This is a genomic window from Leptospira soteropolitanensis (genome assembly GCF_026151655.1).
GTDB lineage: Bacteria > Spirochaetota > Leptospiria > Leptospirales > Leptospiraceae > Leptospira_A > Leptospira_A soteropolitanensis.
Genome location: NZ_JAMQPN010000001.1, coordinates 633,440 through 691,110, shown reverse-complemented (window position 1 = coordinate 691,110; position 57,671 = coordinate 633,440). Strand labels below are relative to the sequence as shown.

General features: G+C 36.9%; 58 protein-coding genes (1 of these 58 cut by a window edge). 33 read left to right on the top strand and 25 right to left on the bottom strand.

The features are described 5' to 3' along the window. The 7 genes in view from ND811_RS03355 to ND811_RS03325 are tightly spaced (at most 57 nt apart) and all read left to right on the top strand, a layout consistent with a single transcriptional unit that may run on beyond the window. A protein-coding gene (locus ND811_RS03355; RefSeq protein WP_265350368.1) for a HAMP domain-containing sensor histidine kinase crosses the window boundary here: on the top strand, nt 1–353 show its 3' portion. The gene continues 1,012 nt to the left of window position 1, outside the view; only the last 353 of its 1,365 coding nucleotides appear in the window; its start codon lies off the left edge, out of view; its stop codon occupies nt 351–353. A 51-nt stretch (nt 354–404) separates the two neighbouring features. Then, nucleotides 405–1,559: a bifunctional glutamate N-acetyltransferase/amino-acid acetyltransferase ArgJ gene (gene argJ / locus ND811_RS03350; RefSeq protein ID WP_265350369.1), complete on the top strand. Its 1,155-nt coding sequence runs from the start codon at nt 405–407 to the stop codon at nt 1,557–1,559. Next, the gene (locus ND811_RS03345; protein WP_265350370.1) at nt 1,556–2,824 is read left to right on the top strand and encodes a hypothetical protein; all 1,269 of its coding nucleotides are present in this window, start codon (nt 1,556–1,558) and stop codon (nt 2,822–2,824) included. Before argJ ends, ND811_RS03345 begins: the two co-directional genes overlap by 4 nt. Further along, the gene (locus ND811_RS03340) at nt 2,821–5,190 is read left to right on the top strand and encodes a PP2C family protein-serine/threonine phosphatase (RefSeq protein ID WP_265350371.1); all 2,370 of its coding nucleotides are present in this window, start codon (nt 2,821–2,823) and stop codon (nt 5,188–5,190) included. The genes ND811_RS03345 and ND811_RS03340 overlap by 4 nt, the downstream gene beginning before the upstream one ends. 18 nt (nt 5,191–5,208) lie before the next feature. Then, nucleotides 5,209–6,087: a M50 family metallopeptidase gene (locus tag ND811_RS03335; RefSeq protein ID WP_265368872.1), complete on the top strand. Its 879-nt coding sequence runs from the start codon at nt 5,209–5,211 to the stop codon at nt 6,085–6,087. Between the two features lie 57 nt (nt 6,088–6,144). Continuing rightward, nucleotides 6,145–7,077 (top strand): UDP-glucuronic acid decarboxylase family protein, encoded by a 933-nt coding sequence (locus tag ND811_RS03330; protein WP_265350373.1) that lies wholly within the window; start codon nt 6,145–6,147, stop codon nt 7,075–7,077. A gap of 1 nt (nt 7,078) precedes the next feature. Next, nucleotides 7,079–8,206, top strand: a complete 1,128-nt coding sequence (locus ND811_RS03325; RefSeq protein ID WP_265350374.1) for a Re/Si-specific NAD(P)(+) transhydrogenase subunit alpha — start codon at nt 7,079–7,081, stop codon at nt 8,204–8,206. A 67-nt stretch (nt 8,207–8,273) separates the two neighbouring features. Here ND811_RS03325 and ND811_RS03320 read toward each other — a convergent pair whose 3' ends face one another. The 5 genes from ND811_RS03320 to ND811_RS03300 are packed head-to-tail and all read right to left on the bottom strand — an operon-like array spanning nt 8,274 to nt 14,191. Further along, the gene (locus ND811_RS03320; protein WP_265350375.1) at nt 8,274–9,179 is read right to left on the bottom strand and encodes a lysophospholipid acyltransferase family protein; all 906 of its coding nucleotides are present in this window, start codon (nt 9,177–9,179) and stop codon (nt 8,274–8,276) included. Continuing rightward, a complete protein-coding gene (locus ND811_RS03315) occupies nt 9,176–9,709 on the bottom strand; it encodes a phosphatase PAP2 family protein (protein ID WP_265350376.1) in 534 nt (177 codons plus the stop codon). Before ND811_RS03315 ends, ND811_RS03320 begins: the two co-directional genes overlap by 4 nt. Then, complete coding sequence (gene hisS, locus ND811_RS03310) at nt 9,706–11,019, bottom strand: histidine--tRNA ligase (protein WP_265350377.1); 1,314 nt, start codon at nt 11,017–11,019, stop codon at nt 9,706–9,708. Before hisS ends, ND811_RS03315 begins: the two co-directional genes overlap by 4 nt. Before the next feature lie 33 nt (nt 11,020–11,052). Beyond that, on the bottom strand, nt 11,053–12,177 hold the full coding sequence (locus ND811_RS03305) for a DUF1577 domain-containing protein (RefSeq protein ID WP_265350378.1): 1,125 nt from the start codon (nt 12,175–12,177) through the stop codon (nt 11,053–11,055). A 1-nt stretch (nt 12,178) separates the two neighbouring features. Continuing rightward, nucleotides 12,179–14,191 (bottom strand): OmpA family protein, encoded by a 2,013-nt coding sequence (locus ND811_RS03300; RefSeq protein WP_265350379.1) that lies wholly within the window; start codon nt 14,189–14,191, stop codon nt 12,179–12,181. Nucleotides 14,192–14,285: 94 nt separating this feature from the next. Here ND811_RS03300 and folP point away from each other — a divergent pair, with 94 nt between their 5' ends. Then, on the top strand, nt 14,286–15,101 hold the full coding sequence (gene folP / locus ND811_RS03295; RefSeq protein ID WP_135745400.1) for a dihydropteroate synthase: 816 nt from the start codon (nt 14,286–14,288) through the stop codon (nt 15,099–15,101). Nucleotides 15,102–15,134: 33 nt separating this feature from the next. On the opposite strand, the gene ND811_RS03290 is transcribed toward folP, so the two are convergent. Continuing rightward, entirely contained in the window at nt 15,135–16,058 is a 924-nt protein-coding gene (locus ND811_RS03290; protein ID WP_265350380.1) for a tetratricopeptide repeat protein, read from the bottom strand. A 1-nt stretch (nt 16,059) separates the two neighbouring features. Further along, nucleotides 16,060–16,965 carry a tetratricopeptide repeat protein gene (locus tag ND811_RS03285; RefSeq protein ID WP_135745398.1) on the bottom strand — a complete coding sequence of 302 codons (906 nt, stop codon included), beginning with the start codon at nt 16,963–16,965 and terminating at the stop codon, nt 16,060–16,062. Between the two features lie 108 nt (nt 16,966–17,073). Here ND811_RS03285 and mpl36 point away from each other — a divergent pair, with 108 nt between their 5' ends. Continuing rightward, complete coding sequence (gene mpl36, locus ND811_RS03280; protein WP_265350381.1) at nt 17,074–17,964, top strand: RlpA family plasminogen-binding lipoprotein MPL36; 891 nt, start codon at nt 17,074–17,076, stop codon at nt 17,962–17,964. A gap of 123 nt (nt 17,965–18,087) precedes the next feature. Then, nucleotides 18,088–21,315, top strand: coding sequence for a SpoIIE family protein phosphatase (locus ND811_RS03275; protein WP_265350382.1), 3,228 nt, complete (start codon nt 18,088–18,090; stop codon nt 21,313–21,315). On the opposite strand, the gene ND811_RS03270 is transcribed toward ND811_RS03275, so the two are convergent. Next, a complete protein-coding gene (locus ND811_RS03270) occupies nt 21,308–22,744 on the bottom strand; it encodes a methyl-accepting chemotaxis protein (protein ID WP_265350383.1) in 1,437 nt (478 codons plus the stop codon). The genes ND811_RS03275 and ND811_RS03270 overlap by 8 nt on opposite strands. Before the next feature lie 139 nt (nt 22,745–22,883). On the opposite strand from ND811_RS03270, the gene ND811_RS03265 reads away from it, so the two are divergent. Continuing rightward, nucleotides 22,884–23,408, top strand: coding sequence for a DUF2147 domain-containing protein (locus ND811_RS03265; protein ID WP_265350384.1), 525 nt, complete (start codon nt 22,884–22,886; stop codon nt 23,406–23,408). A gap of 74 nt (nt 23,409–23,482) precedes the next feature. On the opposite strand, the gene dcd is transcribed toward ND811_RS03265, so the two are convergent. Both dcd and ND811_RS03255 read right to left on the bottom strand, forming a co-directional pair. Beyond that, nucleotides 23,483–24,007, bottom strand: coding sequence for a dCTP deaminase (dcd, locus tag ND811_RS03260; protein WP_265350385.1), 525 nt, complete (start codon nt 24,005–24,007; stop codon nt 23,483–23,485). A 3-nt stretch (nt 24,008–24,010) separates the two neighbouring features. Then, entirely contained in the window at nt 24,011–24,784 is a 774-nt protein-coding gene (locus ND811_RS03255; RefSeq protein ID WP_265350386.1) for an enoyl-CoA hydratase-related protein, read from the bottom strand. Between the two features lie 69 nt (nt 24,785–24,853). Between ND811_RS03255 and ND811_RS03250 the strand changes: the two genes are divergently transcribed. After that, nucleotides 24,854–25,546 carry an LIC10067 family putative lipoprotein gene (locus ND811_RS03250; protein WP_265350387.1) on the top strand — a complete coding sequence of 231 codons (693 nt, stop codon included), beginning with the start codon at nt 24,854–24,856 and terminating at the stop codon, nt 25,544–25,546. A gap of 139 nt (nt 25,547–25,685) precedes the next feature. On the opposite strand, the gene ND811_RS03245 is transcribed toward ND811_RS03250, so the two are convergent. Continuing rightward, nucleotides 25,686–26,036, bottom strand: a complete 351-nt coding sequence (locus ND811_RS03245) for a VOC family protein (protein ID WP_265350388.1) — start codon at nt 26,034–26,036, stop codon at nt 25,686–25,688. 99 nt (nt 26,037–26,135) lie between these two features. Between ND811_RS03245 and ND811_RS03240 the strand changes: the two genes are divergently transcribed. Then, nucleotides 26,136–26,639, top strand: a complete 504-nt coding sequence (locus ND811_RS03240) for a hypothetical protein (protein WP_265350389.1) — start codon at nt 26,136–26,138, stop codon at nt 26,637–26,639. 3 nt (nt 26,640–26,642) lie between these two features. Then, entirely contained in the window at nt 26,643–27,563 is a 921-nt protein-coding gene (locus ND811_RS03235) for a hypothetical protein (RefSeq protein ID WP_265350390.1), read from the top strand. A 47-nt stretch (nt 27,564–27,610) separates the two neighbouring features. Here the strand turns inward: ND811_RS03235 and ND811_RS03230 are convergent, their stop codons facing one another. Then, nucleotides 27,611–28,834 (bottom strand): MFS transporter, encoded by a 1,224-nt coding sequence (locus ND811_RS03230; protein ID WP_265350391.1) that lies wholly within the window; start codon nt 28,832–28,834, stop codon nt 27,611–27,613. An 88-nt stretch (nt 28,835–28,922) separates the two neighbouring features. Between ND811_RS03230 and ND811_RS03225 the strand changes: the two genes are divergently transcribed. Then, nucleotides 28,923–29,702 (top strand): SDR family NAD(P)-dependent oxidoreductase, encoded by a 780-nt coding sequence (locus ND811_RS03225; protein ID WP_265350392.1) that lies wholly within the window; start codon nt 28,923–28,925, stop codon nt 29,700–29,702. Nucleotide 29,703: 1 nt separating this feature from the next. Beyond that, nucleotides 29,704–30,897, top strand: a complete 1,194-nt coding sequence (locus ND811_RS03220; protein WP_265350393.1) for a pyridoxal phosphate-dependent aminotransferase — start codon at nt 29,704–29,706, stop codon at nt 30,895–30,897. Here ND811_RS03220 and ND811_RS03215 read toward each other — a convergent pair. Both ND811_RS03215 and ND811_RS03210 read right to left on the bottom strand, forming a co-directional pair. Further along, complete coding sequence (locus ND811_RS03215) at nt 30,885–31,847, bottom strand: patatin-like phospholipase family protein (protein ID WP_265350394.1); 963 nt, start codon at nt 31,845–31,847, stop codon at nt 30,885–30,887. The genes ND811_RS03220 and ND811_RS03215 overlap by 13 nt on opposite strands. Beyond that, the gene (locus ND811_RS03210) at nt 31,823–32,110 is read right to left on the bottom strand and encodes an LIC_11321 family protein (protein ID WP_265361097.1); all 288 of its coding nucleotides are present in this window, start codon (nt 32,108–32,110) and stop codon (nt 31,823–31,825) included. The genes ND811_RS03215 and ND811_RS03210 overlap by 25 nt, the downstream gene beginning before the upstream one ends. 169 nt (nt 32,111–32,279) lie before the next feature. On the opposite strand from ND811_RS03210, the gene ND811_RS03205 reads away from it, so the two are divergent. Together ND811_RS03205 and ND811_RS03200 are read left to right on the top strand one after the other, a co-directional pair. Beyond that, nucleotides 32,280–33,236: a YjgN family protein gene (locus tag ND811_RS03205; protein ID WP_265350396.1), complete on the top strand. Its 957-nt coding sequence runs from the start codon at nt 32,280–32,282 to the stop codon at nt 33,234–33,236. A gap of 3 nt (nt 33,237–33,239) precedes the next feature. Then, nucleotides 33,240–34,436 (top strand): M48 family metallopeptidase, encoded by a 1,197-nt coding sequence (locus tag ND811_RS03200; protein WP_265350397.1) that lies wholly within the window; start codon nt 33,240–33,242, stop codon nt 34,434–34,436. Here the strand turns inward: ND811_RS03200 and ND811_RS03195 are convergent. Continuing rightward, complete coding sequence (locus ND811_RS03195) at nt 34,394–35,314, bottom strand: GDP-mannose 4,6-dehydratase (RefSeq protein ID WP_265350398.1); 921 nt, start codon at nt 35,312–35,314, stop codon at nt 34,394–34,396. The two genes, ND811_RS03200 and ND811_RS03195, sit on opposite strands and share 43 nt — an antisense overlap. 86 nt (nt 35,315–35,400) lie before the next feature. On the opposite strand from ND811_RS03195, the gene ND811_RS03190 reads away from it, so the two are divergent. Genes ND811_RS03190 through ND811_RS03175 form a run of 4 tightly spaced genes read left to right on the top strand, consistent with a single transcriptional unit; the run spans nt 35,401 to nt 39,702 of the window. Further along, nucleotides 35,401–36,420: an LIC_10202 family protein gene (locus tag ND811_RS03190; RefSeq protein WP_265350399.1), complete on the top strand. Its 1,020-nt coding sequence runs from the start codon at nt 35,401–35,403 to the stop codon at nt 36,418–36,420. Next, the gene (locus tag ND811_RS03185) at nt 36,417–37,484 is read left to right on the top strand and encodes a glycosyltransferase family 4 protein (RefSeq protein WP_265350400.1); all 1,068 of its coding nucleotides are present in this window, start codon (nt 36,417–36,419) and stop codon (nt 37,482–37,484) included. Before ND811_RS03190 ends, ND811_RS03185 begins: the two co-directional genes overlap by 4 nt. After that, nucleotides 37,481–38,530 carry a glycosyltransferase family 4 protein gene (locus tag ND811_RS03180; protein WP_265350401.1) on the top strand — a complete coding sequence of 350 codons (1,050 nt, stop codon included), beginning with the start codon at nt 37,481–37,483 and terminating at the stop codon, nt 38,528–38,530. Before ND811_RS03185 ends, ND811_RS03180 begins: the two co-directional genes overlap by 4 nt. Before the next feature lie 2 nt (nt 38,531–38,532). Continuing rightward, entirely contained in the window at nt 38,533–39,702 is a 1,170-nt protein-coding gene (locus ND811_RS03175) for a glycosyltransferase family 4 protein (protein ID WP_265350402.1), read from the top strand. On the opposite strand, the gene ND811_RS03170 is transcribed toward ND811_RS03175, so the two are convergent. From ND811_RS03170 to ND811_RS03160, 3 genes are read right to left on the bottom strand one after another with little or no spacing between them, the layout of a single operon-like run. Continuing rightward, nucleotides 39,683–40,495: an inositol monophosphatase family protein gene (locus tag ND811_RS03170; protein WP_265350403.1), complete on the bottom strand. Its 813-nt coding sequence runs from the start codon at nt 40,493–40,495 to the stop codon at nt 39,683–39,685. The genes ND811_RS03175 and ND811_RS03170 overlap by 20 nt on opposite strands. Further along, a complete protein-coding gene (locus tag ND811_RS03165; protein WP_265350404.1) occupies nt 40,495–41,364 on the bottom strand; it encodes a magnetosome magnetite crystal formation protein family in 870 nt (289 codons plus the stop codon). Before ND811_RS03165 ends, ND811_RS03170 begins: the two co-directional genes overlap by 1 nt. Nucleotide 41,365: 1 nt before the next feature. Continuing rightward, nucleotides 41,366–42,436: a toxic anion resistance protein gene (locus ND811_RS03160; protein WP_265350405.1), complete on the bottom strand. Its 1,071-nt coding sequence runs from the start codon at nt 42,434–42,436 to the stop codon at nt 41,366–41,368. Nucleotides 42,437–42,628: 192 nt separating this feature from the next. Here ND811_RS03160 and ND811_RS03155 point away from each other — a divergent pair, with 192 nt between their 5' ends. From ND811_RS03155 to ND811_RS03140, 4 genes are all read left to right on the top strand, one after another. Continuing rightward, the gene (locus tag ND811_RS03155; protein WP_265350406.1) at nt 42,629–43,246 is read left to right on the top strand and encodes a tyrosine-type recombinase/integrase; all 618 of its coding nucleotides are present in this window, start codon (nt 42,629–42,631) and stop codon (nt 43,244–43,246) included. 55 nt (nt 43,247–43,301) lie between these two features. Further along, entirely contained in the window at nt 43,302–43,640 is a 339-nt protein-coding gene (locus ND811_RS03150; RefSeq protein WP_002975971.1) for an STAS domain-containing protein, read from the top strand. A gap of 7 nt (nt 43,641–43,647) precedes the next feature. Beyond that, nucleotides 43,648–45,084 (top strand): ArnT family glycosyltransferase, encoded by a 1,437-nt coding sequence (locus tag ND811_RS03145; protein WP_265350969.1) that lies wholly within the window; start codon nt 43,648–43,650, stop codon nt 45,082–45,084. A 119-nt stretch (nt 45,085–45,203) separates the two neighbouring features. Further along, entirely contained in the window at nt 45,204–45,731 is a 528-nt protein-coding gene (locus ND811_RS03140) for an SGNH/GDSL hydrolase family protein (protein WP_265350407.1), read from the top strand. On the opposite strand, the gene ND811_RS03135 is transcribed toward ND811_RS03140, so the two are convergent. Then, nucleotides 45,720–46,511 carry a type III pantothenate kinase gene (locus tag ND811_RS03135; protein ID WP_265350408.1) on the bottom strand — a complete coding sequence of 264 codons (792 nt, stop codon included), beginning with the start codon at nt 46,509–46,511 and terminating at the stop codon, nt 45,720–45,722. The two genes, ND811_RS03140 and ND811_RS03135, sit on opposite strands and share 12 nt — an antisense overlap. Further along, nucleotides 46,512–47,267 (bottom strand): biotin--[acetyl-CoA-carboxylase] ligase, encoded by a 756-nt coding sequence (locus ND811_RS03130; RefSeq protein WP_265350409.1) that lies wholly within the window; start codon nt 47,265–47,267, stop codon nt 46,512–46,514. It lies immediately after the preceding gene. Nucleotides 47,268–47,326: 59 nt separating this feature from the next. On the opposite strand from ND811_RS03130, the gene ND811_RS03125 reads away from it, so the two are divergent. After that, the gene (locus ND811_RS03125; protein WP_265350410.1) at nt 47,327–48,142 is read left to right on the top strand and encodes an SDR family NAD(P)-dependent oxidoreductase; all 816 of its coding nucleotides are present in this window, start codon (nt 47,327–47,329) and stop codon (nt 48,140–48,142) included. A gap of 12 nt (nt 48,143–48,154) precedes the next feature. After that, entirely contained in the window at nt 48,155–49,042 is an 888-nt protein-coding gene (gene metF / locus ND811_RS03120; RefSeq protein WP_265350411.1) for a methylenetetrahydrofolate reductase [NAD(P)H], read from the top strand. Here the strand turns inward: metF and ND811_RS03115 are convergent. Further along, entirely contained in the window at nt 49,007–49,504 is a 498-nt protein-coding gene (locus ND811_RS03115; RefSeq protein ID WP_265350412.1) for an MORN repeat-containing protein, read from the bottom strand. The genes metF and ND811_RS03115 overlap by 36 nt on opposite strands. A gap of 83 nt (nt 49,505–49,587) precedes the next feature. Between ND811_RS03115 and ND811_RS03110 the strand changes: the two genes are divergently transcribed. Genes ND811_RS03110 through ND811_RS03100 form a run of 3 tightly spaced genes read left to right on the top strand, consistent with a single transcriptional unit; the run spans nt 49,588 to nt 52,162 of the window. Beyond that, nucleotides 49,588–49,947 (top strand): response regulator, encoded by a 360-nt coding sequence (locus ND811_RS03110; RefSeq protein WP_265350413.1) that lies wholly within the window; start codon nt 49,588–49,590, stop codon nt 49,945–49,947. A 2-nt stretch (nt 49,948–49,949) separates the two neighbouring features. Beyond that, a complete protein-coding gene (locus ND811_RS03105) occupies nt 49,950–50,552 on the top strand; it encodes a chemotaxis protein CheX (protein ID WP_265350414.1) in 603 nt (200 codons plus the stop codon). Next, nucleotides 50,552–52,162, top strand: a complete 1,611-nt coding sequence (locus ND811_RS03100; protein WP_265350415.1) for an ATP-binding protein — start codon at nt 50,552–50,554, stop codon at nt 52,160–52,162. The genes ND811_RS03105 and ND811_RS03100 overlap by 1 nt, the downstream gene beginning before the upstream one ends. A 23-nt stretch (nt 52,163–52,185) precedes the next feature. Here the strand turns inward: ND811_RS03100 and ND811_RS03095 are convergent, their stop codons facing one another. The 3 genes from ND811_RS03095 to prfA all read right to left on the bottom strand — a co-directional run bounded on the left by ND811_RS03095 (nt 52,186) and on the right by prfA (nt 55,608). Then, nucleotides 52,186–52,806: a hypothetical protein gene (locus ND811_RS03095; protein ID WP_265350416.1), complete on the bottom strand. Its 621-nt coding sequence runs from the start codon at nt 52,804–52,806 to the stop codon at nt 52,186–52,188. Next, a complete protein-coding gene (locus ND811_RS03090; RefSeq protein WP_265350417.1) occupies nt 52,775–54,466 on the bottom strand; it encodes a S8 family serine peptidase in 1,692 nt (563 codons plus the stop codon). Before ND811_RS03090 ends, ND811_RS03095 begins: the two co-directional genes overlap by 32 nt. 80 nt (nt 54,467–54,546) lie before the next feature. Then, nucleotides 54,547–55,608: a peptide chain release factor 1 gene (gene prfA, locus ND811_RS03085; protein ID WP_265350418.1), complete on the bottom strand. Its 1,062-nt coding sequence runs from the start codon at nt 55,606–55,608 to the stop codon at nt 54,547–54,549. A gap of 67 nt (nt 55,609–55,675) precedes the next feature. Here prfA and ND811_RS03080 point away from each other — a divergent pair, with 67 nt between their 5' ends. Then, on the top strand, nt 55,676–56,296 hold the full coding sequence (locus ND811_RS03080) for a hypothetical protein (protein WP_265350419.1): 621 nt from the start codon (nt 55,676–55,678) through the stop codon (nt 56,294–56,296). Then, complete coding sequence (locus ND811_RS03075; RefSeq protein WP_265350420.1) at nt 56,293–57,423, top strand: hypothetical protein; 1,131 nt, start codon at nt 56,293–56,295, stop codon at nt 57,421–57,423. The genes ND811_RS03080 and ND811_RS03075 overlap by 4 nt, the downstream gene beginning before the upstream one ends. Here ND811_RS03075 and ND811_RS03070 read toward each other — a convergent pair. Beyond that, nucleotides 57,420–57,617, bottom strand: coding sequence for a hypothetical protein (locus ND811_RS03070; protein WP_265350421.1), 198 nt, complete (start codon nt 57,615–57,617; stop codon nt 57,420–57,422). The genes ND811_RS03075 and ND811_RS03070 overlap by 4 nt on opposite strands. Nucleotides 57,618–57,671 lie beyond the last annotated feature (54 nt).

The following is a 57,671-nucleotide window of genomic DNA, read 5'->3' as shown; positions in this document are numbered from 1 at the left end:
ATTTTCGCGTGAAAGCAGACCGTCTGCTCCTTGAAGATCTATTAGTAAATCTAATCTCAAATGCCTCTGCCTATAGCCCAGAGGGTTCGAGTGTCATTGTTAAGGCAACGTCTATAGAGGATAAAAATCAGATCCAAGTCATCGATCACGGAATCGGAATTTCTGCAGAGGACGCCGAACGAATATTTGAACGTTTTTTCCGCGTGGATACCAACCGTTCCAGAAAAGAGGGAGGCACAGGCCTTGGCCTTTCCATAGTCAAACACATTGCAAGGCTCCATTCGGGTGAAGTTTCGGTTTCTCCCAACCTCCAAGGTGGCTCCATTTTTAGCTTTGAATTCCCTAAAAAATAGATTCTAGTAAGAGAAATCGCCGGATAGAATATTGGTATCCGGCAGGTATTTATGAAGTTTCCATTGGGATTTTATTCCTTCGGCAAAAACATCGGAATCAAAGACAATAGCTTAGATTTTGCAGTCATTTATTCAGAAAATCGATGTAAGGCGGCAGCCGTTTTCACACGGAATAATTTTCCTGGTGCACCTATTTACGTGGGTCGCGACCATATCAAAGATGGGTATTTACAAGCCATCGTCATCAACTCAAAAAATTCTAATGTAGCAACTGGTGAACAAGGAATCAAAAACTCCTATCAAATTTGTATAGAACTTGGTAAATCTTTAGGTATCCCTGCAGAAGACATACTTCCTTCTTCCACAGGAGTGATCGGGGTCCCTCTACCGATCGAAAAAATACTTAATGCCTGTTCTACGGCAAAATCAGATTTAAAACCAGGGAATTTAGAGGAAGTGGCAGAAGCAATCATGACAACTGACACTCGTAAAAAAATCTCTTACCGCACGATTACAAACAAATCAGGCGAAGGTGTTATGTTTGGAATTGCCAAAGGTGCAGGAATGATTGAACCAAATATGGCTACCATGTTATCCTATATTCTTTCTGACTACCTTCCCGAATCAGGGGATTTACAAACAATCTTAAAAAGAGTAGTCGATGTGACATACAATTGTGTGACCATTGACTCTGATACATCTACAAGTGACACAGTGGTGCTTATGTGTTCTGGAGTTCTTGGAACCATTCCTGATGATGTTTTTGAATCTCATTTAAGAGAAATTGCCACTGATCTTTCTAAAATGATTGCTCGTGATGGAGAAGGAGCTTCCAAACTCATTGAACTCACTGTTTCGCAGGGAAGAGATGATATGCAAGTGACAAAAATTGGAAAGTCCATTCTCAATTCCCCTCTAGTGAAAACGGCAATTTACGGTGGAGATCCCAATTGGGGAAGGTTTGTGATGGCTATTGGAAAAGTGTTTGATGAACCAATTCCTTACGATTCATTAGAAATCCAATTGGGTGGTATATCAGTTAAAGGTGCAGACAATAACACCAAATCAAAGTTAGCTGAATACTTAAAATCAAATGAAGAAATCCATATCTCTGTAATTCTAAATACAGGATCTTTCCAAAAAACTTTTTGGAGTTGTGATTTTACAGAAGGTTATATTCAGGAAAATGCTTACTACACGACATGAGTTCAAATAAATTCAAAAGCGCTTTAAAATATTTTTTACCTTCGAGTTATCAATTAAAACTTTCGGTAACCAATATCTTTACACGCACTTTGTTTATTTTTTTAGTTTATGTTTCTTACTTTCTAATTTTATCGCAAATACCAGAACCAATGTCTTATCGTTTGGAACTTGCGTTACTTTTAACATGTGCCTTTGCTCTGATTTTATATCTACCGATCATCGAAAGACTCACACGTTACATCCGAACTCGATTTTTATCGGAATATCTGACAGAAGATGCAGAATCATATCGGCAAGCTATCAAACGATTTAACTTTGACGCCCTGATCAAAAACGTTTTTCCCGATATGGTTAAAATCACAGGAAGCCATTCTGGAACGATGGCTGTTCTCACACACAATGGCACTTTTGCATTTCACTCGTATTTCCGAGGTCGACAGAAAAAATTAAGCCCGACAAAAGACATTACGGTAAAAACAAGTTTTCAATCTTTTTTACTTAGCAAACGGAATGGTGCTTCTGTTGCGGAAACTTATTCTCATGAAAACATAAACAATGACTTTATGGAACTGCATGCGAATTATATTTATCCTTTTATCTTCAGGGAAAAATTATTTGGCTTCATTGCAGTCTCCAATATCCCAAACACAGATGCAGCACACAGTTTGTCACTTCTAGCTGGACAATCAGCGTTAACCATACATAATCACATTCTTTCTTATCATATTTCGGAAAACAAAAAGTATCAAAAAGAAGCAGCGTACGCCGTGCGCGTACAAAACCTCTTAGAAACAGGAACCATTCCTGAGCTTTTGGGTTGGGAAATTACAGCTTTCAAAAGAACCAGTAGAAACTTAATCGAGTTTTTCCAAGTAGAGGATGGAAGTTGGTTTTTTGTCATTCTAAACACTGGAAAATCCTACCAACATATCGGAATCATACTTTCTTATATATTAGGTGTTGTTTATTCGCAATCAAGACTTCGTATTTTAAAAGGATTTTCGGATATAAAATCCTTAATACAATCCACCTTTCAAAAGTTAGATTGGAAAGAAAATTACGAAATGATTATTGGCAAGATTGGATATTCTGAACTTTATATAGTTCAAGAAGGAAAACAATTTCGCATAACCAGAAATTCTGAAGAAGTTGTAGCAAGTATGGGTTGGAAAAATATGATCAATATGGATAAAGGTCCCATTCTCATCCAACAACGGGGCGAACCAATTCTTAAATTTAGTTTTGAAGTGCCAGAAGTCAAATGAGAGAACTTGCGATTACAATCCTTTCATCTCTTTTGTTTTTTTTGATCCTACTCTTTGCATTTATTGGATTTCAAAATAACGCAAAAAGACTTCCTTTTTACCATTATCCATCAGGGCTTATCGTAAATATTGGAGAGGAAAATCGTCATCACTGGGGAAATTCAGTCATTCAGGAAGATTTAGAGAATTTTGATTCAATCACCGATTTTTCAAATATAGAATCTTTTCGATTACGTATCAAAAACCACAATGGTGAAGTTTATGAAAAAGATTTTAAATTAATTACAGTCCGCAAAACAGATGTTCTTAATGTATTTTTTTCTGATTTATTTTTAGCATTTTTCAGTTTAGCCATCGCAGTTTATTTTTATTATTCCACTAGAGATGCATTAATATTTGGCTTTTTCTTTAATTTTGGTCTTATTATTCTTTCCAACGTTTTTGTATTAACGTTCAATAACTCCATTTTTCTTTTTGTTCTGACTCTCTATTTCGGTAGCTTTTTGCAATATCATTTAATCTATCGACTTCGAGGAAAAGAGATCAATTCCAAATGGCTATTGCCACAAGTATTAATATCTTTCATCATGGCAATGATCGCATCACAAGAAAAATACGATATGATACTTGTCGAGCGAGTGGTATTAGTTGCTCATGCAATCACGGTTTTATTTGGTTCCATCAATATCATAGCCAATATATACGAAATCATTCGATCTAAGCCACAGGAAGAAGCCCTACTCAAAAGAGTTGTTTTGGTTTCTTCCATTTTCCTTTATGTGGCACTCCCCACTAGCATTATCTTTTTTGATGGATACCCTTGGTTCTTCGTACATAGATCCTTGTTTATTACTACTTACCTTTTATTCATTCTTTCTTTTTTTTATGGAACTTATCGTTACACCTTTGTTCCTTCACTAGTCATTTTTACTCCAAGTATTGTTACTTTGATTTTGGTTTCTATTATTTTAGGAACTTATATCGGTTCTATTTTTATTTTAGATTTTATTCTTCCCATTCGATATCTAAAAGATCGTTGGGTTTTTAACCTCATTTATCTTTTTTTGGTCACTGCCTATTTGATTCCACTCAAACTCAGGGTAAAAGAATTATTCGATTATTGGTTTTTCGAACAAAACCCGAAACTCAGTGCGGGTATCAATAAAATCACAGCTTTATTGTCTTCCCCTCTTTCTATGCGAAAAACAATTTTAACAATCAATCGAACGGTAAAAGAAACAGTAAATGTATCTAATATCATTATTTTGATTCCGGGTGATCAATTTGCAAGCACTGACCTAAAGAATATAAACTTCGTACGAATATCGCCTCAATCGGAAATATGGAATTATTTCAAAAGTACTGATCGTGTCACCGTTACTTCCCATCTTGAATATGGAATTGGACTTAGAGAAACCTTATACAACTTTTTGAAGGGATTAAATGTTCAGTTAGCATTCCCAGCTTATGATTCCTCTTCAAATAAAAAAAATATACAAGCAATGATTCTCATTGGTGAGAAGTTAGATAAAAAATATTTCTCTATCGGAGAATTAAAGTTCATCAATGAAGTTGTCAAAATTTCTGGGATGTTACTTGAAAACTATAGTTTATTAGAAGATGAAATTCAAAAACGTAAAATTGTCAGAGATATTCAAACAGCATCCATTGTTGACAATACACTTCGACTTATTTTACCAAGCGAAGTCAAAGGTATTGATTACGGTTATATTTCGAAACCTGCCGTAGGAATTTCAGGAGATTATTTAGACATCATTCCAGTTTCTCAAACAAAGATGATTGTTCTGTTAGGTGATGTAGCCGGACATGGGCTTGGTACGGGTTTTTTAGTCAGTGCCATCAAAGGAATTGTAAGAGAACAACTCAGAAATGGGACATCACTTGAAGGTTTATTTCGCGAAATCAATTCCTTCTTTCGAGCTCGGTACAAAGGGAATGAGTTTATGACACTCCTAGGAGGCGTTTTTGATTCAAATGAAAATGTCTTTAAATATGTAAATGCAGGACATCTTTCTTTGATTGAAATGCGAGCCGATGGACAGATTAAATTACATTCCAAAACACAAAGAGTTCTTGGAATTTTAGAAACCGATTACCATGTACAGGAACTCAAATTACTTCCAGGAACAAAACTTTTCCTTTATTCGGATGGAATCACTGAAGCCTTCAGTGAACGAGATGAAATTTTCGGCGAAGAAACTTTAATCGAATTTTTACATTTTAATGCCGAAAAAACCGTGAAAGAAATCCCTACGCTCTTGGATGCAAAGATGACAAATTTTCGCGGGAACCGAGAACAATCAGATGATATTACATTTATTGGTCTTTCTTTTACACCCAATTAGCCGATACTGAAACTGATGATGGCAGAAAAACCGGTCAAATTTGTCATTTTTCTTTCTTTGATTCTGAGCTTAGTTGCGTTTTGGGACCACCAATTCACCTCTTATCTCAAAGAATTTGTTGTACTCATTCATGAAATTTGCCATGCCACTGCCGCACTCTTTAGCGGAGGAGTTGTAAAAGGAATCGCACTTCATGGAAACGAAGGTGGGGAAACAATCGCTGTCCCTGCCTCTTTTCGCGGATCTTTTATTCTTGTTGTCTCTGCCGGATACATTGGTTCTTCCCTTGTCGGTGCTTTTTTATTACGATTGGGATTCCAAGGACGTCATGCTCGCCAAACAATGATTCTTTTAGGATTATTTTTAATCTCCGTCAGTGTATTATATTCCAAATTAGGGGAACTTGCTTACCTCACAGGAATTTTTTGGGGTGTAGGAATTCTCGTAGCAGGAATGTTAGGCGAAACTATTTCGATTTTGTCTTTAGTTTTTTTAGGTACAAGTATCTCTTTATATTCTTTGTATGACCTCTCTGATTTTGCAGAACGATTGACGGAAACCGATGCAGGGATCCTTGCCTTCTGGATGGCCGGACTTGGCCCCGAAGATCTGCAGAATGAAGAGGTTCCGACCGTAGTTGTGGTACTTGGCTATATGATTGCAACCCTTTGGTCTCTCCTCAGCGTCGGTATCATTTTTATGTCCCTACGAAGTTCCCTCAGTCACGAAGAAAGCCATGATTTTCCTAGTGCAGAAGAAAGTTTCGAACGATTTCCCGGTGATCTTTCGCCGGAGGCAAAACTTTGGTTGGAAAAACGTGGTGTAGACCCCGAAAGTGGAATCGTTTTGCCCCCCAATTTGTTCCAGGACTTCCCTCCCAAAGACAATAGTCCTTAGGCCTTCTCACAAATTTTCATTTGCCGAGGACACAGACTTCCTAAATATAGAATCTCAATGGCAAAAAGAATCCTTATCACAGGTGGAGCCGGATTCATCGGATCCCATCTAGCAGAAACTCTTTTGAACGCTGGGAACCAAATCATCGTATTGGACAATTTCCATACCGGACGAAAAGAAAACCTGACTCATCTTCTCGGCAACCCAAATTTCGAACTGATCCGCCACGATATCACGGATCCCATCAAATTGGAAGTAGATGAAATTTATAATATGGCTTGTCCTGCTTCTCCGGTTCATTACCAAAGTAATCCCATCAAAACTACCAAAACGAATGTTTTGGGAATGATGAACATGCTTGGTCTTGCCAAACGAGTGAAAGCAAGAATCCTTCAAGCAAGTACTTCCGAAGTATACGGGAATCCACTAGAACATCCTCAAACCGAATCTTATTGGGGTAATGTGAACACGATTGGAATTCGTAGTTGTTATGATGAAGGGAAACGGGTAGCTGAAACTTTATGTTTCGATTATCACCGCCAACACGGGGTAGACATTCGAGTCATCCGTATTTTTAATACTTATGGCCCACGAATGATCCCAGATGATGGTCGTGTGGTAAGTAATTTCATCGTACAAGCGTTACGTGGAGAAAACATTACCATTTATGGTGATGGAAGTCAGACTCGTTCTTTCTGTTACGTAGATGATTTAGTTCGTGGAATCATCAAAATGATGAATACAGACGGATTTGTAGGACCAGTTAACTTAGGTAATGATGGCGAATTTACTGTTAAAGAATTAGCAGAATTAGTCATCAAAGAGACAGGAAGTAAATCCAAAATTATTTATCTTCCACTCCCACAAGACGATCCGACAAGAAGAAAACCAAACCTAGGTTTGGCGAAAGAAAAATTGAATTATTCAACGACTGTTCCATTAGTGGAAGGCGTAAAAAAAACCATCGAATATTTTAGCAAAAGAGTATAAAATGAAAATAGGCGTAATCAAAGAACCATCTTATGAAAACAGAGTGGCTATCACTCCTGATGTAATAGACCCTTTAAAAAAACTAGGTTTCTCTGTTTCCATTGAAACCACAGCCGGGGATAATGCATTTTTTTCCGATACGGATTATAAAGAATCCGGTGCCACAGTAGAATCAAGAGACACGATTCTTTCGCAATCGGACATTGTTGTATCCATTCATGCTTTGGACGAAGCGAGTGCAAAAAAGATTGGCAAAGATAAAATCTATATAGCAACACTATCTCCTCTTGCCTTCCCTAAAAAAGTAAAAGAAATTGCCAATGCATCTTTTAAGATTTTCTCAATGGACACTATCCCGCGAATCACTCGTGCGCAATCTATGGATGTTCTTAGTAGTCAAGCAACTGTTTCAGGATACAAAGCAGTTTTACTAGCCGCGTCCAACTATAGTCGTTTTTTCCCAATGTTAACAACAGCAGCAGGAACCATTACTCCAGCAAGAGTTCTGATCCTAGGCGCTGGTGTTGCCGGACTCCAAGCGATTGCAACTTCTCGTCGATTAGGGGCAGTGGTTGATGTATTTGACACTAGACCTGAAGTAAAAGAGCAGTGTATGTCACTCGGTGCCAAATTTGTTGAAGTAGAAGGTGCAGCGGATGCATCGAAAACTGGTGGTTATGCGGTTGAACAATCAGAAGATTACCAACGTAGGCAAAAAGAAGCCATTGCAAAGTACGCAGAAAAAGCCGATATTATTATCACAACGGCACTCATTCCAGGAAGAAAAGCTCCACTACTCATCACAAAAGATATGGTAGATAAAATGAGGCAAGGTTCAGTGATTGTAGACCTTGCGGCTGTTAATGGTGGAAACTGTGAAGTTACCGAGAATGACAAAACCATTGTTTACAAAGGAATTACGATCATTGGAAATTCAAACTTACAAAGTACACAACCAATGGATGCAAGTAAAATGTATGCAAAGAATATTGTGAATTTCCTAAAACTTTTTGTTAATAAAGAAAAACAGTTCAATATCAACTTAGAAGACGAAATTATCGATGCATGTATGATTGCTGAAAATGGTTCAATTCGTCACAAACCAACACTGGCACTTCTCGGAGAATAACTCCGAGATTTGAGATTGGCATTTGAAAGATTAGACTTTTACTTTTAGAATTCTAATCTTTCAACTTCTAGTTGTTTTCTGTAACTTGCGGTTGGGTTCTCCACCGACGGTGGACCCAAAAGTACTGCTCCGGAAACAACTTAACTTCTTCCTCTAAAGTCTTAGTCCAAAGTTCCGTATAATGTCGAATGACTTCATCCTTTGATGGATAAAGTTTTTTATCAACAAAGCCTAAATCCTTAACGCGAACAATGACCTTTCCATTTTCACCAGCTAATACGGAATAGTATAACATCTTGGCACCGGTTAAGTAGGCCATGAGAGCAGGTCCTACAAAAGTAGATGCTTGCCTGTTCATAAAAGGAACAAAAATTCCTGCTTTGCCAGCATTCTGGTCAGCACCAAATCCGATCCAGTATCCTTGTTTGAGAAGTTTAATCACCTGAGTCGATTCTTGTACTGGCACAAGTACTACCCCATTTTTAGATCGCATACGACGAAGTAACTGATCAACAAAGGGATTCCTTACCTTCTTGTAAATTCCCCCACCCTTCATACGAATTCCTAAAAACTGAACTAAAATTTCCCAAGTACCAAAGTGACCTGAAATTAAAATCACTCCGACACCTTGTTTTTTAGTTTCTTCTTCAATTTTTAAACTCTCAGCATCGATAAGTAAATTTTCATCTAACCATTTTTTAGTCATTCTTGGAGCCCAAAGGGTATGAGCAAGAAGGATACCCAAATGACGATAGTGAGCTTTTACTAAGTTTAAAATTTGTTCTTCGGTATAGGCAGGAAAGGCAAAACGAATATTATCAGCAGCAACTTTTCTATGTTTCTTATCAAGAGGATAAATAAGTTTAGTCAAAAAGATTCCATACGCCAAACACCATTTATATGGAAGAACCTTAAATGGAAAATAGAACAAATAAACGATTAAAAAAGAAATAAAATACCCAATCTGTTTCATAATGTTACACAATAAGGCCAAAGGTAATAATGAACTAGCACAGCAATGAGTCCTATTCCAAAACCAATGATCCATCCTCCCACTATATCACTCACAAAATGATGTAAGGTAACTAGTCGCCCTACACCAGCAAACAAACTAAAGAAAAAGAAAAACGGGGTTTCGTGAAATGCAAAAACCAATATAGTCGATACTACAATGGAATTAGCACTATGTGCTGAAGGAAAAGAATGTTTCATATCTGGATTAGAATCCACTTTTCCCATAACACTAACCAGGGGACGTTTTCTTGCGAAATATTTTTTTAAAGCCAAAACCAATCGATCTGTAAGGTAAGTAAAAATCAAAACGAATGGTAAACTAATATAAACTGGTTTGTATAAATCACTTAAAAACATAAGTGGTAACAAAACTAACGCAAACATTTCCCCACGGTTAACCCGAGACAATACCCAACTCAAACGAGGATGGTGGAGATTTTTTTGAATCCAAATCGAAAATTTTAAATCAATTTTTGAAATTAAATTCATTTAGAAAGCTCTTCTTTTATCTTATGAAGCGCTTCTGCAAAAGAAAAAGTCCATTGGTTCCTTGTGGCCATATCTTTTAATGTCACAGTACCAGCTTTAATTTCGTCTTCACCACGTAGTAAAATCCAACGGTATCCTTTCTTTTCTGCATAAGAAAGTTGTTTACCCATTTTTTGAGAAACTAAAGATACTTCAGCAGAGATTTTTTCCTTTCGTAGCTCTTTTGCAAAATTATGATTCTCAGCAAAAGTAGACTCGTCTAAAAGTGGAATATAAACTGTAGAATCATTGGCGAATTTGGGTAATAGATTGTGGACAGTTAAAAAATTCTGAAGAGTAACGTCACCTAACCCAAACCCAATCCCAGAAAGTTCTTCGTTCGAAAATAGACCGATTAAATTATCATATCTTCCACCACCATATAACGAACGTTTGTTCTGAGGTGAAGTATCAAAAATTTCAAATATAAATCCAGTATAATAATCAAACCCTCTAACAACAGAAGGATCAAAAATTACAATATCATCTAAGCCAATTGTTTTTAAATCTTGAAACAAAGTTTGGATTGTACTTCTTGTTTCCGTTTTGATTCCTGGTATTTGATCAAGAGTATCTGTAGTTGCCGCAAGAAACAAATTTATCTTTGAAACAGCCGTTGGGTCATTTGGAATAGTTTTCGAAACAAGATTGGTATATTCTTCTTCCGTAATTTTATTCTTTTTATCTAAAATTTTAGAAACTTCATGTGCTTGGTTAGGGCTCACTTTTAGACCGTCTAACAGAAACTCATCTAGAAGTGATCTATGAGAAATTGTTACTTTAAAACTGTTCCGTGGTGCACCAAAGGCAAAAAGGATATCACAAGCCAAAGATAAAATTTCCAATTCAGCTCTTTGGTTAGTTACGCCAAACATATCTACATTTAATTGCCAATGTTCACGAAGTCGGCCATGTCCTGGTTGTTCATATCTCCAAAGATTTGGGATCGAAAACCAACGAATGGGGCGTGGAAGGTCTCTCAGTTTTTTTGCCACCATCCTTGCAACTGTTGGTGTCATTTCAGGTCGAATTGCAACTTCGCGGTCGCCCTTATCAATGAAATTATAAATTTGTTTTCCTACAATTTCTTCCCCAGTTTTGGCCCGATAGAGATCCAAAGATTCCACCATCGGACCATCGTATTCTTCATACCCATAGGACCTGACGACATCTTTCATCACGGAGAATAAATAATTGCGAAGGCGCATATCTTCAGGATAAAAATCCCTAGTGCCCTTATAGTTTTCTGTTGTTAGTTTTTGCTCTTTCAATATATGGCCCCTGGAACCTGAACCTAAGTAAGATCAGCCGAAAAATTCAATAAGACTATGGTAAATCTCTTTGGCTTTTTTATCGCCGCTGACACCTGTGATTCTTCCACCCAATCTAAAATAATCATTCACCTCTTCTAAATGACGTAATTCTACTGCCATTCGAATCGGTGCCTGTAATTTGAAATTGATATCTAAAGTAAATGTAGGTTTCACTTTCAATGCTTTGATAATTTCCATATCGTTAACTTCCAAGGCAACTCCACCTCGGGAAACGTTGAGTACGTTTTGTCTGATATCAAGAATATGGGTATTTGAATCCATGATTCTTTCCTGAAACGTACGTTCAACCTCTTTAAAGAGATCTAAAACCACTTCTGGAATCCCAGTTCTCTCTGTTTCAAGAGAGAGATATGCAAAGAAATGCATGTCTTTCATTTGAATGAACAAAGGATAATAGATAAAAGAACCAATTTTTTTCTTTTTATATTCTTGAATTTTATCATCCAACAAAAACTCATCTTCAAAAGTTTTTTTAGGATCAAATACATCTTCTGAAGAAAAGGAAACAAAAGTTTCCGTATCCAAAATAAAGATAGGTTTTTTATGTTCTTTCATCAAATCGATTTCATCGCTATGGATGGATACCGAAAGAAAAACTACTTTAGATTGCGGGAAATCGCGAAGGACAGTTCTTTGAATATCAGATAAAATAACTTGTGAACTCACTCCCGTTAGCTTGGAAAAGTCGATATTCGTTTTTGCGACCAAAAAATTAGAAGCAACTACATTGCCTCGAACCTTTTCATTTCTAGGATCTTGTCTTGTTGTATAAGTTTGTCTACGATCAATAATTTTACCAAGAAGTAAGTTATCCTTTTGGTTGATCAATTCATAATCCACTTCTACGTGAAAACTAGGTGTTGCCTGGACCGTAAAAATCGTTTCAATTAGTTCGGGAATGGTTTCGAGTTCCCAAATATGAGCACCATCAGGTCTTTCCCCTTTAAACTTCACTCGAATCGGAGTGTCGTATCCTTTTAAAAACAATCCATTTCCACCCATCATCTGTTTGAAAAACTCGGGCAAAGTACGTACGGCTTCTAAAGGAACGTAATCTCTTTCTTGGTCGAAATGAATTTTAACGCGATTGATCATATTAGTCTATCTTCTTGAAATTCACGCGCCTATTACGCGAACGACCTTCTTCTGTTTCATTTTCCGAAATTGGTTGAGAATAATGGTAAGCTTGTACCTTCATTCTTTCCTTAGGAACACCTTTCAATCGAAGATATTGATAAACGGAAATGGCTCTATCTTCACTCAAACTGATATTGTATTCTTTATTCCCTATATTATCCGTATGTCCACCAATTTCAACTTTTTCATTTTTATGTTGAATAAGGAAGTCCGCAAAAAGATCCAATTTTTTCTTATCTTCATCACTCAATGTTCGTTCATTGAACGGGAAATAAATAATTGTATTGTACAAACTATCAAAATCATTTAGATTTCTTAGATAAAGTACGGTATCTTTTCCTTCCATTCCAGAAATTTTCTCTTTTGCAAATAGGAAAGTTTCTTCTTTAAAACCTTTGGCCCTAACCAAAATTTCAAAATCCATAGTCGGCGATTTTTCCAAATCAAAATGAGCATCTTTGGATTCTAAGGATTTTCCTTTTCTTGTGAGATCATCAAAATAATAACAAATCGCATTCGGGATTACCAAATCAGTTTTTTTATCTTTCACTATAAAACGAATTCCTTGGATGGTTTTATCAGGGCGTTCGTCTTTTGCCTGTCGAATGGGTTGTAAGATAATTTGAGAATATTGTTCCTTATCTTTTCCTACGTTCCCTCTTAAATCCAAAAGTAACTCTGTAGGATGAAATCCAGGTGAAGACACTTCCACTCGGTAAAGTTTTCCAGTTTTGATTGTAGTGCGAAAGTTTTCCGCATCGGCAATGGAAAGATCCCCACCAATTCGTTTAGAAGTAATCACTTGGATGGGTCTTGTATCATCGTAAATTTTAAGTGTCGAATCGAGACCAATCATAATTGCTTCCGATCCATCTAGAACTAACCCACGAAATAGAAATTCATAACTACGACGAAGGTCTTCTGGAACCATAGTTCGATAGATATCGAATTGGCCTTCCCCACCGGGCCTGTTGGAAGAAAAATAAAACCACAAATCATCGAAAGTGACTGAGATTCCTTCGTTATCACTTTCTTCCCAAAGGCTATATGTAGAATAATCTGCCGGAGTATCAAAAGGAAATCCTGTTGATTCACCTGACAATTGTTCTTTGGTATTAAAAGGAGATCCTAATAAAACCGGGGTAACGAAAGTTTTTTGTGATACATCATATTCACTATAATAAAAACTAAATTTACGATTTTTATCTCCTCGGTTGGAGCTAAAATACAAACGTAATCCATCCCAATGGTATCTAGGACTAATTTCATCATCGTTTGTATTAATCAAAGTTCCCATAGAAATAGGTTTTTGCCAAACTCCATCTCTACATTGAATGGTAGGTTTATCTGGGTTTTTTTCTTTAGTTTCTGTGATCGGTTCTCGTTTGGAAATCCAAAGGTCAAATCCTCCCAGTCCACCAGGTCGATTGGATGAAAATACCATTGAACAACCATCAGGCGAAACTGCAGGCATTTTGTCTTCAAAATGCGAATTAACTTCATTTAAATGAACAGGAATGGACCAAAGGCCTGTTCTTTGGTTGATTTTAGTATAATAGATATTGAGTCCGTCATAACCTTCACGGTTCTTTTTAGGGTCTGCTTGGGTTTTATCACGAACCGATGTAAAATACAGTTCGTAAGGTTTTTCCTCTTCATCAAAGAGGATCGAAAACATACCTTCAAAATTGGATGTGTTGAGTTCCCGAAAGTTTTTGGGTGGTGACCAAACCGGCAATTTCATTCGGTCAGGAAAACTTAAGTTTTCAGAAACCCAAATGTCCATCCCTCCTTCTCCACCAGGCCTGTTGGATTGGAAAACCAGATATCTGCCTGTGGGAGAAATGATGGGGTTATACTCCACATTTTGTGTGTTGAGTGGCTGGTAAAACCTTACATCTTTCACTTTCGGTAAAGGCTGAGCCAGAAGTGGGAATGCCAAAATGATTAAGAAAGTAAGGAGTTTTTTCATCTGCCGTCTCTCCTATGTATCGGCTAATCGGAATTTTCTGCCAAGGGAAAAATAAGGCTTTTAGGACCAGCTTTACCGAGAATCCTACTCCTACATGGCCGAAATCTTCGGAATCTTAAACATTACCACCGATTCATTTAGTGACGGGGGAAAATTCCTAAACCCAGACGATGCAATCGAACAAGGAAGAAAACTTCTCCAAGAAGGTGCCGATTGGTTGGATGTCTCTGGACAATCCTCAAACATCAATGCCAGCCTTGTTTCCGAAGAAGAAGAATGGCAAAGAGTAGAACCTGTAATACGTTACTTTGTCCCCCAAGGGGTTCGGATCAGCTTGGATAGTTTTCGCCCTTCAGTCCAACAAAAGGGAATTGAAGCTGGAGTGCGATGTATTAACGATATCACAGGTTTTACCTACGAAGGTGACCGCAGTTTTTTAAAATCAGCGATTCAAAAACACCCAGAGCTAAAACTAATCATCATGCATTCGCATAACAGGAATATTGCGAAAAATAAGTCAGATCTCACACCAGAAAAAGTCATCCGAAAGATCCAGGCTTTTTTTAGGGACCGACGTTCTGAACTTCTGGCAATGGACATCCCAGAATCATCTCTCTGTTATGATCCAGGAATGGGATTTTTTTTAAGTGAAAATCCAATGGTTTCCTTTCGCGTATTACAAGAATTAGAAATTCTCAAATTAGAATTTCCGCAATTGATGGTGGGAGTTTCCAGAAAATCATTTCTCGGAAACGTACTTGGAAATTTACCAATTGCAGAAAGAGAATTTGTCACTTTGGCTTGTGAACTTCATTTGTTAAGATACAAAATTCCCTACATTCGAACGCATAATGTTTTAAAACTCAGGCAAGCTGAAAAAGTTTGGAATTTGTGTCAGGAAATTGATTAAGGTTTAAAGTTTATTTTACAGGAAAAATTTTAATTAGCTTCTTCCTGAACGAGAGGCTTTGCGAACATCCTTACCTTCTTTGGATAACGTAGGAAAAAAAGCAGACTCAGGAACTGCGTATCCATTTTCGACCGCCTTACGGTAGTAAGGCAAAAGATGATCCCAACGAGGATAATCTTTTAAAACTAGTAAAGTATCTCGCCAAATTTCTAAAAAACTAATTTGTGATTTTTCAGTTGAAGGGGCAGATTCTGCCCATTTTAAAGCTTCTTCGTAACGCCCTAATTCATAATTTGCTTTTAAAAAATAAAAATGGAATTCCTTATTTTTTTTGGCGGCAACTTCCAATGATTTTGCATAATCAAGTAAACTGTACCAGTTGGATTTTTGCACTTGAATCTCTGCCATTCCATACAGAGCATTTTCGTGAAAAGGAACCACTTCTAAAATTTGATTAAAATAACCTTCCGCATAAGCAAAGTTACCTGTTTGTAAGTAATAATTAGCCAACTCTTCATAAGCAAATAATTCCCAACCTTTCACTCGGGATAAAGCATCCAGAAGAATCACACGTTCTTCATTTCGCAAACGTACTTCTAATTCTTTAAGGACAGTTGTATAAGTAACGGATGATCGAGAAGGTGCTTCTTTCGAAACTTTTTGTTTGAATAACTCATATTCATCCAATAAAAAATAGAAACGGAGTCGGTTTAAATGAACGGCCACTTCATTCGGATTGGTTTGAATGCATTTGTCCCAAACAACTTCAGCTTGGTCTAATTGAATGGCTTTCGAAAGTTTAATCCCTTCAGCATTACAATCAGTCGCAGGAGATCCCGTGATCTCCAAAAACAAAGAATCGGATTCCAATTCATCTTGTTTGGCAATGGGATACCTACAACCCAATTGGAAGAGGATAAAAGAAAAATATAGAATATTTAAAATACGAAATTTCAATCTAAGATGGCCCGTCAGGATTTGTCTTTTCCTTCATCTTTTGAGCAAATACCAAATATTGCATCGCTTTTTCAGGATTCCCATTGAAAAGATATAACAAACTTAAATCCAAAGCTTCCTGTGCGTCGGGAGGCGAAAACTCTTCTGGGTTTTCTTTGGAGAGTTCTAATTTTGTCTGAAACTCTTTTAATTTTTTTTTGGCTTTGGATTGGATCCGAACCAAACTTTCATGAACCACTTCATCTTCTTCTTTCCAAGCCGCTTGCAAACTTTCGTTAAAATTAGTAAAACCGACATCCTCTTTTACCATAGTAGAAAGCAAAGTGGCAGAGGCTTTATAATTACCTTGTTTGGCAAGGATCTCTGATTGGATGATTTTTAACTGAGCATTGCCTGGATACAGAATCAAATAACGTTCAATCATTTTTAAACTTTCTGGAAAACGATTCCTTTCGTAATAAAACATGGCGAGCCCTCCTAAAGCTGATTTATGATCTGGTTCGATTTTAATTACATTATTGAGATATACTTCGGTTTTTTCATCGTTGCCTAATTTCTGATATGCCTGCGCGAGTAATAGATGCGCCGATATAAACTTCTTTTCAAATGTAAGAGTTTGTTTTAAAAAACTAATGGCTTTTTCGGTTTCTTCATGTTTGTAAAGAGACACCGCTAAATTATAACTGTTTTTAACATTGGCATGTAATTTGTATGCTTTGGAGAACAAAGGAATGGCTTCTGCATGTTTTCCTTGTTTGGCGTAAATCACACCTAAATTCTGTAATGCTAAATGAAAATTGGGATCTTTTTCAAGGAGAAGTTTGTACTGTGTTTCGGCACGATCCCAGTCTCCGTTTCTTTCCAAACGGACCGCCTCATTAAATAGAGTTTGGATTTCTTGTGCCATACAGACCGATTATCGTTTCAGAAACCAATCTCCCTCGAGAAAAATTGTCACGAGAACGGAAAAACATTCCGAAAGGTACTCACAAGAGTCCAGAGGAAGGGGAAAGTTATGCAAAGACTCATACTTATATCCATAGTATTGTCGTTGGTTTCTTGCAGTTCTGCAGATGCCACCCGAAGAGATTATAGTGCTTCCGGAGATCCCGAAGATATATTTTTCGAACGTTCTTCAGGAAAGTCCAAACCAACAAGTAATACCAAATCGGAAGATCCAGTGGCACGTTCGATCATTGACGATTTAGATTCCAATGGAAAGGCAGTTACACCAGTTGCAACAACGGCAGCAATCCCAACCAAAAAACCAACAGAATCATTTGATGAAGTCGGTTTGTCATCTTGGTATGGGCAAAAATTCCAAGGTCGTCCTACTGCCAGTGGCGAACCTTTTGATCGAATGAAAATGACAGGTGCTCACAGAACACTCCCCATTGGAAGTGTGATCCGAATCCAAAATTTAGATAATAACAAAGAAGCGGTGGTTCGAATCAATGATCGTGGGCCTTTCGTTGATGAAAGAATTGTGGATGTATCTGAAAAAACAGCTGAGATCCTTGAATTCAAAGATAAAGGTGTCACCAAAGTAGGAATCAAAGTCCTTAAAAAAGGGGAAGATGATCTTGCCGATGACTTAGATGATGCAGACCTTCTCGATGATGCCCCAGCAAAACCTGAAAAATTGACTCCAGTGAAACCAGGAGTTACCAAACCTGTGGCCGCAGGAAAAGGATTTACTGTGCAAGTGGGTGTGTTTCAGGAAAAAGAAAGAGCATTGAAATACCAAGAAAGCATGAAATCAGAATACAACCAATCCGTGTTTGTAACGCCTAGAGATGGAAAATTCGTAGTTCAAGTTGGGGATTTTGTTGACCGTGCAAAAGCAGAATCTCTCAAATCAAAATTGAAATACGATGGGATTGATTGTTTTATCGCCACTCGTTAATTTTACCCCTTCCCTTCGGGCAATCAGTTGTTGCACTGATTTGCCCGGAAAGGTAGGAAAATGAATTGATTTCGCATTTCTGCCTGTTACGATTTCGTATTAAATTAGCAACTAGAAGACCCTATGAGTGAAAGCATATTATCCGTAGACCACATACTAACAAATTATTACACATTCGGTAGTTTAATTGTCACTGTCCTCCTTGCGGTCTTGACTACATTCTTTTTCTCTTTAAAAGATAGAACCGTCGCCACAAAACACATGGGACTAGCTTGTTTGTTTTTAGGTTTATTCCAATTTGGTTACCTATTAGGAGCATTTTACTATCATCCCATTGCTTCCTATCACCGTTGGATCACCGGGGGCTTTATTATCTTTGGAATTATCCACTTCGGTCAGTTTTTTTTCCGATTCCCAGATAACGAAGATAAACGAACTGCCAATATAATCCAAATTTGCCTCTATGCTGTTGCCATTGTTGTTGTTCTTTGGTTTTTAGTTACTGTTTCTCAGGGAGAAAGGAAATACCATTTCACCGCTCACCACTGGGATTTTAACTCTGAAGGTGCGAGTCGAATTCTAAGTTTGTTCATCGCAGGTTTTTCATTTATCAACTTTCTCGTTTTACCTGGTTATCGTTTATTCCATGTGACAAAAGAAAAAAGAGGAACGCTTAGTGTGATGTTGATGGCGGCTCTAATTGCCGGAGTAGTTCCAAATATAACAAACGTTATGAGTCGGGATGGAGCAATGGAACGATCCACCTATCTCACAGCTCTAGTATTATTATTCACTTTTACATTCTTTATCATTACGATTTCTTTTATCAACAATAGCAGTGAACGAACAACCTTCATGGTTAAAATTGTAGGAATTTCTTTTGTTACCATCCTACTCATCATGCAGGCCTTCAGTTACTTGGTTGACCAGGAAAAAGAAGCTTCCTTTGATAACACTGCAATCCAAAAAGCCCTCCGTGTTGCCGAAGGTGGAGAACGATCTAAAGATATTTTATTTGTCATTGAATCTGATGCTTCTGGACAAAGTTTAAAAAAAGCCTACTTACCTTCTTCCGTTAATTTAGATTTACCTCTTGTCCAGGCAGATCTTTATAATACTGCCTTGTATGACGAAGTTGTTAACATTTCCGAGGCAGATTACAGAAATTCACTCAAATCAAGTTTAATCAAAACACCATATTACTTTGAAGGTTATAAAAATGCGATTTTGCAATTTTTAGATGAAAACCCTGACTCAGAAGGTGCAGAATTAAAAGCTGAAGTTTCAAAACTAATTGAAAAACTCAATCGTAGAACTTTCATCAACACGAACAAACTTGGTGATATTCTACCTGATCAATTTTGTGAAGAAGGGGTAAAATACGTCGAAAAAGTTAAAAACGTAGACACCTTCCGCGACGCAATTCTCAAACATGTAAACGATTGTAAATGGGACGGAAAAGAAATATCAGGTGCGGATCTTCGTGTAGAAATGCTGAAGTTTTTCCGCTATTTCAAACCTGATTTAACCAGACATTATAGAAAAGATTTAGATGGTGTTTCACATTACATTGCCTATATGACTTATGATGCGAAAAACAAAATCAACAGAGAAGTTGGTTTTAACTATCGTGACTACCGTGCTTACATGCACAAATCAGCAAAACTCGAATTGGTCATTCTTGCGATAGTAATGTTTGTATTGTTAGTTGTATTTCCACTTTTCTTTCGTTCAGCTCTTGTAAATCCGCTTTATGCATTACTTGCAGGGGTTGAAAAAGTAAACCAAGGAAATTTAGAAGTAGAAGTTCCTATTAAAGTAAACGATGAAATTGGATACTTGGCAGAATCATTCAACGGAATGGTTTCTTCCATTCGAGATGCAAGACGAGAACTGCAAGATTATGCAGAAAATCTAGAAGAGAAAGTAAAAGAACGTACTAAAGAACTTCAAGAAAAAATGGATGAAATCCATCGATTGAAAGTTCAACAAGACGGTGACTACTTCCTCACTTCGTTACTTGCAAAACCATTATTTTTTAACGCAAACAAATCAGATAACATCCGTTGTGATTTCTTTGTTCATCAAAAGAAAACTTTTGAATTCCGTAATAAAACCGGAGATCTTGGTGGAGATATTTGTATTACAGGAAACCTAAAATTGGGAAAACCTGATGATTTCCGCCGATACACAATGGTGATGAACGGTGATGCAATGGGAAAATCCATGCAGGGAGCTGGTGGCTCTTTGGTTATGGGAGTTGTTATGAATTCCATTATGGCACGTTCTGCAGGTAACAAAAGAATTCTAAATCGAACTCCAGAAGAATGGCTAACCGATGTTTACGAAGAAGTAAATGCTGTTTTCAAATCTTTTAGCGGTACTATGGTAATTTCCGCAACAGTCATGCTAATTGATGATGAAACGGGAAAAATCTGGTATTTCAATGCCGAACACCCTTACAGCATTCTATACAGAGATGGAAAAGCTAGTTTCATAGAAGAAGAATTAAAATTACGTAAATTGGGTTTGGACTCTGAATATCCTTTCGAAGTACAAACTTTCCAATTATTGCCTGGTGACCAATTAATCCTTGGTTCCGATGGACGAGATGATATCGATCTCACTCCAGACGAAGACGTCCGAACCATTAACGAAGATGAAACAATGGTTCTACGATTTGTAGAACAAGCGGACGGAGATATTTATGAAGTCGAAAAACTCGTAAAAAAAGCCGGCGATATCACAGATGACATCTCTATGATGAGTGTTGTTTTCAAAAGTGACAAGTCCCCAATTCACCATAGCCCAGAAAAAGAAGATTTATCTGAGCAGCCTGTAGACGATTTTTTCGACACACCTGGTGATGATTGGGACGAGGCTCTTACTACTTCTGGTGCTTTCGAAGAGGGAAAAGTTCTATACCAAAATGGCGAAATTGAAAGGGCCATTACTGTTATGAAAAAGGCTTTTCTTGCTGATCCCACAAACCAGAAACTAAACAAGTTTCTAGGCCTTGTCAGTTATAAAGGGAAAGAATACGACATCGCAGCAAAAGTACTGACCGAATTTTTAAAAGAAAACGAAGGTTCTGGAGAGTATTGGTATTATTTAGCAATGTCTGAGAAAAAACTCGGAAATTACCAAAGTGCACTAAAAGCGGCCCAAGAAGCCCTAAAATACGACCCAGAAAATTTCCAAAACTTAATTAACCTTGCAGACGTTAGCAGATTACTTGGAAACGTGGACCGGGCAGTTACTTATGTGACTCGGGCTCAATCCATCGATCCAACAAATAAAAACGTTCTAAAACTTTCCAAGTTGTTAGAAAAAGCAACTAGCCTCAATTAATTGAGGTTAGTTGTTGCTCTGCCATCGTTTTAGCTTCTAAATATTGGATATAACTATCAAATATCTTTCCTAGTTCTTGAAAAAATCCCTGTAATTTAGATCTTTCAGAAGTAATTTTTTCTTTGTCATTCTGAATGATTGCTTCTTTGATTCGAATGGCACATCGATGTAATTCACTATGCGGGATTTCTAATTGGTCGTGGATTGCTTTCTGTTTAGAATCCAAAACAGAACTTTGGTAATACCACAAACCCATTTTACACAAAGTATGATCTAATTGAGGAAATAAATTTACATTTCCACTTGATATGGCTTGGTCTACTGCTTGAACCCAATGAATATGATCTAATCTTCTTTGAAAAATAAACTCTAACAACCAAACTGAATTTTGGTTTGTGATGAGTTTTACTGTATTTTCAATTTTATTAAATATTGCTTCAAAATCTGTTTTAGTTTGGACACTATGATCAGAAAGTATGTTCACTTGATTCGAAATACTAGTTGAATCGTTAGCAATATTCTGAGACGCAATACCCACTTCTCGCAGTTTCAATTCTAAATCATGAAATTGTGTAATCAAAACTTGGATTTCACTTAAATTTGCATTCGATTCCTTACGATTGGAAACAACAGAAGATTCAATGGCTTGTATCTTTTCAATAATCTCAATCAGTACTGAAGTTCTGGTTTTTGAATTTTCTTGGAATTCTAAGAATCGAGATCTGATATGTTGAGCAGATTCTTGAATTGTCTTTACTGCCACTTTTGTGTTTTCAGCTAATTTCGAAACACCATCAGCTACAACAGAAAATCCTCGTCCTTCTTCACCAGCTCTTGCAGCTTCAATAGAAGCATTTAGTGCAAGTAAATTAGTTCGATCAGAGATTTCTTTTACTAACTGAATGTTTTCATTGATCTTTTGCAAATCATTGTATAAAAGTTGGATCTCTACTTCGTTTTTTTGGTTTTCAACTTTAACCCATAACGATTGTTTAGCGATTGTTTCAATTTCTTTAGCTGTATTTTCTAAGCTTTTTACTAATTCAATGTTTCTTTGACCAGTGGCATCAAAAGTTTTTAATGTTTCTGTAATTTGAAAAGATACTGAATGAATGACGGCATCGAGCTCTTCTGCACTGCTTGCTAAATTTGCAGAAATATCACTGAAATGAGAAAGGCCAGATACAAATTCCGATTGTAAGTTCTCAATATTTTTTAGGTTAGTAGAAGAACCAAGGATGGAAACTGCGATTTCATCTGCTGAAGCCGTAATTAAACTTCTTAATTTTTTTTGTAATTCTAAAAATTCTTCAACTTCAGTATGATTTGTTTTTTCAATGGAAGTGTTTCGAATGATATGTTCTCGGATCGATTTGCGGTTTTGTATTAAAAATTCCCTAGTGGAATCATTTGACTTAAAATGAAACATAATAATTTTATTTTTTAAACTGCTTCGTTTCTATATACTATTTTCCTAATTTGTGGCTCTGATTTTTCAAAAACCAGCTTGCCAGAGATAAAATTTCTGTCAGAATAAGCGAATCCAATTTTAAAGAATAAGGATCCTTATGAATCAAAAACTTGTTTTAAGTGTATGGACGGCTATCCTCTTTGCAGGAACTTCTCTTCTTGCTCAAGAGGCTGACGTTGCTTTAGGACGATATCTGCCACCTGAAAAAGACTCAGTTATCGAAATTTTCAAATGTGGTGATAAATACTGCGGTAAAACAGTTTGTATCAAAGACAATGCTTACCCAGAAAAAGAAAAAGACAAAGGTGTTCCAGGGACTCCTTACCTAGATCATAATAACGAAGATCCAAAATTACGGAATCGTCCGAATCTTGGAATGGTTTTTATTACAGGATTTGATTATGTAGGCGAAGGTGTTTATAAAAATGGTAAGATTTATAATCCTCGCGATGGAAAAACCTACTGTGGAAAATTTACATCACTAGAAGGTGGAAATCGATTGGACCTAAAAGGAACACTTTGTTCTATCACCTTCATTGGAAAAACGAACAACTGGGTAAAACTCAGTGGAATCAACCTAGACGATCCGCGTTGGGACTGCACATTTAAAGCTAAAAAATAATTGGAATCATGATACACCTGCCAACCCTTCGGAAGGCAGGTTCACTTTAGAGAAATTCTAAAAATTTATTCACTCTATTTCTTTTCAAAGTCTTTATACAATAAGGATGGTTGGATACCTTGGTTTGCTTGGTATTTTCCTGATTTGTATTCGCTAATTTCCCCTTCTACTGTGTGGTAAAAAATTTGGCAAATTTGAACTCCCGCATACACACGAAGTGGATGCGTAACTTGAATTTCAAGAGTCCAAAAACCTTTAAAGCCAACATCACCAAATCCTGCTGTGATATGCACAAACATGCCAAGTCGTCCAATGGAAGAACGACCTTCCAACATAGGGACTAAATTGTGTGTCTCTGTAAACTCGATGGTTCGTCCCAAATACAATTTACCCGGTTCCAAAAGTAAACCTTCTTCTGGTATCTTTAACGTTTGCACTGGGTTCGGTTTTTTCATATCCAAAGGAAATTCGGAATATACCAAAAGATCTTCATGCAATCGTAAATTATATGAATTTGGATTTAATAAATTCGCATCATAAGGTTCGATTTTGATATCAGTTCCCAATCTTTTTAAAATTTCTTTTCCAGTTAAAATCACAAATCATTCTCCCTTAAAATCAGGTTTTCTTTTTTCAGCAAATGCTTGTAAGGCTTCCATTCGGTCTTTTGTACCGATCGTTTCAAAATAACAGAGCCTCTCCCACTCCAATGCCGATTCCATAGGTAATTCCAATCCACGACGAACCGCTTTTTTTGCAGCAGAAACAGCAATAGGTGCAGATTCTGATATCTCCCGTGCTAAGGCAAGAGAAGATTCCTTTAAAGAATCCGGACTCAATACTTGAGATACCAAACCTCGGGACATCGCTTCTTTTCCACTTAGCTTTTTTCCAGAAAATATCCATTCCAAAGCAGTAGATTCACCAACAATTCGAGATAATCTCTGTGTGCCACCGGCACCAGGAATAATTCCTAATTTAGTTTCAGTGAGTCCCATTAGCGCTGATTCGCTCGCATAACGAATATCACATGATAAAGCTAGTTCTAAACCTCCACCAAAAGCAAATCCATTGATTGCAGCAATGGTGGGAATCGAAAGGTTTGCCAGGTCCGAAAAACACAGATTGATATTCTTTAAAAATTGTTTTACCTGCAATTCTGACATGGATTTTCTCTCTTTTAGATCTGCACCAGAACAGAAGGAATCCCCAATTCCTGTGATAACAACCGCCCGAACCTTACTCTTATTTATTTCCTTAATCTTTTCTTGTAGTTCCGAAAGTAGTTGGATGGAAATGGCATTTTTTGCCTCAGGTCGATTGAGTTCGATTAATGCTACATAACTGTGATGGGTTTGGAGTGTGACAGTGTTCATAGAATTTCCTCCAAATGAAAAAATAGAAATGAAAACTGTTTTAATTTTCCGATAATGGAAGCAGCCGTCATGAGAAGGATTTTATACACAATCGGATTCTCACTAGTACTTGGAAGCAGTTTTTCTTGCAAAGCTTCTTCAGGGGAAGACCCGCTTGTCGCTCTATTAAGCTCACCTCCTGTGGTTTCCTCTGTTACCCCGCAAATTGGTAGTCCTGCCCAAAACAATCTAAATGCGATCTTTCCAGCTACAGAGGTAGTAATCAAAGGTGAGAATTTCGGTATTGATCCCGTTGTTAGATTTAACGATGTCGTGGCTGGAATCAGTGCCAATCTAGGAACCGAATTACACACTCGAGTTCCCGATGGAGCTTACTCAGGATTTATCACCGTATCAAAATCGGGGGGGTCTTGTTTGCCGAATTCGAAAGAAGGTTCTAACTGTGCTGGCACAGAATACTTTATCGACTGCTATGCGATCACAAACAAACAATACGGATCTGAAATTGAAATTAAACAGGGACAAAGTTTGTCTGTGGAATTTGGTGCCATTGAGACGAAAGCATTTCATACAGACACCTTACTAGGTTCTAGGAACCTAATCATTGGATGCCAAAGCGTAGTTACTGTGCGAGTATTTAGTAGATCGTGTCAAGCAACTGACTATGTGCTCCAGAATGATCCGATCATTCCTTTTCCTGCAGGAGTGGCGACGCAGTTCTACATCACTGCAAATTCTGCTACCTGTAGTCTGGTTCTATAGAAGAAAATCCTTTCTTCGTTCAAACGTTTGATTGTCTATATTATGCGTTTTAAAGGTAAGCCAAAATGTTTCCTCCGGCTTGTTTTTGCAAACCTACTCAGAGGAAACTAAATTAAGATTCGAAAAGAAATAGCGGAATTTAATTTGAGTAATAGATCTCGATCAAATTTTGGCTTGGATCGGCAAACGTAAGACATTCTCCAGAATCTGTTCCTTCTGGTCCTTTGATGATCTTCACGTTTTTTTCTTCCAATTCGCTGATGGCTTCCGTGAAATCATCTACATCCATCACAAAACTAAGGATAGGTAAAGATCTGTCAGAAACTTCTGCTACTACCAATCGGATCCGAAACGAATCCAGAGAAAGGATTGCCTCAGTAGCCTTCTTTGTCTCCACTTCGAAGTCAAAAATGTCCCTGTAAAAATCGATAGAGGTGTCGAGCTGGGAGACGGGGATACTGACGTGGCCAATGCCTTCTACAATAATCATAATGGAATTACACCTTCGTGAACTTTTCTGTCATCATGCTTGAAAAAGCGGCTTTGTCGACAAAAAAGCATTCTCCGCAAACAAACTCGAAACTAAAATTTGAATTCCAATTCCAACTCAGGAAAAAAGAATCAAAATATGAATGTATTTCGGATTTCACTCATCGTTTTAGCTGTTTTTGCCCTTTCTTGCAAGGAAGAGACCGTTCCATTTACACTTGCCCATCAAAACGTAGCGGCAAAACTCCTCTCTGAGAACCAAATCCTTCTCGAAGAGTATCTAAAAGAGAATCCTAAGCCAAATTGGAAAATATTTTCAGAAACATTGGAAACAATGGTGGCCAGTGGACATCCAAAATTAAAGTCCTGGGCAGAAGGTTTACGCCCTCTTTTGCCAGCTTCTGGATCAGATTTAGAATCAAGTTACGAGAAAATTTCCAAAATTCAGGAAATATTAATCCAAATAAAAACGGAAGTGCCAAATCAATCTCAATACAATCGATTTTACTGTCCTATGGTTGATAAATATTGGTTAATGACAGGAAGAGAAGTAAAAAATCCCTATGCTCCTGAAATGAGAGATTGCGGAGAATTGTTACAATAGACTATGCCAAAATGTTTTCTAGGCACATCTTTATATGAAGCCTGCCCACCAAGCTGCAGGCATTCATTCGCTAAACAAGACGTAGATGAAGATTGTATTGCCAAAAATAAACTAGAAGCATTTCTACAAGACAGAGTCACCTTTAAAGTTGGATTCTCTGCTTTCTCACAAATTCCCGCAAAAACTTTAGAAAAATTCATTTGGACATCAAAAGATAATTTAGAATTGATTTCTTATTTTCTTTATATTGGTGAACCAACACTTGTTCGTGAAATTATCGAATCATTTTCTAATCACACATTAAGTTATCTTTTTAAATGTGATTTTGAAAATTATATGAACATTAGAGAATCGATTAAAAGAGAAAAATCAGTAAAACATATGTTTGATATTCGAAGTTTCAAATATTGGACATTTGTTAGTTATTTAAGAATCTGTGATTTAATTCAATATTTTGTTCGGTATTTGAAAGAACCAGAGTATGCCTGCCAATTTATTGTGATTCTACCTTCAGAAATAGTATCCAATCTCAATAAATACACTGGTTTGGATTTTGAAGAAGAAAAGACATTATACAATGCCTTGGGAGATTCCATCTACGAATTACCATTACAATCACCAAAAATTTATGATCATATGATGCAACTATTCGCCGATGAACCTGAAGTTTCCATTATACTTTCCACAATGGAAGGACTCATTGAAAGACAACAACTAATTTTGGAAACCACTGAAAAGCTAGTCAACTTTATTGGGGAACACAGAATCGATAAAAACTTTCAGTTTATTTTTTCCGAAATGTCTGGAATGGAAATTGGAACCGCATCAGAAATCTTAAATCAATTATTGGAACGCAAAATGATCACTCCGTCTCAAAAACAAATGATCATCGATTTTCTTAACACTGGAAAATTAGAATTATAGAATAAACTAACTTTTGCTAATTTATTCTAATCCTATTAAAATCAAATTTATCCTGCAATTTTTATTTTTTTAGCTAAATAAACACTAAATAACAAACAAAATACTGAAATCATACCCACGAGTTCATAATTGACTAGTTGGTTGTCAGATGTTTGGACTAAAATGAGGCCAGCAACATAGGAAGCAGCTCCTGAAGAAATCTGTTGGATGGCAGAATTTACAGACATAAAACTCCCGCGATTCCTTGGCTCTACCGCAGATGTAATCATCGCAAATGCAGGAACCATCCTTCCTGAAACCAAAATCATAAACAAAGTAGTGACGGTAAGAACTATAGGCAAAGAAGTTTTAGTTAGAGTTACCACTATCACAATGGGAATGACTGCCATGATAGAAATGATTTGGTATATTTTTAGTTTTCCATATCGATCTGATAATTTACCGATGAATCGACTGGTAAAAAAAGTAAACAATCCTCCAAAAAAATAAATGTAAGGAAGTTCACTTACCGCTAAACCAACGTTAGATACGAGAAACGGACTTAAGAACGGAATGATGGTAAATCCACCAAACATTAAAAAAATCATAAAAACAAATGGCGCAAAATGATCTTTTTTAGTAATCACTTGTTTTAAAGATTTTAACTGCGACTGTTTGGGGTGAACATCTGAATCTAAATGGTAACGAATGGATGGTAAAACTTTGTAACCGATAGGTAAAATCAAAAATCCTGCAATTGCCAAAGAAAGAAACGGGAAATGCCATCCAAACTTATTAGCTAAAGATAATCCGATTGGTATTCCGATTACAGAAGCTACAGAAAAAGAACTCATAACAACACCAGTAGCAGTACCTCTTCTAAAGACCGGAATTATATCTCCAATGATCGAAAGTACTGTGGCCCCAATCATTCCCCCGAAGCCACCTGCTACGACCCTTGCAAAAAGTAAAAACCCATAATTCGGAGCAAATGCACATAATAGAGTTCCGAAGGAAAATCCAAAAAATAAAACAAGAAGGCTTAGTTTACGATCATAGGAATCTAAAAACAAAGCACCAATGAGCCCAAACACTCCAGCACTGATAGAATAGGAAGAAACTAGGAGACCAAAGGCTGCTGAATCAATTTTGAAACTTTCCATAAAAACAGGTCCAAGTGGCATCATAATGACAAAATCCAAAATGTGTAAAAATTGGAGGGCAGCCAGAATAAAGATGATAGCTCTTTCTTTTTGGATGGTATGAAGCGGATGGGTAAGAGGTTGGCTCATAAAACTAATATTGACCAGGTGTTCAAAATTTCCAAAACTATTTAGTTTCGAATTGCCAACTTTTGCGTTGAGTAATAAATTTCCCTCTATGAAATACGCGTTAATTACAGGTGCTTCTACAGGACTCGGAAAAGATTTTGCGCTTACTTTGGCAAAAAAGGGTTATACTCCCGTTTTGGTCGCCAGAAGTGCCGAAAGGTTGAAGGCTCTCGCCGCAGAAATTAAAACCAAATATGGGATCCAAAGTGTAGTCATAACACAAGATTTGGGCAAACCCAATGCAGCAGAGGTTTTATACAATGCAGTCAAAAAACAAAAGCTATCAATTCATTGTTTGGTGAACAATGCAGGGTTCGGTCTCAATGGAGAATTTTTTAAAAATTCTTTTGAAAAAGAATCCGAGTTAATCCAACTCAACGTAACCACTTTGGCACAACTTTGTCATTTGTTTTTGCAAGATATGGTGAAAGCGAAAGATGGTTATATTCTAAATGTTGCTTCCACTGCTGGTTTTCAACCTGGTCCACTTATGTCAAACTACTACGCATCCAAAGCATATGTACTTTCTCTTAGTGAAGGACTTGCAGAAGAAGTTCGAGATTATGGAGTAACCGTTACCTGCGTATGTCCAGGCCCAACGCAAACGGAATTTTTCGAAAGAGCAAATATGACCAAAATTAATTTGGTAAAATCATCATTTCTTATCATGAAATCACAAGATGTAGTGGATATTGGACTAAATGCTCTGTTTGGAAAAAAGGTCGTAAAAATTACCGGATTCTTTAATTTCCTACTAGCGCAATCCGTTCGATTTTCGCCAAGATTCTTAGTTCGTTTGATTGCAAAGTATTTACACAAAGCTGGATGATTTGAACTATTTTCCATTTGCATTTTCAAATCGGTTTTCATTGTTAGGTGACATTAATTTAGAAAATAAAATTCACCGAACAAAACAAGATCTTGAACTCTCAGGAAATGTAATTTTAGATCTTACCAATTCCAATCCTACAAAATTAGGATTGGAATTCCCACCGAATGCCTTATCTCATATTTTTTCTAGTTTGGATCTTAGTCAGTATGATCCAATACCAGAAGGATTAAATTCTGCCAGGGAAATTTTAGTTTCAGAATATTCGAATAGAAAAATCAAAACCCATACGAATGATTTCATTCTAACCTCAAGTACCTCAGAGGCCTATTCTTATATTTTCAAATTATTTACCAATCCTGGCGACGAAGTTTTAACACCTAATCCAGGTTACCCTTTATTTAGCTTTCTCATTGGCTTTGAAAATCTAAAAGAAGTCCATTATCCCCTAAAAGAAAACACGGAAATAGGACAATGGACTTATTCTGCAGAAACTATAGCTAATTGTATTAGCACAAAAACTAAGCTAATTGTCTTGGTGAGTCCCGCAAATCCCACAGGTTCCCGAACTACTGCAAAGTTTTGGAAAGAATGGGAAGAATTAGGAATCCAAATTCCCATTCTTTTAGATGAAGTATTTGTCGGTTATGAGTTTTCTGGTGAACCTCATTACATTCCAAATTCGCCTAACTTTCCCTTATTCATATGTAACGGATTTTCCAAACTTTTGGCTCTCCCCGGTTTCAAATTAGGATGGATTCTTAACAAAAGCCCAGAGATTTACCATTTAGAAATTCAAAAAAAATTAGGTTTTATCGCCGACACTTACCTTTCCGTCAATTCTCTCGTTCAATTGGCCACACCAGAACTTCTTCCTTGGAAATCGATGATTCAGAACCGTATCCGAACAAGAATTATGCGAAACTTGTCAATGTGCAATTTGTTATTAGCAGAAAATCCAAAAATCAAAAACAAATCCATAGTCGAAGCTGGATGGTATTTTTTATTTGAATTAGATTTAGATCGCAGAGACGAAGATTTGATTTTAGAAATATTGATAAATACTAAGGTTTTTTTACACCCCGGATCTTGGTATGGATTTTCGCATAACCGTTGCTTTCTGGTAATTAGTTTAATTTCCGAAGAGGATACTTTGAGACAAGGATTAGAAGGAATTTTATCCTATCTCAAGTAATCCAGAATTGCAGTTTTTTGAGCCAAAGCATCTGCCTTCCCTAATTCATAGGTTTCCCTGACTCCCTTTGGATTTGTATAATCGAAAGAAGTAATCGGCAAAGGTTTAGAAGGAGTGATCAAATATGTTTTGGCCAGTAATTCAGGATCTTTTCCCACGATTGTATTCGGTTCATAGTGAATGCCGATGATTTTGGCAGTAGGAGAAAAAGTCTCAATGACCATATTATTTGTAAGCCCCCCATCCAAATAATACTCATCGTTCACAGATTGAAAATCCACAATAGGAGGAATGGAAGAAGAATTCATGATAAACTGCTCTATAGTTTCGGGATTTACAAAGTCTTTTTCCGTAAAATCAACATCTTGCATGTTCCATTTTTTGATCATTTCTGCAGTCCGATTTGCCGGAATGCCTTCGGAGCGATCTCGATCATCTAAAATAAAAGCCCGACCAGTTTCTGAGATCAGTCTCGCCAAACGAAATTTGTTCTTTAAAGAATCTTCTTTTGGATGAGCTTTTACCGAATGGATCCAAACTTTAGCTCCGGATTCTAAGACCTTATCAAACTTCATTCCAAAACGAATGGTTCGGCGATACATATCTTCATGGGGAAAAGTAGACTCTCCCCTAAGTAGGTTCGAGAAATGGAAGTTACGCGAATTGCGTTTAGTAATTTCTTCAAAGTATTCAACAGACTCTTCTTCTGTTTGAGACAAAATACAGAGTGCCATCGCAGCACCAGCCGAAACTCCGGAAACTTCCGTAAAACGGACTCCCCATTCGCGAAGAGTTTTCCCAACTCCTAATGCATAAAAAGCCTTACAACCGCCACCAGCGATGGCAAGAGAAGCATCATAGGATGGAAAAATTTTGACTAATGTTTGTAATACTTGTTCTCGAACGCCCATAAAATCGACAATTTCTATTCCCCTTCCCATCGAAAGCATAGAGTATTATTCTCTCCCAAAAATCTGTCAAAGTATAAACTCGCACGACAATCCTCTTCTGTAGCAAGAAAGAAATCATAACCGCCAGCAGGGTATTTGATTTTACAACATCCTTTTTTGTCTTTGCGATCAGGAGGTTGACGAACCGATTTATCTTGGCCTTTCAAATCACCAAGGCTCGGCGGTAACTCCTGCCTAGAATCAGCGAAATTTACAGCGGTTATAGTTATAGCTAAAAGCAGAAAGATCCAAAAAACTTTCATTCTGTAAAAGTAGACTTTATTAATGATACGCAAGTTCGGCGATTCCTAAAAAAGTAATGAATTAGGTTCAATGGTACGAATTGTATTTCCTATGGATAGGAAATATTTTTCTTTACCCCATTCTGAAATGTTTTATTCTCTTCCCACTAATCATCCTTTGAGGACTTCAATGAACAATACAAGATTACAATACCATGCAACCGGGGGACAACTATTCATTCTTTTACTGAAGAATATGTTTCTGACGGTCATAACATTAGGAATTTATAGCTTTTGGGCAAGAACAAATGTCCAAAAATTTATGGCAGAGAATTTAGAATGGGCAGGAGAACGTTTTTCATTTCATGGTACCGGAAAAGAACGTCTCATTGGTTTTCTAAAGGCGTTTGGTATAATCATAGTCCTTTACATAGGAATTTATATCATTCAGACTATTCTTTCCTATATTCCAATTCCCTATTTTAGCGCGGTTGTAGGATTTGTTCTGACAATGGGAGTATTCCTTGCGCTAGTTCCTATCATCGTCGTAGGAGGCCGTAGGTATCTAACTTCTCGGACAGGATATCGTAACCTTCGATTTGGATTTGACGGAAAAATTCTCGAAGTGACCAAGATTTATGGAAAAGGGATTCTATTAACCATCATTACATTAGGAATTTATTACCCCTGGTTTTTTGCAGAAAAAGAAGCGTATGTTCAAAGCAAAACTAGATATGGAAATACAAATTTTGGATTTTCTGCAGAAGGAAAGGAAATCTTTTTCCTCTACTTAAAAGGATTCTTATTAAGTATAGTGACTCTTGGAATTTACTATTCGTGGTTTTTGGCAGATGTTCAAAATTACATTTGGAATAGAACCAGTTTCCAAGGGAAAAAATTTCGATCCGATATTACAGGTGGAAAAATTTTTGTTAATTTTCTCATCGCTTATTTAATCATCATATTTACTTTAGGAATTGGATTTGCCTGGGCAATCGTCCGTCTGACTAAACTTTTTATTGAGTCTGTAAGTTTAGAAGCAGAGGTTGATTTTTCTATCATCGAAGCAAAGGCAGATACCACAGCCAATGCCACTGCGGAGGGATTGGAAGCTCTAGCCGAAGCTCTAGAAGGCTTCCTATCATAAACATTGTTCGAAAACCAAACATTTACATCCCGTTATTTTAACGGAGTATCAGCAGTCCCTGAAGACGGGACTGTTCTGATTCATGGCCAAACCCTTGATTTTGTATCAGGGGAGATAGCTCACAAACTAAACTTATTTCAATTTAGCGAATTCTCACTAACGCATAATGGCTGTAAATTGACACTTATGCCAGACGAATTGAAAGAAAGTCCCGTTTTAGAAATTATATGTTCTAAAACAGATGCAAAAAAATTAGAATCCTTTTGGATCCAATCAAAGAAAAACCAAAGTCAAACACATGCATTTTTTTACTCGATTAGAGAAATGAATCCTGTAGTTCTTGGAATTTTATCAATCATCATTGTTGGGATCATTGGATTCTTTTATTTTAAAGGATTAGAACTCGTTACTAACTTTATCCCTGTTTCTATGGATAAATCTCTCGGTGAAACAGTTCAGCTCAAAATGGATGCTCAATTTCAAGAATGTAATACCAAAGCAACCGAGAGGTTCTTTTCTGAAGCATTAAAAAAAGTTGTGCCCAAAGGAAGTCCACATCAATTTAGAGTTTCTGTGATTGGATCTACCATACCCAATGCTTTCGCGTTATCTAACGGTAAAATTTATTTTTTTTCGGGATTATTAAACGATGCTAGGTCACAAGAGGAAGTAATTGGAGTTTTAGCTCACGAAGTCGCCCACGTGGAAAAAAGACACCACATGCGTAATTTGGTAAAAGCAGGCGGGACATCACTTGCTATCAGTTTGGTGGTGGGACCTGGATTAGGAAATATGGAATTTCTAGAAACATTTACAGAACTTGGTTCTACTATTCTTGTTCTAAAATTTTCAAGAGACTTTGAAACCGAAGCAGATGAGACTTCTATTGAATATTTAAAAAATCAAAATCTCTCTTCATCGGGTCTCCTTACCTTCTTTAAAAGAATGCAAGAACTGGAAAAAGAGAATACTGAAGCAAAAGACAATCCCACTAATACAAAAGCAAAGGATGATCAAGTCGTCACAAAATCATTAACCGATTTTTTAAGTACACATCCTGCTACTGAAGAAAGAATGAAAAATCTAGAAACTTTGATTAAAGCTGGAAAAAAAGGAACAATCAAAAAGGTTGTTTCTGATAAAACTTGGAAAGAAGTTCAATCCGTTTGTTTAGATTTTAAAAATTCTGATTCTAAATAATTATAAATTTGTAGCAAAGTTTCGCTTAAACTATGTTTGTTTCTCCAACCGAGTGCTTTTAGTTTAGAGTTATCTCCATAAACTTTGGAAGTTTCGGACGCCCTAACACGTCCAGAGTCTACTTCAAATTTAATCTTATGGCCAGAAATTTTTACTAATTCCTCTACCATATACCGAATGCTTCTTTCTTCGCCTGAGCAAATATTGTAAATTTCACCGGACTCACCCTTTTCAATTAAAGTAAGGTATCCACTGACGATATCTTCCACATGGGAAAAATCCCGTGTAGGTTCTAAATCCCCAACGGCAATCGTTGTCTTTCCTGAATGTTTGGCTTCGATAATTTGAGAACAAAAATTAGGAATTACAAACTCTTTCCGTTGTCCAATCCCTATATGATTAAAAGGTCTAGCAATGACTACAGATACAAAAGGGCTGTATTGTGCATACTGTCGGCAATAAGATTCAGCTGCCAATTTACTACCCGCGTAAGGATTCACAGGATTTGGTAGAAGGGTCTCTTTTAAAGGTAGCGAGGATATGTTTTGTTTCCCATAAACATCTGCTGAGGAAATGTACAACATTTTGCACGGCCTTTGCATCCTATGCAATGACTCGAGTAAATTCAAGGTCCCACCAACATTGATTTCTTCTGTTTCCCAAGGGTTGTCAATGGCCATAGGCACAAAGGCTTGAGCAGCTAAATGAACCAAAATATCTGGTTTGATTTTTTCAAATTGATTGGTTACTGTATTTCGGTCACGAATGTCACCTTGAAAACAATAGATTTGGGAATCACCTTGCGATTCAAGAGCAGGAAGGAGATAACTTCCGACAAATCCGCTAGCCCCAGTGACTAAAGTTTGTTTTTTTTTCATAGAAAAGGGAAAATTCCGATTCGGCCCTAAGATTTAGTTGCCATTCTTCCAATTTTTCAAATCCTCTCAAGAAAAGAAAGAAAACTGTGGAAGACAAAAAGAAATTCAATCCATCCCCCTTTGTCGAAATCCGAGACCCACAGTTAAATGTTTCGGAATTAATGCAGGAAATCGAATCGAAGATTCCTCTTGATCCTTCCCAAGCGGCGAACTGGTTGGAACTGACTAAGTTGAGTTATAAACCCGAGTCTCCGCAGGGATTTAGAAAATTTGATCCTGCGGGAACAGCGCACCTCTTTGAAAAAGGGATTTCTAGTCCCAAGTTTTCGAATCCCAAATTCTGGTTTATTAAAGGTCCAATTAAATATCTGCTAAGTCGCCTAATCTCTGTTTACGGACTAATTGATAAAAAACTTTCTGAGAATAGAATTCGTGCTTTTTTTTCTGTTTTGCATGAACTAGTGCGCTTAGGAAAGAGAATTGAACAAATTGAAAATCGATTTGATGGTTTTTTCAGGGATCATTTGTTACAAACAACTTCGAATTCTTTACCTAACTTTGGTTGGGCGGCAAATTCGTATTTTATCGATGCCGGCTCCAATCCCGCTTGGAAAGTAGCATTAGAGGACATTTCCCAGACAAAGGAAATCTTGGTATTGTTTCCTGAATGGGGGGACATACTAAAACAACTTTCCATATTAAAAATTCCTTTTCAGTCGATCACTTCTGATGAAAACGAATTTCGTTTCATTCAAAGTAAAATTACCGCTACCGTCCGACTAGAAAATCAATTATTTCCATTAAGGAATATTCTAAATCAGGCAACTGACATTTTAGTATACCTACCATTAAACCGATTTCCATCATTCTGGATAGAAAAGTTATTTGCTGAAATTTCTGATTCACTTGCCGAAGGAAATCACTTATATTTTTCTGTAGCAATCAAATCAAATCATTCAAACCGCCCTTTCAGCGACCTACAAGTTTCAGAGATTGATTTAAATAAGTTGCCCAGCTATTTAGAAACCCTAGGTTTTAAAAAAGTAAGAGATCTTTCAACCACAGAAGATACAAAAGTATTTAGATACACCAAACTTGATACATGAATGTTTTTCAACATTTAGATGAGCTAAAAGATTCTGACGGTGTTGGAAACGATGCCATTGGCCTTTCTGAAGTTTTTAATTCTTTAGGTTACAAATCGCATTTCATCACCAGGCAACCAAGAAAAGGTAAAACCTTAAATAGTGAGTTTCACCTCACGAATCACTTTCAACATCCAACCACTTCTAATGATATTCATATTCTTCACTATGGTGGGGCCGGGTATCCTTATGAGCTATTTCAAAATTTACCTGGAAAAAAAATATTAAGATTTCACAATGTAACGCCTGCTATATTTTACAAAGACACAACAACGCCAGATATACACCTCGCAATGTCAAAATTTGAATCGCTTTCCTATCTTGAAATTGCCACCTTATCAATTATTTCTGACTCTATTTGGTGCGACTCAGAGTTTAACTTACAAACAGTTTCTGAATACCAATTCAAAAATCCTTATATCCTCCCTATATGTAAATCATATGATATCAATTCAAAATCCGAAGATCTATCAAGAAATCATTCTTTGGTATTTGTTGGCCGTTATTCCCCTCAAAAAAAATGGGAGGATTTAATTGAATTATTCTCATACTGGGTAAAAGAATTTCCTGATGCAAGATGTAAATGTATTGGATCAGTGATTGGAGCCTTTGATGGTTACTTCGAAAAACTAACAGAAAAAGTACGAAGTTTAGATTTAAATGGGAAAGTAGAATTTTTGACAGGGAAAACGGACCAAGAGGTTATCTCAATTTTAAAAGAGGCGGGAGCTTTTGTTTCGATGAGTGAACACGAAGGATTTTGTCTCCCAATACTCGAGGCTTTTGGCGCCGGGATTCCTGTTTTTGCTTATGCAGCGGGAGCCATTCCCGAAACCATGAGAGGAGCGGGAATTCTTCTTAAAACGAAAGAATATCCTTCTATTATCCAAATAATGAAAGATAATTTATTTCAGTTAGAAAAACGAACTTCCCTGATTTCAGAACAATACAAAGTATTGGAATCCTACAATAAATTCCCATTCCAGGAAGAGATTTCAAAAATTCTCAGTTCCGGTATCCAATGAATATACATCAGTTTTCCGCAGGATTTCAATTAGGTGATGCAATATCTCAAGAAATGTTGGAGATAAAGCGATTACTTTCGAAAGAGGGATATCATGGTAAAATATTTGCCGAAAATATATTTTCCTACGATCGAAAATATGCTGAAAAATTGACCAAAGCAAATATCAAACCGACCGATGTTTTAGTTTATCATCATTCCATCCATAGTGAAGTTCTAAATTTTGTATTAAAATTTCCTAATCGGAAAATTCTTATTTATCACAATGTTACACCTGAAGATTTTTTTTCAGGATATGACCTTAAATTTTCTTACTTGTTAAGAAAAGGACGGGAAGATTTAGAATTGATTCGAGATCAATTTGATCATTCATTTGCGGTTTCTAATTTTAATTTGTCAGAACTAAAGGAAATAGGCTTCAAACATGTTCGGTTATTACCTCTTCATCTAAATTTTCAAAAATGGAAAGATGTACCAAGAGATCCTATATCAAAATCATTTACGCAGCCATCCTTTTTGTTTGTAGGTCGCATAGCTCCAAATAAACGGCAAGACGACTTGATTCGTTTTGCTAGAACATGGAAATCTAAAATGGGAAATCAGTTTTCCATGCGAATGTTAGGTTTTTGTAATCCAAACCAACAATCTTATATGGACGAACTCAATTTTATGATTCATCATTTAGATTTATCAGAAGAAGTAAAAATCATTTCTTATGTTGATGAGAAAATGTTAAAAAAAATCTATTCGGAAAGTAATATTTTTTTATCAATGAGTGAACATGAAGGTTTTTGTGTTCCACTGATGGAAGCAATCTACTTTCATCTTCCTGTTGTGGCTTTCGCAGCCTCAGCCGTTCCCGAAACGTTAGGAAAATCAGGTGTACTTTTTGAATCGAAGGATTTTGAAAAGCTAGTCCCACTTGTAGATTCTATTTTTAAAAATTCGGAACTCAGGAATTCTATAATTTATTCACAAAACCAACGACTAAACGAATATCTAGAATCTACAAGTATTCTTCCACTACTCGAAGTGGCAAAACCTTAGTTATGGCAAAAATTCTCATCGTCACCGCAAGATTTCTGGAAAATGCTTCAGGTGGAGCTGAAAAATTAGCTTATGATTATGCATCCATCCTTTCTGAATCAAATGATGTTACAGTTTGTACTTCTTCCGCAAAAGATTATGTGAGCTGGAAGAATGAATTACCGAAAGGACAGATCAACGAAAATCAAATTCGTATTATTCGTTTTCCGGTAAAACAAACCAGAAACATGGCTAAGATGAATCGTCTTTTAAACCAATGTTTAGAAAAAGGTGATTCCGTTTCTGATAAAGAACAATTTGAATTTTTAAAAGAACAAGGACCGTATTGTCCTGACTTAGTAGACTATGTGATAAAGGAACAAAATCACTTTGATATCGCCGTCCTAATTGGATATCTTTATTATCCGGTGGTAGCAAGTATTCCCAATTTAAAAATTCCGTTTGTCATCGTACCAACATTTCATGATGAACCGCCATTTCGTCTTCCAATGTATAAGAAGACCTATTCAAACCGCTATATCTATAGTTTCAATGCTCCGGAAGAATTGGCTGTTTACGAAGATTACACAAAGCAGAATGTTCATTCCTATTTTTTAATTGGAACTTATATTAATGATACATTCAAAAATCAAAATCATAACAATTCACATTCGAACCAATTAATTACTATTGGTAGAATCGAACCGGCAAAAGGTTATCCAGAACTTTTCGAATTCTTTAAGAATTGGAATTTTTTTGCTCATCGAAGTGATATATCCATGAAATGTTTAGGAACTATTTCTTCGATGGAAATACCAAAAGATCCATTAATTGTTTTTACAGGTTATATCAGCGAAGAAGAAAAAATCTCGGAAATCCAAAAATCTTTTCTTTTACTCAATCCATCAGCTTATGAGAGTTTTTCTATATCTATTATGGAATCCTGGATCCAAGAAAAAGCAGTTTTAATCAATGCTAAATCTACCGTAATGCGGGGGCATTGTTTACGAAGTCAGGGTGGTTTGTTTTATTCCGATTCCCTTTCCTTCCAAAGAACCTTAGATTTTTTATTAGAAAATCGAAATATTGCCAATCGTATGGGAAAGAATGGCCGTCAGTATGTTTTGGCGAACTTCAGTAAAGAAGTGATTCGAAAAAAACTGAACCAAATGGTTAGTATGCTACTCGGTTGATTTGTCCTTCAAACTCAGCTAACAAATATTCATGTACAAAACCATTTGTGGCAAGTAAACTTGGAATCAAAATGGAAAAGTCATTTCCGTCCATAGACGTAATTTTTCCCTTCGCTTCGAGTACAATAAGCCCAGCCGCAGCCATATCCCAAGGTTTTAATCCAAGTTCATAATATCCTTCAAACTTCCCCTCAGCTAACCAACATAAATCGAGAGTTGCCGCCCCAGTCCTACGAATTCCGCGCGATTTTTGCAATATGGATTTATAATACTGCATAAGTGTATCTAAAGATAAATTTCTGTCGTAGGGAAATCCTGTGACAAAAAGTGAATCCTTAAGAGCGCTTGTTCTGGAAACTTGGATAGGAGTTTTTTCTCGGAATGCACCTTGCCCTTTGATCGCATGATAGAATGTATTTAGTTCTGGAAAAAAAACCATTCCAAGGAGTGGAGTCATTGTTTCGGTCTCTACAACGCCGACAGAAATACCGTATAAAGGAAGTCCGTGTGTGTAGTTGGTTGTACCATCCAATGGATCCACCACCCAAGTGTAACCAGACTTACCTTCTAATTTTCCACGTTCTTCGGATAGAATTCCATCTGCTGGATAATTCTTCTGGATTTCTTCCAAAATCATGGACTCTGCTTTTAAATCAGCTTCCGTAACGAGGTTATACAAACCCTTTTCGTCTACTTTGAGTCCTGATTCTTTGTGTTTTTGTACTAAGAAATCGGAAACCGTTGGAAGAAAATTTAAAAAATGATAAGACCTATCCAATAACTCAGCTTGCATCAATAACCACCAAATTCGATGTTTTTCTTCATTGCGGTGATCTCAACATCTAAATTTAGGGTTTCATCAGCTTTCAATTTATTTCTTACCTGTTCTGTCGTTTTGATAACTTCGCTAAGCAAAGAATTCAATTCAGTTTTCCTTTTTTCAGATTCTTGGGAACTGACATCCAAACTAACTTTATTATACTGATTTAAAATCTTGGAAACAGTCTCTGGAAAATAATTGAGAAACTGTTTTGCTTTGCGATAGGACAATGGGTCTTCTGCAAGTCGAACACGTAAATCCGATAAGGAATGTAAATATTCATTACACAAACTTTGCAATGAAGTATCCGACAAAGATTTGGATTCTTTTTCAGTCTGGCTGCGGAATCCATCCAATTTTTCCATTTGTGTTTTGTATTCGGTAAATTCGACTTTGTCCTCAAATTTTTTCTTTAGCTCATTCCAGTTTTCCTTTGTTTTGTTAGAGGAAAAAAGAAGAGGGAAAAAACTAAATGGGTAGTGATGGGCTTTTCCAATCGTAGTTCTATAAATAGCAATTCCTAAAAAAACTGCATGTAAGAATGCCATAAACACATAGGAAAAAACGAGTAAAACCCGATCATCACCAAACTTTGCTCCAAATCCAAAAAAGCCTAAAGATAATAGCGCTTGTAAATACATTGCTTCTAGCGATTGTTTGGCGGAATATGATGATTTGTTTCGAGAAAGCCACATCACAAATGGATAGATCATAGCTCCAAGCGAAGATATGAAGAATGGAAAAGGCAATAAAGCCATCGGATAAGTTAGGATTGTCGAGAGGTGGGCACGTCTCGCCCACTTCCTTTCTTCTTGATTTTGTTCCAATTGCACTTCGGTCATTCTATTTTGATTCCAATAGTTTTTGTTTTATATCTGATTCGATTTTGATCATCTCTTGTTCTGCAGATTTTCTTTTTTGACGACCATCCTCTTGAATTTTTAAAGTTTCAGTAATGGTTTCAATTAACTTTTGATTCACTGATTTTAGAGTCTCAATTTCAATAATTCCTTTTTCGGATTCTTTTGCAATTTCCACAGTGCCAGTTTTTAACATTTCTGCATTTTTTTGGATTAAATCGTTTGTAGTTTTAGAAACTTCTTTTTGTGCTTCTAAGGCTTTTCTTTGGCGTAATAGACCTAAAGCGATCACGATTTGATTTTTCCAAAGAGGTATAGTGTTAAGAATAGAACTTTGAATTTTTTCGACCAAAACCTGGTTACCATTTTGAATGAGGCGAATCTGCGGCCCGGTCTGTAGCGAGAGGATTCGAGTGAGTTTCAAATCGTGGATTTTTTTCTCAAATCGATCGACCATTTGAACCATGTCTTGGTATTGTTGGGAAGCCAAAGTATCACCTTGTGCTTTTGCTTTTTCTAACATCTCCGGTAAGATTTTGTCTCTTAACTCTTTTACTTTTTTGTCACCTGCAGCGATATACACTTGGATTTCCTTAAAGTATTCCAAGTTTTTCTCATATAACGCCTGTAACAATGTTATGTCTTTTGTCAAATTAGTGCGTGCCGTATGCAATTCCTCTACAATCTTCTCTACCTGGGACTGTAGATCTTCAAATTTTGCCAAAAATTTCCTGGAAGCATCGAAAAGACCGCCAATCAAAGGAATTTTGGACAAACTGTTCCCTTCCCCGGCAAAACTATCCAAATTCAGATCTTTGATTTTAAACAAGAGGTTGTTTAGGAGTTCACCAGCATATCCTGAATCTTTTGTTTTAATTTCCGAAAGAACTTTGTCCGCAAATTCGGAAACCTTAGCTTGGGCCGAGGCACCGTATGAGACTACATCGTTCGGATTATTGAGTTTTATTTGCCCAGTAAGTTCCTCAACTTTTTGTAAGTCTTCCTTTGTCAGTTGCAATTCCGGGTCATTCGTTTTCAGTTCCAAAGAGTCCATTCGTTTCTGTCCTTTATCGTTTCTCCCAAAGATAGGATCGTTTTTAGAATATGAATCAAGCAGAAAATGATAAGGTGCAAAAACATGAACAAGTAAATTTATTTCTTCAGAATTTTCGATCCAAAACTGCGGTTTGGTGACAAATTGATTGCATAGATTGATATACCTGTTACATTCCTGCGAGAAAAATTTATGCTAAATAATAATTTAAAATTACCAATCCTTCTTCCACAAGTTTTGACTGTTGATGTCATGTCGCTTGATAACCAGTTGATTAACCAGTCGGAAATCAGAACTCTATTGTTTCGGCTCCGCGATCGAAACTACCTACACTACTTAATCATCAAGTTTTTGGTGTGCACAGGTTTATCACTGCCTGAAATCATCCATCTAAAAATCGGTGATTTTAATTCTGAGCGCAACCTATTCAAATTAAAGAACGGTGGTCGTTTGCGTAGAAGAAAGATTTTTATCGAACCTAATTTAGCCTTGGAGTTATATCGTTATTCCTCTGAATTCTCCCCTAGTGATTATCTATTTCCAGGTCGTTATGGAAAACTACGAACAAGGACCATTCAAAAAATTCTAAAAAACGCAAGTCAGCTGATTGCAAAAGAAATTCATATTCCGTTCTTACGCGATGTCATTGCTCTAGATCTTTTCAAAAAAGGTTTTCCTGTTTGGGAAATCCAGGAGTTTTTGGGACATAGGTCGACTCGTTCTACAAGACAAAGAATATTATTGCACATTCCGGTGGAAGAACGAACAGATCCGCGTCTTTTTAATCGAAACAAAAACCAAGCAGCCTAAAAATTTCTTGAACCTTTGGTGTTTTCAGAGATTCTAGTCTCCAAGTAGGCTCGCTTTGGAAATTAAAACCAAAAAAATCGGAAAGCACACACTCGTTCACCTTAACGGTCGTTTGGACATTACCCATTCGGATGAAGTGGAGGCCAAATTGGCTGATGACGTGCAAAACGGTGAGGGCGATATCATCATCAACTTGGAACTTATCTCTTATATTTCCTCTTCTGGAATTCGCATTTTTGTAGGGATGGTTCGGGAGTTAGACAAACAAGGCAGAAAGCTAAAACTCTGTTGCATCACCCCTCCAGTGAAAAAGGTATTTGATGTGGTGGAACTTTTGGACTTGTTTGAAGTCTTCGAAACGGAACAAGAAGCCGTTAATTCCCTCTCCAAATAAAACCCACGTGGCTTATGCCTCGTTTTTGATTATTTCCGGGCTATTTTTCTTCCAGGTTTGGATGAACTTGGACGTTTTCCCAGTTGTTTGGCCTGACGAAGTACTCTTCTTTTCCCCTGCCCTCTCTTTTGCGACCAATGGCCATTTGCAAACCGATGTTTTAAATGGCCTTATCCCCGGAATGGAATCCAAAACCTTATGGATGCCACCCCTCTATTTAATTTTTTCTGGGTTTTCGCTATCAATATTTCCCGATACACTAACAACCGTTCGCATTGCAAACGTTATCATTGTATATCTTACAGCTTTTGGTTTTTACCTGTTACTGAGAAGAGAATCAATCTCTGAAGCAGCAAGCCAAATTGCATTTGCAAGTATCTTGTGGGAACCTCTTCTTTTTCGTTTTGGTACTGTTGCTAGGATGGAAGGTCTTACTGCTTTTTTCTTTATCCTTAGCCTTCTATTTGCAACGAACAAAAATAAATCAAAACAGTGGTATGTCTTTTTAGCTGGTGTTTCCCTTTCGTTTTCTTTTTTATCTCATCCGATTGGTGCTTCCTTCGGATTAGTCACACTTTTTTTAGTCTGGAGAAATTTTGGATTCAAAACACTTCCTTGGTTTGTACTTGGAGGAGTTCTTCCAATACTTTGTTGGATGTATTACATCCATCCTAATTGGGAATGGTTTGAAATTCAATTCGGTGCACAACTCACACGCAAACGAAATCTATTGGAAACTTTCACTCTAATTGACAAGATAAAAGTATTTTCCTTTGGATTTGGATTTCCAAAATTACGATTGGCTCTTATTGCCATAGAACTCTCAACGTTAACGTATATTTCATATAAGTTATTTAAAACATTTGGAAAACTCAGTCAAAAATGGATTTTGTTTTGGATTTGGATTCTTTCGGTCTTACTTTCTTTATACACATCCTCTGAAGGATGGTATGTATTCCACATTCTATTCCCACTAGCTTTTGGAATGGCTCTACTATACGAATCTGAAAACCTTACCTCCAAATTAGCTTTTGTTGGCATTCTATTATCACTTTCTTCCTTATTGTATACAAATCATATTCATTGGTACAGAACAGATTCCAATCGAATTCTAGAATCACATTTCCAACATTTAGATATGAGTTTGGCAAATTCAAAATCTGTTTATTTACAAGCCTTACCTGATCCTTACTTTTATTTACGAAAAAACAGACCTGATATGAACCTCTTGGAATTCATTCCAGGGGAATTGGATATTCCTTCCGAGGCATATATCCAAACGATCAAGTCAAGAGATAGTTTTGTGTTTTATGATGACCAACTAATCAATCATGTAATAAAAGATTACCTAAATGAATCTACTTGGAATCGGCAAGAATGGGAAATACCTGTTCCAGGTAATCATTGGTTACATTATAAAACTATTGTTTATACAAAAAAATGAACATCCTGGTTCTTAATCAAAAATTTCAAATCTTTATCATTTCTATATTTTTTTTGATCGGTTGTTATCATTCGAAACAACCATCGAATCAATATCTAACGCTACTCTCGGGAGTACCAATGGAACGTCGTATTACAATTGTTGGGGATTCTTTGGGGCAATGGTCTGATGGATTCGGGCTAAAAACAAAACTACCTCAGGGTTATAAAGTAACAGATATCTCTGTTGCTGGGTACACAATTGAAGATTGGTTACAAAACAAAAGCCGCTTAAATGAAATTTCTACCGATCTTTGGCTCATTGAATTAGGAACCAATGATGCAATGGTGTATGGAACCAGTGGATTTGAGTCTAGATACATTGAACTGATTCAATTTTTAGAATCTTCACAGACTTCGAAAGTAATGGTAACAACAATGCCTCTAACCAATATGACTTCCATTCGAGAAACCATTCGAACCAATAATGAAACCATTCGTCGAATGAAAGAAAATAGACCCAACCTAGACTACGTTGAAATTGAATCTATATTTGAGTCCTATACTGGTGAAGTTCCCTTATATCCTACATCCGATCCAATTCATCCAAATCAAATCGGGTATGAACTTATGGGAGAAGCCTATAGGAAAAAAATCTTAGGAATTTAAATCTGCCAAAATTTTTAATCCTTTCAGAGTCATCATTGGATCAATTTCATCAAACACTTGGTTATGCGAAGCATGGATGGTAGTGACAAGGCCACCCGTTCCCACTACCACATAATCTCCTGGATGTTCGTCTTTGATCGCCCTTACGATTTCTTTTAATAAACCAATCCAACCAAAGAAAAAACCTGCCTGAATGGACTCTACAGTAGAGTCACCTAACACTCGTTTTGGTGAGCCAAATACTATAGGAGGAAGTTGTGCTGTGTTCCGCGTTAAAGCATCCATTGAAATTTTAAGGCCTGGTGCAATGACTCCCCCTACATATTCGGGTTTTTCATTGATTACACAGAATGTGGTTGCAGTTCCTAAATCCACGAGGATTGCTTTTTTTCTAGGGTAAGTTTTTGCGCAATAAGCGGCATTTACAAGTCGATCCGCACCTATTTCAAAAGGTCGAGGATAACTAATTCCGAAATTGAGTTTCATTTGGTAGTGAACGCGGAGTGGGTTTACATTAAACCAATCTTCTAACATTCGCTCTACAATTGGATTTAGTGAGGGAACTACACTTGAATAAATTGCCGTTTTGACTCGATCCGCTTTTACATTCTCTTGAGTCAAAAATCCTTTCAAAAAAAGACCTAACTCATCCGAGGTTCGATCTCTTCTTGTCACAGTTCTTTTGTGAAAGTCGGGAGTTTCTTCTCCTTCACGGAAAACACCAAATACAGTGTTTGTATTTCCAACATCGATAACTAATAATAAAGGTGATTCTGACATTTATATTATCCGAAATTTTGGTGAAGTATCCATAAGTTCAATCTTTTCACCGGTTTCGGTCATAATGAGAAGGAATCCTAATTCATCAATTCCCAAAACACGTCCACGAACCATTCTCGATTGCCATTCGGTTTCAATGACTTTATGTTTTAGTAGGGAATGATCCTCAATCCAAACCAAATCTTTTAAAATTTGTCCCTGGTCCAAGAGAGCAATTACCGATTGGTTAATAGCAATAATCAATTGATTTGCAAATCGTTCTAATAAACCTTCCTCAAGTGCAGAATCACATAAAAAAGTAGCTTTCTCTTTCAAAATTTCAGGAACACTCTTCCCAAAAAAATTAAGGCCAATACCAATCACTACTTCAAAAATTCCGTTAGTAAATTCTGACTGAACCAAAATCCCCGCAACTTTTTTGTCTCCACGATAAATATCATTTGGCCACTTGACTGTTGTATCTTCTTCCCGTTCAGGAAAAAATAGATAGATTGTTTTTAAAACTGCAGAGGAAACAAAAATTGATAGTAAAGGAAGTGATATTTCGGCCGCAGAAATGCGGATTTTTCCAGAAAAGATCAAAGGATCTTCGCCTAACGATTGCCAAACATTTTGACCACGACCTTTCCCTGCAGTTTGTTCCTCTGCAATCACCCACGAACCAAAGGGAATAGACACATCTCTAATCCATTCATTAGTAGAAGAAACTGTGGGAAGTCTGTGACCCAATTCCGCCTTTAACAATCTATATTCCATGCGTCTATTTCTCTCTTGATTCGGATTGACGAAAGTAAAAAAAGCATTAGATTGAATATATGAAACTTTCGGGAAATACAATACTTGTCACGGGATGTGGAATGGGAATCGGCGCTTTAACCGCGGAACGATTAGCAAAAGAGGGAAATGATATCATTGGTGTTGATGTTAAATTACCTTTACTAAAAGAGATTCAAAATAAAGTGGAATCACTGGGTCGAAAATTCTATGGATTTGCTTGCGATCTTTCTAAAGAATCTGAGATAGAATCTCTGATCAAACAAATCCAAAAGAAAAAACTAACCTTTCAAATCCTTGTCAATAACGCAGGAATTGCCCCTAGCGGTTACTATGAGGGAAAAGATTTTTCCGTTTGGAACAAAGCCATCCAAATTAATGTGGCAGGACCAATGAAGTTGGTTTATCTTTCATTGCCAATCTTAAGGGAACAAAAAGAAGCTACCATCATCAACTTAGCAAGCATCGCAGGCAAATTCGGAACTGAGGGAACAGTGACTTATTCTGCTACAAAACACGCTATGGTGGGTTTTTCCCAAGCCCTCAAAATGGAGCTTTATGACACTCAAATCGGTGTTAGCTGGATTTGCCCCACAATGGTAAATACAAGAATGATAGACGGTGTAAAACCTTCTATTTTTACCCCGGTGATCGAACCTTCTCAAGTGGCAGATGCCATTGTATATGCGATTAAAAAAAATCCCGGAGAGGTATTGGTACCTTCCTACCTACGTGCCTCCATTGTGATCCTTCCTGCTTTGTTTCCTAAATTTGCGCTCTGGTTGGCAGTGAAAACAAAAGCGTCAAAAGGTTGGCTATTGGCAAACAAGGGGCTTGAGAAAAATATTCCTGTTTAGAGGATAGGTTTTATGCATATTTCTCAGGTTCTCGGTAAAAAACAAACTACGATCAGCTTCGAGTTTTTTCCTCCAAAAAATCAGGAAGCTTCTGAAGATTTGTTCCGAAACATACAAGAATTATCCCAAATGAATCCTGCCTACGTAAGTGTTACTTATGGGGCTGGAGGATCCACGAGGGATCTAACACATGATTTAGTTGTTAAACTCCAAGAACAAACTGGTTTAACTATTGTTAGTCATCTTACCTGTGTAGGTTCTACCAAAGAGGAAATTCGAGACATTCTAAGACGTTACGAAAAAAGTGGAATCCATAACATCATGGCTCTTCGAGGGGACCCTCCCAAAGGGCAAACAGAATTTCAAAAAACGGAAAACGGATTTGCATTCGCTGGCGAGTTGGTTGGATTCATCAAAAAAGAGTTTCCTACAATGGGCATTGGTGTTGCAGGTTTTCCAGAAGGACATCCTTCTACCCCTAATCGCTTAAAAGAAATTGAATATTTGAAATGGAAGGTAGACCAAGGTGCCGATTACATTTGCACCCAAATGTTTTTTAACAATAACTACTTTTATGATTTTGTAGAACGATGTGAAATTGCAGGTATCAAAGTTCCAATCATTGCCGGGATTATGCCCGTTACTTCCAGAAAGGGAATGGCGCGAATGGCAGAGTTATCACTTGGAACGAATTTTCCAGCAAAATTGTTAAAGTCTCTTTCTCGTGCCGAGGATGATGTTTATGCTGAAAATGTTGGTATCCATTGGGCAACGGAACAAGTAAGAGATTTATTAGATCACAAAATATCTGGGATCCATATGTATACACTTAACAAATCAAAGGCGACAAGAAAAATTTACGAATCACTCGGGATTCGAAATTTCGATAGCATTCATTGAAGAATCCGTCGGTGAGATTCCTATCCACCGACTATTTTTCCAAATTCCCTCCAAAACCAAGTTTCCCTTAGCATTTACAATTTTTGCGTTGCCTTGCAGATGGTTGTTTTCCCAGTAACCTTCTAAAATCAATCCATCAGAAAAATAATATTTTCCTGAACCTTGGCGTTTTCCTTTGGTATAAGATCCAATGTATTTGTCTCCATTCGCATAACGATAGACTCCAAGACCGTCTTTATAACCGAATTGGTATTCTCCTTCAAAACGATCGCCATTAGAATAATAATAAGTACCTTTGCCATGTTTAATATCTTCGAAGAATTCTCCATCAAAACGATCGCCATTTTCATAATCGACCTGAAATTTTCCATTTCTGCAATTTTCGCCTTCGCAAATTTTTTGATTCGACTTACAGAGGCAAAAAAAGTAAAAAAATAATAATAAACAGTATTTGGTTCGCATATAAGGCTGGAGAGATGATTTTTTTCCGTCAATTATTAGGTGCAATCTCATATATAAACTAGTTCGGAATTAAGGCAATACATATGTCACAAAAAAAAGCACTAATCGTCGACGATAGCACAGTTACTCGTTTAATGATACGGAAAATTATTTTAGATAAATATCCAGATTGGGATATTTTGGAGGCAAGTTCCGCAGAAGATGCCAAATCACTTTTAACTGACCATCAGGACATCGATTTTTTCACTTTGGATCAAAACATGCCAGGAACCTTATCTGGACTCGATTTAGCAGAAGACCTCAAAAAAAATTACAAAAATACAAAAGTGGTTTTGATTACTGCGAATATCCAAGATGCAATTAAGAATCGAGCAAAAACAATTGGGATTGATTTTGTAGAAAAACCAGTTACGGCCGAAAAAATAATACCTCACTTGGATTGAATATGAATTTTCTAACTGAAATAGAACGCGATTCTTTATGTGAGCTATTCAATATTAGTTTGGGTGGAGCTGCGAAATTAATGAGTGAAATGATTTCCGATGAAATTTTACTCACAGTACCTAGCTTAAAGTTAATCACAACAGAGGAAGCAAAAAACATAGAGTATTTGGCAAATCAAGATGTTTGCACAATTGAACAAAAGTTTGTTGGTGGTATCGGAGATGGTTCTGCATTTCTTTTATTCCATAAAAGTGCAAGTTTAGAAATCGTTAAAATGATGATGAAAGACTATGTTGCCTTAAACGAAGTTTCACAGTTTGAAAAAGATGCTTTAAGTGAAATTGGAAACATAATACTAAATGCTATTTTATCAAACTTAGCAAAGATGTCTGATTATAAAATTGAAACTCATATTCCAGAATTCTTTGCTGGGAAATATGAAGAATTACTCCAAAGAAGTTATCATAAAACGGATAATTCAATTCTATTAGTTTTTATAGATTATAAACTAAGCGGAAAGGATATAAAGGGTTATATATTTTTCATTTTAAATTTTGATAGTATTAAAAATCTTTCTAGAGTACTGATTGAAAAGCTGAAATAGTGAATTCCCTTAGCGAAAAACACTTATTAACTATCATTAAGAAATCTGGAATAGGAATTCTAATTCTAGATAAAAATCTTAATATAGTATTAACAAATACTTGGTTTATCAAGAGTTCGGGAATTAAAGAAAAAAACTTGATAGGAGCTTCTTTTTTAGATATTTTCCCTGAATTAACAAACACAAGAACTTTCAAATCTATCAAACTCTGTTTAGAATTTTCACAATACTCTATTTTAACGCATACATTGAATCCATTTCCATTCCCTCTGTTTGATAATGAAAAAAATAGAGAAAGTGGAAATCGTATTTTTCAATATTTACATATCATTCCAATTTCCATCGAAGATGAAACGGATTCATTTTGTATGATTCAAATTTCAGATGTTTCGCAACAAGTGGTACGTGAAAAACTTTTGCGAGAAAAAATGACATTGGCAAATCAGAGAGAAATTGAAGCCCAAAAAGCCTCTCAAGCTAAAACGGATTTTTTAGCCTCAATGAGTCATGAAATTCGGACTCCGTTAAACGCAATCCTAGGAATGACTGACACACTAAATGAAACTGAGTTAACGGACGAACAACAAGAGTATTTAACGGTCCTTCGAAATTCGGGAAAGGCGCTATTTAACATAATCAATGACATTCTCGATTTATCTAGAATCGAATCCGGAAAATTTGAAATGGAACATATCCATTTTTCCATTCGAGATCTAATGAAAGAAACCGTTTCCTTATTCTATATGAAAGCACAAGCAAAAGGAATTAATATAAAATGCAACATAGATGAAGAAATATCTGAAAGTATCGCCGGCGACTCAACGAGATTGCAGCAAGTTTTAATCAATTTACTAAGTAATGCTATGAAATTTACAGAAAGCGGAAGTATCGTCGTAAATACATCGTTAGGCGAAAACAAGAAGAACTTACTCATTTCTGTGGAAGATACAGGAATAGGGATTCCATCAGAAAAATTACACTCTATATTTGAAAGTTTTACACAGGTAGATAGCTCCACTACTAGAAAATATGGCGGGACTGGACTTGGTCTAACGATTACTAAAAAATTAATCCAATTAATGGGCGGTGAGATTTCAGTTGTTAGTCAAGTTGGAATTGGCTCCGAATTTTCTTTTGAAATTCCGTATGAAGGATTTATCAAACGTAACTCAGACATTCATAAACATTGGCTTAATTTAGAACTTCCTGAACCTCAAAATTTTCCAAATTGTAATGTACTTTTGGCAGAAGACTCTGAAGAGAATATTTTTATCATTAAAACTTTTTTTCGCAAATATCCAATCAATATCAGTGTTGCTTATAACGGCAAAGAAGCAGTTAGAAAATATAAATCTCAGAAATTTGATATCATATTGATGGATATGCAAATGCCAGAAATGGATGGATTAGAAGCGACTAGGGAAATAAGAAAGATCGAAGTAGCCAATCAAATTAAGGCAAGTGACTCAATTCCTATTATCGCCATTTCTGCAAACGTCCAGAAAGAAGATATAAGTAAAAGTTTTTTGGCCGGAATCACATCTTATCTTCCAAAACCCGTTAGAAAGCAAGAGATATTAAAATTAATGTATTTTTATCTGGTTATGTAACAGTCTTTGTTTTGTTATGCGAATTACTTCAGACTTTTTTCTAAAGCAATATCTGGATAAGCCTCAATGACGTTTGGCTCCGAAAGTATTTCATTCGCCTTTTGTATAGACAAATAACCTGGATCTGTTTGAAAACTAACCAAACGAGGAGACAACTGATGGAGAAGTTGAATTCCATATTTGTTTGAGATTCGATCCAAATTACTTTGAGATTGATCACTTGAAAAGGAAATGATGATAATTCCTGGTAACACAATGTTCGGCCCCATTCCGACGGCCGTTGAATAAACTTCTGTTACCTTTGAAGGAGTTGCTGATTTTCCAGATTTGGGGAATAATAGTTTTCCTTGTGGGCGAATGTTCCATCCAGATTTGATTCCTTGTCTACCTTGGGCCATCTTTTGGTGATTAGAAAATTGATTTTGGTCTACATATTCAGCGACAACATTCGGATTTAGATAAAAAGTTTTTGTGACACCACCTTCTTTAAATGTAATGGAACTAGGTGGTTCCTTTGGATCAGCATTTAAGCCTGCTAAAAAAACGAAAGAAAAACAGGCCACGAAAGTAAAACGCAAAGATAAAACCGATCTTAACTCATACATCATAAATTTACCTTCCATAAATCCGTAATTGCACTGCATTAATTTGTCCAGTGTCAGTGGCGCTGGCATCAAATACCTTAAGTACCCAAGTTCCATTTGGACTTTCCCCCAAATGACGAGCTACGCCAAATCGATAGGTAGATGAACCTGTCATTGAGGCAATGGAAGTATTTCCAGAAGCACAAAGAGAATTGTTATACGGATTTATACAACCATGTGGTTCTGAAAGGACACTTTTTGTTCCACCTGGAGAAGTAATCTCAATGCGAAGTTCTGGAAAGTAAGTATGATTTGAAGTAAATTCTACATCAATATATTCAATATAACTGATAGGAGCAGAAACATTATAATTTACCGTGGCCCCTGTCGTAAGATCATTATCGGGAATAGCCGTGTTTGGCGACAATGCTGTTGCAGTATACGTAATGAGTCCAGATGTAATGGGTGTCCATGTGCTTGCTTTCGTTAGTAAACTGACCGCATCGACAGCACCAAATCCATACTTATGATTAATGTTTAAGCCGGCATTATTCAGTGCCCAGCCTATATCACTCGCGTCATTTTTTCTTGCGCTATAAGCAACTAACTCACGTACATCGCGCCAAGTCAAATCAGGGTATTTTCCAATCAATAAAGCAATCGCACCAGCAGCTAGTGGAGTTGCAGAGGATGTCCCATTAAATTTTTTAGTATAATTTCCTAAGGAATAATCTCCAAAACTACCACCGACATTCAATCCATTTGCGCCAGTGGCATCTGTCGTTGATATTGCGGCCGTATCGACTGAGGCATCGTTCCCTTGCGTATGAGCGACGACCCACAAATTGGCACCTGATTCCGAGTAGGCAGCTTTTTTTCCATTTTGACCGATACCGCCAATAGCCATCACTCCATAGTAGTTGGCCTGGCCATCATAATTGGCATTATCAACAAGAACCGGAGAGGCAATAGTGCCCCCATTGGCTCCATTTCCCGCAGCCCATACATATACAGTTCCCTTTCCTGATTTTCCCTTTGTGATTCCTTCATTTACTCCTTGTTGCCAAAGAGAACTAGAAGGCCAAAGCCATCCATACTTATCAGGAGAACCCCAACTATTATTGGAAATTGAAACCCGGGCCGATTCATTTACCATCGCTCGGTATTCGTCAGAAGTATAGATGGTGGACTTCTCAAGTATATTAACACCGACTAACTTTGAACAGGGTGCAGCACCTCGAACACCGAGACTATTACCACCTCTAGCAGCAATCACTCCCCCTACAGCAGATCCGTGAAAACTATCCGAATATGAGTGTGTAGGATAGATGGTGCCGTTTAATAGATTTAATCCGCGTGCAGTGACTGAAATATTAGGAGCTAAGTCTTCATGTTTAATATCTAAACCGTCATCGACCACACTAACAATCACACGATTACCAGAAATATCTTGATCCCATAGTGGACTGACGTTTGCATCTTCGCCAACGGTTCCACCAAATTGGCCAATATTTTTTAGATGCCATTCATCGCCATAAAGCGGATCGGAAGAACTTGGGGAAAATGTACAATTCTCCTCTGCACCATTGGCTAATGCCAAGAAAAGAAGGTAGTATAATACAAGATCACTGATCTTTTCGTCTTTGTTAGCAGGTTTACAATTCCCAAAGGAGAGACTTACGATAGCTAGAAGAGAAATGATAGTTTTCAATCGATTCATCTGATGAAAATTTCCGCCCTATTCCTTATAACATTCAGACAGTCTGAATCAACCGAATTCCTATCAAAAATGAATTCTTTTTATGCTTTTGCTTCTGCCAATCTTTTAGATCTGTCCTCTTGAACCAACGCATCGATTAATTCATCTAAATCACCTTCCATTATGGCTGGCAAATTGTGACTGGTAAAACCAATTCTGTGGTCTGTACAACGTCCCTGTGGAAAGTTGTATGTGCGAATCCTCTCTGACCTATCTCCTGAACCAACTTGTGCTTTCTTTAAAGCATCGGCACTTTGTTTTGCAGCATCGGCCATTTGATCAACAATCCTTGCACGGAGAACACGCATTGCCTTATCTCGGTTCTTAATCTGAGAACGTTCTTCCTGAGATGCAACTACAATGCCAGTGGGGATATGTGTAATACGAACTGCTGAGTCTGTTGTGTTGACGTGCTGTCCACCAGCACCTGACGAGCGATAAACGTCAATACGCAAATCACTTTCTCTGATTTCTACTTCTTTTTCCTCTGCTTCAGGTAGGATTGCTACGGTAACTGCTGATGTATGAATGCGTCCACCTGATTCAGTTTCAGGAATTCTCTGAACACGGTGCGTACCAGACTCAAACTTAAATAGGTCATAAGCCTTTTCATCATCTAATGAAAAAACGATTTCTTTGAAACCACCGATTCCAGTTGGACTAACATCAATGATTTCTACTCTAATACCTTGTTTGTCTGCATATTTATTATACATACGGAATAAATCAGCACAAAACAAACCAGACTCTTCCCCACCTGTTCCAGCACGAATTTCCACAAGAATACTTTTTCCAGAATTCGGATCTGGAGGTAATAACATGATTTCTAGATCTTTTGCTAGTTCTTCTAACTTTTTTTCGCCTTCTTCAATCTCTGATTTCAACATAACATGCATGTCTGGATCATTTTCGGATTCAAGGAGAGCTTTTGCATCCTGAACATCTTTTGTAATTTTTAAATATTCATCTGCTTTTGTATATACTGGCGTTAGGCGAGATCTTTCTTTCGATAGATTCTTCAAAGTATCGGATGCGGTGGCTTTGGCTAGCTCATCCTCGATACGGAGGTATTTTTCTTGAATTTTTTTCAATCTATCTATCATGTCTATGGAAAGGATATAGAATGCCTGTTTTTGATAAACTAAAATCTAACGAGGATTTAAGAAACCCGTGAGCGAAACACCTTCCCAGGTCAAATCTGAAGGGTTTTTAGAAGGCCTCATCGAGTTATTTGCGGGCTTAGAGGACTATAGAAGCCCCTATGCACCCACAATCCAACCGCCAGAGAATTTGATCCAAGAGTTAGTTCAAAACGCATCTTTCAAATCGGGACTCATCAGTGCCACCTGCTCCCTCCCACCTGGCCCCCTGGGAATTTTAAGTATCCTTCCTGAATTACTTTTCGTGTACCGCATTCAGGGGCATTTGATTTTGGACATAGCCGCCCTCTATGGAAAAGAAGTCCAGGTCACAAAAGAACTTTTACTATACTGTCTTTTTAAACATGGTGGGGCACATGTTTTTCGGAAAATTATAGAAGAATCATCGCTTAAAATTTTGATTCGCCCAACAACCGTTAAAGTGTTTCAAACCATGTTGGAAAAATTAGGATTAATGATTTCAAAATCCCTTATCCGAAAACAATTTGCTCGCTGGATCCCCATTGGTGGTGCTGTAGTCACAGGAACTTTTGCCTATTATGATACAAAACGTGTTGGCAAAACTGCAATAGAATTATTTTCTAAAGAAATCCACGCAGAAGAAATTCGAGAATTGTTGGAGTCTCAGTGAAATTATTTTCTTTTCTAATCTCTGTTTTAATTTTATTTTTTTTCTCCTGCCAATCTAAACATGAATCGTTAGTCTCAGAAATCGAAGACTTGATCTCGAAAGAAAAATATGAAAAGGCACTTGCGCTATTACAAGACCGACTTTCGGCAAATCGTCCCAGCTCAGAAGTTCTATCAAAAAACAAACCGAACCAACCTCGATTGTTTGCACTTTCCGAAGATAGAACAAAGATAGTATGGACAGAAAACAAAACGCTCTATTTTAAAGACCTAGTCAATGATAGTAGGAACTCTATTGAACTGAAACTCCGGCCCGATTCAATACAAATATCAGCTAACGGAAACTATGTGGCAGTTCAATACCCATTGAAACAATATGGAGGTTGTGCATTATTTGGATATTCGACTACTGATTCCTCTTTAGAACATGAATCAATTGTGCATATTCCTTGCAAATCAGGAATGGCAATCACAAATTCTGGAGATTTATTATTATACTTTTTTGAAAACCAACTCTTCATTGAAAAAACAGGTAAAAGTTCAAAACCTGAAAAATATATCTCTGAAAATCTCTTTCCCACTCCATTCCCTAAATTAAAAACCCACTATCACATAACTTCCATTGGAAATGAGTTTTTGGTATGGTCAGGGATAGCTGGCTCCTATAATTTATTCTTTTTACACTTGGAATCAAAACGAGTGACACTCCTTTCCAAGGATATTGTGCTTCCGCGTTTCTATTATAACAATGGCATTTCTGGATATATCGTAGGCGGAAAAATTGGCGATCTATATCTGAAAGAAGTAGTTTACCACCAAGGGAAAACTCCCTCCATCAATCGTGGTATCCCCATTGTCACTCGCGAAGCATTTTCCTGGAGACTCACTGGAAAGGACGAATTCATCGCTACCAACCAAAACGACCCCAACCAACCCATGAAATGGAAGGTTTCAGGCAAGAAAGAACATTTCCCTTTTTTTATTGAAAGGCTCTGGGGTGTTGCAGGAGACCGAATTGTCTATGAAAGCAAAAGAGGTGAACTTGTATTAGATGACCTTATTTTTTCACCGGAAGACTGGATGATTTACGAATATTTTAAAAAAGTAAGGAAGTTGAGTGACGGTTAGGCTGCTTGTTCTTTTTCTTTTTTTGCAGAAAATATATCACAAGCTTTATAAGTGTCAGTGATGCAATGAGAAGTAAGTCTATCCAAATCTTCAGTTTGTAAACGATCTTTGGAACTAGGACAAATTGAAAGTCCTTTAGAATACAAAGGGCATTTTACATAAAACTCATTTTTAGGAAGGGACTTCTGTGCCATGACTCTGAAAATTTTTTGGGGAAAGGTATGCCTTGTCAAATCGATTTTATATCT

Coding starts and splice junctions, on each gene's coding strand:
- argJ (WP_265350369.1), top strand. CDS start 405: ATGAAGTTTCCATTGGGATTTTATTCCTTCGGCAAAAACATCGGAATC.
- ND811_RS03345 (WP_265350370.1), top strand. CDS start 1,556: ATGAGTTCAAATAAATTCAAAAGCGCTTTAAAATATTTTTTACCTTCG.
- ND811_RS03340 (WP_265350371.1), top strand. CDS start 2,821: ATGAGAGAACTTGCGATTACAATCCTTTCATCTCTTTTGTTTTTTTTG.
- ND811_RS03335 (WP_265368872.1), top strand. CDS start 5,209: ATGGCAGAAAAACCGGTCAAATTTGTCATTTTTCTTTCTTTGATTCTG.
- ND811_RS03330 (WP_265350373.1), top strand. CDS start 6,145: ATGGCAAAAAGAATCCTTATCACAGGTGGAGCCGGATTCATCGGATCC.
- ND811_RS03325 (WP_265350374.1), top strand. CDS start 7,079: ATGAAAATAGGCGTAATCAAAGAACCATCTTATGAAAACAGAGTGGCT.
- ND811_RS03320 (WP_265350375.1), bottom strand. CDS start 9,179: ATGAAACAGATTGGGTATTTTATTTCTTTTTTAATCGTTTATTTGTTC.
- ND811_RS03315 (WP_265350376.1), bottom strand. CDS start 9,709: ATGAATTTAATTTCAAAAATTGATTTAAAATTTTCGATTTGGATTCAA.
- ND811_RS03305 (WP_265350378.1), bottom strand. CDS start 12,177: ATGATCAATCGCGTTAAAATTCATTTCGACCAAGAAAGAGATTACGTT.
- ND811_RS03300 (WP_265350379.1), bottom strand. CDS start 14,191: ATGAAAAAACTCCTTACTTTCTTAATCATTTTGGCATTCCCACTTCTG.
- folP (WP_135745400.1), top strand. CDS start 14,286: ATGGCCGAAATCTTCGGAATCTTAAACATTACCACCGATTCATTTAGT.
- ND811_RS03285 (WP_135745398.1), bottom strand. CDS start 16,965: ATGGCACAAGAAATCCAAACTCTATTTAATGAGGCGGTCCGTTTGGAA.
- mpl36 (WP_265350381.1), top strand. CDS start 17,074: ATGCAAAGACTCATACTTATATCCATAGTATTGTCGTTGGTTTCTTGC.
- ND811_RS03275 (WP_265350382.1), top strand. CDS start 18,088: ATGAGTGAAAGCATATTATCCGTAGACCACATACTAACAAATTATTAC.
- ND811_RS03270 (WP_265350383.1), bottom strand. CDS start 22,744: ATGTTTCATTTTAAGTCAAATGATTCCACTAGGGAATTTTTAATACAA.
- ND811_RS03265 (WP_265350384.1), top strand. CDS start 22,884: ATGAATCAAAAACTTGTTTTAAGTGTATGGACGGCTATCCTCTTTGCA.
- ND811_RS03255 (WP_265350386.1), bottom strand. CDS start 24,784: ATGAACACTGTCACACTCCAAACCCATCACAGTTATGTAGCATTAATC.
- ND811_RS03250 (WP_265350387.1), top strand. CDS start 24,854: ATGAGAAGGATTTTATACACAATCGGATTCTCACTAGTACTTGGAAGC.
- ND811_RS03245 (WP_265350388.1), bottom strand. CDS start 26,036: ATGATTATTGTAGAAGGCATTGGCCACGTCAGTATCCCCGTCTCCCAG.
- ND811_RS03235 (WP_265350390.1), top strand. CDS start 26,643: ATGCCAAAATGTTTTCTAGGCACATCTTTATATGAAGCCTGCCCACCA.
- ND811_RS03230 (WP_265350391.1), bottom strand. CDS start 28,834: ATGAGCCAACCTCTTACCCATCCGCTTCATACCATCCAAAAAGAAAGA.
- ND811_RS03225 (WP_265350392.1), top strand. CDS start 28,923: ATGAAATACGCGTTAATTACAGGTGCTTCTACAGGACTCGGAAAAGAT.
- ND811_RS03215 (WP_265350394.1), bottom strand. CDS start 31,847: ATGCTTTCGATGGGAAGGGGAATAGAAATTGTCGATTTTATGGGCGTT.
- ND811_RS03210 (WP_265361097.1), bottom strand. CDS start 32,110: ATGAAAGTTTTTTGGATCTTTCTGCTTTTAGCTATAACTATAACCGCT.
- ND811_RS03205 (WP_265350396.1), top strand. CDS start 32,280: ATGAACAATACAAGATTACAATACCATGCAACCGGGGGACAACTATTC.
- ND811_RS03195 (WP_265350398.1), bottom strand. CDS start 35,314: ATGAAAAAAAAACAAACTTTAGTCACTGGGGCTAGCGGATTTGTCGGA.
- ND811_RS03185 (WP_265350400.1), top strand. CDS start 36,417: ATGAATGTTTTTCAACATTTAGATGAGCTAAAAGATTCTGACGGTGTT.
- ND811_RS03180 (WP_265350401.1), top strand. CDS start 37,481: ATGAATATACATCAGTTTTCCGCAGGATTTCAATTAGGTGATGCAATA.
- ND811_RS03175 (WP_265350402.1), top strand. CDS start 38,533: ATGGCAAAAATTCTCATCGTCACCGCAAGATTTCTGGAAAATGCTTCA.
- ND811_RS03170 (WP_265350403.1), bottom strand. CDS start 40,495: ATGCAAGCTGAGTTATTGGATAGGTCTTATCATTTTTTAAATTTTCTT.
- ND811_RS03165 (WP_265350404.1), bottom strand. CDS start 41,364: ATGACCGAAGTGCAATTGGAACAAAATCAAGAAGAAAGGAAGTGGGCG.
- ND811_RS03160 (WP_265350405.1), bottom strand. CDS start 42,436: ATGGACTCTTTGGAACTGAAAACGAATGACCCGGAATTGCAACTGACA.
- ND811_RS03155 (WP_265350406.1), top strand. CDS start 42,629: ATGCTAAATAATAATTTAAAATTACCAATCCTTCTTCCACAAGTTTTG.
- ND811_RS03140 (WP_265350407.1), top strand. CDS start 45,204: ATGGAACGTCGTATTACAATTGTTGGGGATTCTTTGGGGCAATGGTCT.
- ND811_RS03135 (WP_265350408.1), bottom strand. CDS start 46,511: ATGTCAGAATCACCTTTATTATTAGTTATCGATGTTGGAAATACAAAC.
- ND811_RS03130 (WP_265350409.1), bottom strand. CDS start 47,267: ATGGAATATAGATTGTTAAAGGCGGAATTGGGTCACAGACTTCCCACA.
- ND811_RS03125 (WP_265350410.1), top strand. CDS start 47,327: ATGAAACTTTCGGGAAATACAATACTTGTCACGGGATGTGGAATGGGA.
- metF (WP_265350411.1), top strand. CDS start 48,155: ATGCATATTTCTCAGGTTCTCGGTAAAAAACAAACTACGATCAGCTTC.
- ND811_RS03115 (WP_265350412.1), bottom strand. CDS start 49,504: ATGCGAACCAAATACTGTTTATTATTATTTTTTTACTTTTTTTGCCTC.
- ND811_RS03110 (WP_265350413.1), top strand. CDS start 49,588: ATGTCACAAAAAAAAGCACTAATCGTCGACGATAGCACAGTTACTCGT.
- ND811_RS03105 (WP_265350414.1), top strand. CDS start 49,950: ATGAATTTTCTAACTGAAATAGAACGCGATTCTTTATGTGAGCTATTC.
- ND811_RS03095 (WP_265350416.1), bottom strand. CDS start 52,806: ATGCAGTGCAATTACGGATTTATGGAAGGTAAATTTATGATGTATGAG.
- ND811_RS03090 (WP_265350417.1), bottom strand. CDS start 54,466: ATGAATCGATTGAAAACTATCATTTCTCTTCTAGCTATCGTAAGTCTC.
- prfA (WP_265350418.1), bottom strand. CDS start 55,608: ATGATAGATAGATTGAAAAAAATTCAAGAAAAATACCTCCGTATCGAG.
- ND811_RS03070 (WP_265350421.1), bottom strand. CDS start 57,617: ATGGCACAGAAGTCCCTTCCTAAAAATGAGTTTTATGTAAAATGCCCT.